This window comes from Actinomadura macrotermitis (assembly GCF_009604375.1).
In the GTDB taxonomy this organism is placed as follows: Bacteria; Actinomycetota; Actinomycetes; order Streptosporangiales; family Streptosporangiaceae; genus Spirillospora; species Spirillospora macrotermitis.
This window is the reverse complement of the sequence record NZ_WEGH01000006.1, coordinates 399,845-456,118: the sequence shown is the minus strand read 5'-3', so window position 1 is coordinate 456,118 and position 56,274 is coordinate 399,845. Positions and strand designations below refer to the sequence as shown.

The 56,274-nt window shown below is 74.6% G+C and carries 49 protein-coding genes (1 of these 49 running past the window's edge); 24 read left to right on the top strand and 25 right to left on the bottom strand.

All coding sequences use genetic code 11. From position 1 onward, the window contains the following. Window positions 1-25: 25 nt before the first annotated feature. Together ACRB68_RS42740 and ACRB68_RS38510 are read right to left on the bottom strand one after the other, a co-directional pair. Window positions 26-1,588: a lysyl oxidase family protein gene (locus tag ACRB68_RS42740; RefSeq protein WP_207709982.1), complete on the bottom strand. Its 1,563-nt coding sequence runs from the start codon at window positions 1,586-1,588 to the stop codon at window positions 26-28. A 274-nt stretch (window positions 1,589-1,862) separates the two neighbouring features. Then, complete coding sequence (locus ACRB68_RS38510; protein ID WP_153541760.1) at window positions 1,863-2,525, bottom strand: helix-turn-helix transcriptional regulator; 663 nt, start codon at window positions 2,523-2,525, stop codon at window positions 1,863-1,865. Window positions 2,526-2,596: 71 nt separating this feature from the next. On the opposite strand from ACRB68_RS38510, the gene ACRB68_RS38505 reads away from it, so the two are divergent. After that, a complete protein-coding gene (locus ACRB68_RS38505; RefSeq protein ID WP_153541619.1) occupies window positions 2,597-3,433 on the top strand; it encodes an aldo/keto reductase in 837 nt (278 codons plus the stop codon). On the opposite strand, the gene ACRB68_RS38500 is transcribed toward ACRB68_RS38505, so the two are convergent. Further along, the gene (locus ACRB68_RS38500; RefSeq protein WP_153541617.1) at window positions 3,417-4,121 is read right to left on the bottom strand and encodes a maleylpyruvate isomerase family mycothiol-dependent enzyme; all 705 of its coding nucleotides are present in this window, start codon (window positions 4,119-4,121) and stop codon (window positions 3,417-3,419) included. The two genes, ACRB68_RS38505 and ACRB68_RS38500, sit on opposite strands and share 17 nt — an antisense overlap. 82 nt (window positions 4,122-4,203) lie before the next feature. Here ACRB68_RS38500 and ACRB68_RS38495 point away from each other — a divergent pair, with 82 nt between their 5' ends. Then, window positions 4,204-4,680 carry a COG4315 family predicted lipoprotein gene (locus ACRB68_RS38495; RefSeq protein WP_194293611.1) on the top strand — a complete coding sequence of 159 codons (477 nt, stop codon included), beginning with the start codon at window positions 4,204-4,206 and terminating at the stop codon, window positions 4,678-4,680. Window position 4,681: 1 nt separating this feature from the next. Here the strand turns inward: ACRB68_RS38495 and ACRB68_RS38490 are convergent, their stop codons facing one another. Then, window positions 4,682-5,677 (bottom strand): diacylglycerol/lipid kinase family protein, encoded by a 996-nt coding sequence (locus ACRB68_RS38490; protein WP_235960899.1) that lies wholly within the window; start codon window positions 5,675-5,677, stop codon window positions 4,682-4,684. 134 nt (window positions 5,678-5,811) lie between these two features. On the opposite strand from ACRB68_RS38490, the gene ACRB68_RS38485 reads away from it, so the two are divergent. After that, window positions 5,812-6,804, top strand: coding sequence for an alpha/beta hydrolase (locus ACRB68_RS38485; protein WP_153541613.1), 993 nt, complete (start codon window positions 5,812-5,814; stop codon window positions 6,802-6,804). Between the two features lie 24 nt (window positions 6,805-6,828). After that, the gene (locus tag ACRB68_RS38480; protein WP_407924338.1) at window positions 6,829-7,743 is read left to right on the top strand and encodes an amidohydrolase family protein; all 915 of its coding nucleotides are present in this window, start codon (window positions 6,829-6,831) and stop codon (window positions 7,741-7,743) included. Here ACRB68_RS38480 and ACRB68_RS38475 read toward each other — a convergent pair. Genes ACRB68_RS38475 through ACRB68_RS38465 form a run of 3 tightly spaced genes read right to left on the bottom strand, consistent with a single transcriptional unit; the run spans window position 7,740 to window position 10,467 of the window. After that, window positions 7,740-8,729 (bottom strand): cation diffusion facilitator family transporter, encoded by a 990-nt coding sequence (locus tag ACRB68_RS38475; protein ID WP_153541611.1) that lies wholly within the window; start codon window positions 8,727-8,729, stop codon window positions 7,740-7,742. The two genes, ACRB68_RS38480 and ACRB68_RS38475, sit on opposite strands and share 4 nt — an antisense overlap. Beyond that, complete coding sequence (locus ACRB68_RS38470; protein WP_153541609.1) at window positions 8,726-9,115, bottom strand: ArsR/SmtB family transcription factor; 390 nt, start codon at window positions 9,113-9,115, stop codon at window positions 8,726-8,728. Before ACRB68_RS38470 ends, ACRB68_RS38475 begins: the two co-directional genes overlap by 4 nt. A 26-nt stretch (window positions 9,116-9,141) precedes the next feature. Then, a complete protein-coding gene (locus ACRB68_RS38465) occupies window positions 9,142-10,467 on the bottom strand; it encodes a DUF6777 domain-containing protein (protein WP_153541608.1) in 1,326 nt (441 codons plus the stop codon). A 123-nt stretch (window positions 10,468-10,590) separates the two neighbouring features. Between ACRB68_RS38465 and ACRB68_RS40765 the strand changes: the two genes are divergently transcribed. Continuing rightward, entirely contained in the window at window positions 10,591-12,363 is a 1,773-nt protein-coding gene (locus tag ACRB68_RS40765) for a serine/threonine-protein kinase (RefSeq protein WP_207709981.1), read from the top strand. Between the two features lie 6 nt (window positions 12,364-12,369). Here the strand turns inward: ACRB68_RS40765 and ACRB68_RS38455 are convergent, their stop codons facing one another. From ACRB68_RS38455 to ACRB68_RS38435, 5 genes are read right to left on the bottom strand one after another with little or no spacing between them, the layout of a single operon-like run. Then, window positions 12,370-13,524 (bottom strand): VWA domain-containing protein, encoded by a 1,155-nt coding sequence (locus ACRB68_RS38455; RefSeq protein WP_153541606.1) that lies wholly within the window; start codon window positions 13,522-13,524, stop codon window positions 12,370-12,372. Beyond that, the gene (locus ACRB68_RS38450; protein WP_153541604.1) at window positions 13,521-15,761 is read right to left on the bottom strand and encodes a DUF5682 family protein; all 2,241 of its coding nucleotides are present in this window, start codon (window positions 15,759-15,761) and stop codon (window positions 13,521-13,523) included. Before ACRB68_RS38450 ends, ACRB68_RS38455 begins: the two co-directional genes overlap by 4 nt. Beyond that, window positions 15,761-16,846 (bottom strand): ATP-binding protein, encoded by a 1,086-nt coding sequence (locus tag ACRB68_RS38445; protein ID WP_328595307.1) that lies wholly within the window; start codon window positions 16,844-16,846, stop codon window positions 15,761-15,763. Before ACRB68_RS38445 ends, ACRB68_RS38450 begins: the two co-directional genes overlap by 1 nt. Then, window positions 16,843-18,405 carry a DUF5691 domain-containing protein gene (locus ACRB68_RS38440; protein ID WP_153541602.1) on the bottom strand — a complete coding sequence of 521 codons (1,563 nt, stop codon included), beginning with the start codon at window positions 18,403-18,405 and terminating at the stop codon, window positions 16,843-16,845. Before ACRB68_RS38440 ends, ACRB68_RS38445 begins: the two co-directional genes overlap by 4 nt. Then, window positions 18,402-19,691: an SWIM zinc finger family protein gene (locus tag ACRB68_RS38435; protein WP_328595306.1), complete on the bottom strand. Its 1,290-nt coding sequence runs from the start codon at window positions 19,689-19,691 to the stop codon at window positions 18,402-18,404. Before ACRB68_RS38435 ends, ACRB68_RS38440 begins: the two co-directional genes overlap by 4 nt. 72 nt (window positions 19,692-19,763) lie before the next feature. Between ACRB68_RS38435 and ACRB68_RS38430 the strand changes: the two genes are divergently transcribed. Beyond that, window positions 19,764-20,390: an FMN-binding negative transcriptional regulator gene (locus tag ACRB68_RS38430; RefSeq protein WP_153541600.1), complete on the top strand. Its 627-nt coding sequence runs from the start codon at window positions 19,764-19,766 to the stop codon at window positions 20,388-20,390. Here the strand turns inward: ACRB68_RS38430 and ACRB68_RS38425 are convergent. Then, the gene (locus ACRB68_RS38425) at window positions 20,387-21,142 is read right to left on the bottom strand and encodes a M50 family metallopeptidase (RefSeq protein ID WP_328595305.1); all 756 of its coding nucleotides are present in this window, start codon (window positions 21,140-21,142) and stop codon (window positions 20,387-20,389) included. The two genes, ACRB68_RS38430 and ACRB68_RS38425, sit on opposite strands and share 4 nt — an antisense overlap. 82 nt (window positions 21,143-21,224) lie before the next feature. Here ACRB68_RS38425 and ACRB68_RS38420 point away from each other — a divergent pair, with 82 nt between their 5' ends. Beyond that, on the top strand, window positions 21,225-21,668 hold the full coding sequence (locus ACRB68_RS38420) for a helix-turn-helix transcriptional regulator (protein WP_153541596.1): 444 nt from the start codon (window positions 21,225-21,227) through the stop codon (window positions 21,666-21,668). Window positions 21,669-21,691: 23 nt separating this feature from the next. After that, window positions 21,692-22,117, top strand: a complete 426-nt coding sequence (locus tag ACRB68_RS38415) for a VOC family protein (protein WP_153541594.1) — start codon at window positions 21,692-21,694, stop codon at window positions 22,115-22,117. Window positions 22,118-22,147: 30 nt separating this feature from the next. Here ACRB68_RS38415 and ACRB68_RS38410 read toward each other — a convergent pair whose 3' ends face one another. Beyond that, window positions 22,148-22,714, bottom strand: coding sequence for a TetR/AcrR family transcriptional regulator (locus ACRB68_RS38410; RefSeq protein ID WP_153541591.1), 567 nt, complete (start codon window positions 22,712-22,714; stop codon window positions 22,148-22,150). Window positions 22,715-22,775: 61 nt separating this feature from the next. Here ACRB68_RS38410 and ACRB68_RS38405 point away from each other — a divergent pair, with 61 nt between their 5' ends. From ACRB68_RS38405 to ACRB68_RS38380, 6 genes are all read left to right on the top strand, one after another. Next, window positions 22,776-23,186 carry a nuclear transport factor 2 family protein gene (locus ACRB68_RS38405; protein ID WP_153541589.1) on the top strand — a complete coding sequence of 137 codons (411 nt, stop codon included), beginning with the start codon at window positions 22,776-22,778 and terminating at the stop codon, window positions 23,184-23,186. 218 nt (window positions 23,187-23,404) lie between these two features. Beyond that, entirely contained in the window at window positions 23,405-24,958 is a 1,554-nt protein-coding gene (locus ACRB68_RS38400) for a CocE/NonD family hydrolase (protein WP_194293610.1), read from the top strand. Window positions 24,959-25,126: 168 nt separating this feature from the next. Beyond that, a complete protein-coding gene (locus tag ACRB68_RS38395) occupies window positions 25,127-27,490 on the top strand; it encodes a fibronectin type III domain-containing protein (RefSeq protein WP_153541585.1) in 2,364 nt (787 codons plus the stop codon). Further along, a complete protein-coding gene (locus ACRB68_RS38390; protein ID WP_153541583.1) occupies window positions 27,481-28,473 on the top strand; it encodes an AAA family ATPase in 993 nt (330 codons plus the stop codon). The genes ACRB68_RS38395 and ACRB68_RS38390 overlap by 10 nt, the downstream gene beginning before the upstream one ends. Before the next feature lie 3 nt (window positions 28,474-28,476). Further along, window positions 28,477-29,610, top strand: coding sequence for a DUF58 domain-containing protein (locus tag ACRB68_RS38385; RefSeq protein ID WP_153541581.1), 1,134 nt, complete (start codon window positions 28,477-28,479; stop codon window positions 29,608-29,610). Then, complete coding sequence (locus ACRB68_RS38380; protein WP_153541579.1) at window positions 29,607-31,793, top strand: transglutaminaseTgpA domain-containing protein; 2,187 nt, start codon at window positions 29,607-29,609, stop codon at window positions 31,791-31,793. Before ACRB68_RS38385 ends, ACRB68_RS38380 begins: the two co-directional genes overlap by 4 nt. Here the strand turns inward: ACRB68_RS38380 and ACRB68_RS38375 are convergent. Continuing rightward, entirely contained in the window at window positions 31,767-32,681 is a 915-nt protein-coding gene (locus ACRB68_RS38375; protein WP_153541577.1) for a DUF5996 family protein, read from the bottom strand. The genes ACRB68_RS38380 and ACRB68_RS38375 overlap by 27 nt on opposite strands. 127 nt (window positions 32,682-32,808) lie before the next feature. Here ACRB68_RS38375 and ACRB68_RS38370 point away from each other — a divergent pair, with 127 nt between their 5' ends. Beyond that, window positions 32,809-34,074, top strand: coding sequence for an acyltransferase family protein (locus ACRB68_RS38370; protein WP_328595303.1), 1,266 nt, complete (start codon window positions 32,809-32,811; stop codon window positions 34,072-34,074). Here ACRB68_RS38370 and ACRB68_RS38365 read toward each other — a convergent pair. Further along, window positions 34,049-35,587, bottom strand: coding sequence for a serine/threonine-protein kinase (locus ACRB68_RS38365; RefSeq protein ID WP_194293609.1), 1,539 nt, complete (start codon window positions 35,585-35,587; stop codon window positions 34,049-34,051). The two genes, ACRB68_RS38370 and ACRB68_RS38365, sit on opposite strands and share 26 nt — an antisense overlap. 200 nt (window positions 35,588-35,787) lie before the next feature. Between ACRB68_RS38365 and ACRB68_RS38360 the strand changes: the two genes are divergently transcribed. From ACRB68_RS38360 to ACRB68_RS38350, 3 genes are all read left to right on the top strand, one after another. After that, window positions 35,788-37,215, top strand: coding sequence for a carotenoid oxygenase family protein (locus ACRB68_RS38360; RefSeq protein ID WP_207709980.1), 1,428 nt, complete (start codon window positions 35,788-35,790; stop codon window positions 37,213-37,215). A gap of 121 nt (window positions 37,216-37,336) precedes the next feature. After that, window positions 37,337-38,929: a hypothetical protein gene (locus tag ACRB68_RS38355; protein WP_153541573.1), complete on the top strand. Its 1,593-nt coding sequence runs from the start codon at window positions 37,337-37,339 to the stop codon at window positions 38,927-38,929. A gap of 199 nt (window positions 38,930-39,128) precedes the next feature. Continuing rightward, on the top strand, window positions 39,129-40,274 hold the full coding sequence (locus ACRB68_RS38350) for a CaiB/BaiF CoA transferase family protein (RefSeq protein ID WP_153541571.1): 1,146 nt from the start codon (window positions 39,129-39,131) through the stop codon (window positions 40,272-40,274). On the opposite strand, the gene ACRB68_RS38345 is transcribed toward ACRB68_RS38350, so the two are convergent. After that, window positions 40,271-41,695: an MFS transporter gene (locus ACRB68_RS38345; protein WP_153541569.1), complete on the bottom strand. Its 1,425-nt coding sequence runs from the start codon at window positions 41,693-41,695 to the stop codon at window positions 40,271-40,273. The genes ACRB68_RS38350 and ACRB68_RS38345 overlap by 4 nt on opposite strands. Before the next feature lie 69 nt (window positions 41,696-41,764). Between ACRB68_RS38345 and ACRB68_RS38340 the strand changes: the two genes are divergently transcribed. Together ACRB68_RS38340 and ACRB68_RS38335 are read left to right on the top strand one after the other, a co-directional pair. Beyond that, window positions 41,765-42,433: a TetR/AcrR family transcriptional regulator gene (locus ACRB68_RS38340; protein WP_153541567.1), complete on the top strand. Its 669-nt coding sequence runs from the start codon at window positions 41,765-41,767 to the stop codon at window positions 42,431-42,433. Window positions 42,434-42,632: 199 nt separating this feature from the next. Further along, the gene (locus ACRB68_RS38335; protein ID WP_153541565.1) at window positions 42,633-43,478 is read left to right on the top strand and encodes an esterase/lipase family protein; all 846 of its coding nucleotides are present in this window, start codon (window positions 42,633-42,635) and stop codon (window positions 43,476-43,478) included. A gap of 42 nt (window positions 43,479-43,520) precedes the next feature. Here the strand turns inward: ACRB68_RS38335 and ACRB68_RS38330 are convergent, their stop codons facing one another. The 4 genes from ACRB68_RS38330 to ACRB68_RS38315 all read right to left on the bottom strand — a co-directional run bounded on the left by ACRB68_RS38330 (window position 43,521) and on the right by ACRB68_RS38315 (window position 46,678). Next, the gene (locus ACRB68_RS38330) at window positions 43,521-44,660 is read right to left on the bottom strand and encodes an acyl-CoA dehydrogenase family protein (RefSeq protein WP_153541564.1); all 1,140 of its coding nucleotides are present in this window, start codon (window positions 44,658-44,660) and stop codon (window positions 43,521-43,523) included. Window positions 44,661-44,730: 70 nt separating this feature from the next. Next, the gene (locus ACRB68_RS38325; RefSeq protein ID WP_153541562.1) at window positions 44,731-44,988 is read right to left on the bottom strand and encodes a hypothetical protein; all 258 of its coding nucleotides are present in this window, start codon (window positions 44,986-44,988) and stop codon (window positions 44,731-44,733) included. Next, on the bottom strand, window positions 44,981-45,514 hold the full coding sequence (locus ACRB68_RS38320) for an RNA polymerase sigma factor (protein WP_328595302.1): 534 nt from the start codon (window positions 45,512-45,514) through the stop codon (window positions 44,981-44,983). Before ACRB68_RS38320 ends, ACRB68_RS38325 begins: the two co-directional genes overlap by 8 nt. 156 nt (window positions 45,515-45,670) lie before the next feature. Then, window positions 45,671-46,678, bottom strand: coding sequence for an alcohol dehydrogenase catalytic domain-containing protein (locus ACRB68_RS38315; protein ID WP_153541560.1), 1,008 nt, complete (start codon window positions 46,676-46,678; stop codon window positions 45,671-45,673). A gap of 94 nt (window positions 46,679-46,772) precedes the next feature. Here ACRB68_RS38315 and ACRB68_RS38310 point away from each other — a divergent pair, with 94 nt between their 5' ends. Both ACRB68_RS38310 and ACRB68_RS38305 read left to right on the top strand, forming a co-directional pair. Then, window positions 46,773-47,453, top strand: a complete 681-nt coding sequence (locus ACRB68_RS38310; RefSeq protein WP_328595301.1) for a TetR/AcrR family transcriptional regulator — start codon at window positions 46,773-46,775, stop codon at window positions 47,451-47,453. A 43-nt stretch (window positions 47,454-47,496) separates the two neighbouring features. Beyond that, complete coding sequence (locus ACRB68_RS38305; RefSeq protein WP_153541558.1) at window positions 47,497-48,261, top strand: hypothetical protein; 765 nt, start codon at window positions 47,497-47,499, stop codon at window positions 48,259-48,261. On the opposite strand, the gene ACRB68_RS38300 is transcribed toward ACRB68_RS38305, so the two are convergent. The 4 genes from ACRB68_RS38300 to ACRB68_RS38285 all read right to left on the bottom strand — a co-directional run bounded on the left by ACRB68_RS38300 (window position 48,258) and on the right by ACRB68_RS38285 (window position 54,559). Next, complete coding sequence (locus tag ACRB68_RS38300; RefSeq protein ID WP_235960898.1) at window positions 48,258-48,869, bottom strand: DUF1707 SHOCT-like domain-containing protein; 612 nt, start codon at window positions 48,867-48,869, stop codon at window positions 48,258-48,260. The two genes, ACRB68_RS38305 and ACRB68_RS38300, sit on opposite strands and share 4 nt — an antisense overlap. A gap of 9 nt (window positions 48,870-48,878) precedes the next feature. Continuing rightward, window positions 48,879-51,164 (bottom strand): FdhF/YdeP family oxidoreductase, encoded by a 2,286-nt coding sequence (locus ACRB68_RS38295; protein WP_153541556.1) that lies wholly within the window; start codon window positions 51,162-51,164, stop codon window positions 48,879-48,881. A 70-nt stretch (window positions 51,165-51,234) separates the two neighbouring features. After that, entirely contained in the window at window positions 51,235-53,523 is a 2,289-nt protein-coding gene (locus tag ACRB68_RS38290) for an ATP-binding protein (protein ID WP_153541554.1), read from the bottom strand. A 124-nt stretch (window positions 53,524-53,647) separates the two neighbouring features. Then, entirely contained in the window at window positions 53,648-54,559 is a 912-nt protein-coding gene (locus ACRB68_RS38285; RefSeq protein ID WP_153541552.1) for a TIGR03621 family F420-dependent LLM class oxidoreductase, read from the bottom strand. Window positions 54,560-54,618: 59 nt separating this feature from the next. Here ACRB68_RS38285 and ACRB68_RS38280 point away from each other — a divergent pair, with 59 nt between their 5' ends. Next, a complete protein-coding gene (locus ACRB68_RS38280; protein WP_194293608.1) occupies window positions 54,619-55,416 on the top strand; it encodes a phytanoyl-CoA dioxygenase family protein in 798 nt (265 codons plus the stop codon). Next, window positions 55,413-56,274 carry the 5' portion of a phosphotriesterase family protein gene (locus ACRB68_RS38275; RefSeq protein ID WP_153541539.1) on the top strand. The gene runs 110 nt beyond the window's last position, so 862 of the gene's 972 nt are visible here — the first part of the coding sequence; its start codon is at window positions 55,413-55,415; the stop codon falls past the right edge of the window. Before ACRB68_RS38280 ends, ACRB68_RS38275 begins: the two co-directional genes overlap by 4 nt.

Here is a 56,274-nt window from a genome sequence, read left to right as displayed (position 1 = left end):
CCGGCGTGCCGCGCACGTCAGCGGGTCACCAGCGCGGACCCGGCTGCTCCTTGACGAGGCCGACCTGCGGCACCGTGACGGTGCGCTTGCCGGTCGTGCCGCCGATGATGATCTTCCGGTACGACTCGTTGTTGTTCACGTTCGACTCGTACAGGCGGCGGACCGGGTTGGCCAGCACCTTGATGTAGTAGGTGCCGTTCTTGATGCCCGCCAGGTCGAACGACTGGCCCGGCAGGTACTGGTCGTAGGTGTCGCCCGAGCCGACGTCCAGGACCTCGCGGATCGACAGCGAGCTCTGGAAGCCGCAGGCGGTGCTGAGGTCGCTGTTGCCCGGCTTCCACTTGGCGTAGGGCACCGTGAAGTCGACGGCGTCGGTGTTGGCCAGGCAGAACGCCTCCTTCTGGCTGCGCACGACCTGCTTCTTGGCCGAGTCCACCAGGCTGTAGTTGGCGAAGTCCAGGAAGTGCCAGTGCACGTGCCCGACGCGCGGGTCCCACTTGAAGTCGCCGGTGCGGGCGTGGCCGACCTCCTTGCCGTTCTGGTCGTAGAAGTACTGGTAGGCGTCCATCAGCTCCTTGCCGGGGCGGCGGAAGCCGTCCACGACCAGGGGCGCGGTGCCGCCGTTCCAGACGTTGGCGGCGAAGGTCAGGTACTCCTTCTTCACCTTGGGCTTCTTGGGGTCCGGCGCGATCTTCTGGACGACGATGTTGAAGGCCGGCAGCGCGCGCAGGTCGGGCTTCGGGCCGTTCGGGACCGCGGACGCGCCGGTCGGCGGCGCGGCGTTCGGCTTGGCCAGCCCCGCCGGGGCGGACTTGGCGAGCGCCTGCCCCTTGCCCTGGGAGCGCAGCCGGTGCGCCAGGTGCCCGGTCGCCGGCGGCAGCTTGGCCTGCGCCCGCTGCTGCGCCGACCGGGTGCCGGGCTGCGCCTGCCGGACGGTGATCTTGACGGTCCTGACCTCGCCGCCGATGCCGAGGGCCTTCTGGTACGGCGCGGTGACCGAGACCTTGGCGGTGTACTTGCCGACCGGCAGCTTGTCGACCTGGCCGCCGTAGTAGTTCGAGTTCGTGTTGACCGCCCAGCCGCCCTCGATGCCCCACACCCCGCCGAGCGTGTAGGGGTTGGTGGGGCAGCCGACCGGATACCGGGACGTCGCCGGCGCCTCGGGGCGGATCCGGCCCGCCTCGTAGGCGTTCGGGCAGAAGTCGGTGGAGCGGTCGATGACCTTCTTGCCCTTGGCGTCGGTGACGGTCGTGTGGATCATCTTGCCGAAGCCGGCGAAGTCGGTGACCAGCCCGGCGGGCAGGGTCCTCTTCTTCACCGCGGCGCCGTCGCGGATGATCTGGGTGGCGACGATCCGGCTGTTGTAGTCCTTGCGGTTCAGCCGGACCTCGAAGGGGGCCTTGTCGGCGGCCAGGTGGACGCCGAGGTCCAGGTAGACCGAGCCCTCGGTGTCGCGCTCCAGCACGATGCTCGGCGAGCCGGTCATCAGGCGGAGCGAGCCGGGCTTGGCCTCGGCCTGGGCGGGCAGCCCGACCATGATGTAGGCGGCCGCGCCGGCCGCGCTGGTCAGGATCAGCGTGTTGCGCACGCCGTTGCGTGTGATGGCGATGACTGCGCCTCCATGTTCCGCGCCGCGTCGTCGCGGCGCGTCCCGGTGGGCGCCCGCGCGTGGCGGGCGGACCCGGGAGCCGTCCGGGGAAGGGGGACGACCACGATGATCATCGTGATCAACACCTACTGACGCTTGGTACTTGTCTGAAGTTCGGCTGTGGTTTCAGGGGAAATTTGCTGAACGTCAGCTGAAAGGGCCATATGGCCAGGTCAGTCCCGGTTCGGCGGCGGAAAAGATTTTTTCGGGCGGGCTAGCCGGTGAGGCCCAGCTCGTGGGCGCGCAGGCCCGCCTGGAAGCGCGAGCCGGCGTCCAGCAGGGTGAGGATCTCGGCGACCCGGCGGCGGTAGGTGCGCAGCGACAGGCCGAGGCGGCGTGCGGCGGTCTCGTCCTTCAGCCCCTCGGCCAGCATCACCAGGATGCGCCGGCTCTCCTCGCCGAGGACGGGCGGCCGCTCGCGGCGGTACTCCGCGAGCGGGGTCGCGGTGTCCCAGGCCGCCCGGTACAGCCCGAGCACGCTGTCGACGACGGCGGGGGAGCGCACGATCGTGTACTCGCGGACGCCCTGGACCGGCGGCCCGGCCAGGATCGCGGCGCGGCGGTCGATGATGATCGTCTCGTGGGGGAGCGGCACCCGGCAGATGCGGATCGCCACGTTGGGCGCGGCCGCGATCCGCAGCAGCTCGCGCTCGGCCTCCTTGCTCGCGAGGGCGGCCGGGGTGAACAGCTTGCGGACCGTCAGGGCGGGGCCGTTGCGGCGCCACTCGGCGATGATCCGCTCGCGGGCGCCGGGCAGCGCCCAGGTGCGCTGGTCGGTGGCGGCGCAGGCGAACTCCTCGCGCGTCCCGGCGAACAGCGGGCCGGCGCGCTCGACCAGCTCGCGTTCACCGCGGAGGGTGACGTTCCGGTCGGTCATCACGGGACCCAGTCTGGCACTTTGCTGCCACGCGCTCGCCCGGCACGGGGCCGGCGGCGACAGTGGAGCCCATGAAGATCGATGAGAGCTGGAAGCTCGGCGGGGACCTGGCGATCCGCCGGATGGGGTTCGGCGCGATGCGGCTGCCGGGACGCGGCCGCGAGAACGGGGAGCGGGTGCTGCGGCGCGCCCTGGAGCTCGGTGTCGACCATGTCGACACGGCCGCGTTCTACTTCCAGGGCGATGTCGCCGCCAACGACATCATCCGGGCGGTCGCCGGGCCGGACGTGGTGATCGCCACCAAGGTCGGGCCGGCCAAGGAGCCGGGCGAGGTGCGGCCGTCCGGGCAGCTCGGCGCCGGCCGGCTGCGCGGCGAGGTGGAGCGCAACCTGCGCGAGCTCGGCCGCGACCGGCTGGACCTGGTGTACCTGCGGCCCGGCGGTGGCATCGAGCCGCCCGCCGGCGAGTCGGTCGCCGAGCGGTTCGAGGTGCTGGCCGGGCTGCGCGAGGAGGGGCTGATCCGGCATCTCGGCCTCAGCCACGTGACCGCCGCGCAGATCGAGGAGGCGCGCGCCATCGCGCCCGTCGTCGCCGTGCAGAACCGGTTCGACGTGACGCAGCCGCAGGACACCGGGCTGCTGGCGCTCTGCGAGCGGGAGGGGATCGCCTACGCGCCCTACTTCCCGCTCGGCGGGTTCGGGATCCCCGAGGACGCGCGGGTGCGCGCCGTCGCGGCCCGGCACGGCGCGACGCCGGCGCAGGTGCTGCTCGCCGGTCTGATGGCGATGTCGCCGGTGGTGCTGGCGATCCCCGGGACGGCGTCGGTGGAGCACGCAGAGGAGAACGTGCGGGCCGGGCGGCTGGAGCTGACCCCGCAGGACCTGGCCGGCCTCACGCCAGGCAGATGAGCGCCTCGCGCAGCTCGCGGGGGAGCGGATGGTCGTCGGGCAGCCGGTTCACGGTGGCGTCGGCGAGCTCGGCCGCCGACAGCTCGGCCACGTCGTCGCCGAGCCGCACCCGGTAGCCGCCGGGCGTCTGCTCGACCTGCACGGGCGCGTCGGCCTCGGCGAGCGCGAAGAGCCCGACCCGCGCCCGCCACGCGGCGCGGCCCGGCTGCTCGCCGGGGTCGACGAGCGCGCCCACGTCGTCGGCGTGCGTGGCGTACTCGGCGCAGTAGTGGAACGCCTGCAGGCCCACCGGGTAGGGGCCGGCCATCGTGGTCAGCGTCGCGTCCGGGCCGAGCGCGCGCATCCGGCGGCGGGTGTCGCCGCTCTCGGCGCGCCACTCGGCGAGCACGTCGTCGACGGGCCGGGTCCGGCGCATCCGCACGCACCAGTCGTTGAAGTCGGCCAGGCCCTTGACGCCCTCCTTCTCCAGCAGCTCGGACAGGCCTTGCAGGTCGTCGTCCAGGCACGCGTGGTTGTACAGCTCCTCGCCCGCCAGATGGCCGAGCACGTCGCGCACCGACCAGCCCGCGCAGCGCGAGGGCCGCTCCCAGTCCGGTGTTTCGAGACCGGCGAAGTGGGCGTCCAGGCGCGCGGCCTCGCTGTCGAGGATGTCGAAGGGGTTCAGCCCGTCCAGCATTGCGGTGTCCATGGCCTATGCCTGCCCCGATCTCCAGGCGTACGAACCGGTACGGGCGGGTAGGCGTGGGATACCGGGGGGTCCGGAGGTCGCGATGAAGAAGCTGTTGGCTGCGGGCGTGGCGGGCCTGGCCGTCCTCGCCGGCTGCGGGAACCCCGATACCGAGAACATGGACACGCCGGGCCGGACCCTCGCCGCCGCGCCCCGGTCGGGCCCGGCGCTGGTCGCCCTCGGCGGGACGGCGAAGGGGCCCGCGCTGGTGGACGGCCTCGGCCGCGCCCTCTACCTGTTCGCCGGGGACGGGGCGAGGCGCTCGTCCTGCGACGGCGACTGTGCCCGGATGTGGCCCCCCTACCTGACCGACGGCCGGCCGGTCGCCGGGGCGGGGGTGCCTGGCGGCCGGGTCGGCAGCGTCGAACGGGCCGGCGGCTTCCAGGCCACCTACGCCGGGCATCCGCTCTACCGGTTCGTCAAGGACCGGTTCCCCGGGGACGCCAACGGGCACGGGCTGCACGACTTCGGCGACCGCTGGTACCTGGTCGGCCTGGACGGGCGGCGCGTCCAGCGCTGAATCAGGTGTCCAGGAAGTCGTCGGGGACGATGACGCGCAGCGCGTTGCCGTGCAGCTTGATCCGCACCGGGGTGCGGCCGCGGATCTCGCCGTCCACGTCCACCGCCATCGGCGGGTCGGTCTCGACGGTGACCTCGCCGGTGGTGAGGAAGGCGTCCTCGCTGAGCGAGCGCCACTGGCCGGTCAGCACGTGCCGGACCGTCGCCCCGGCGAGCCGCAGCCGCCGCTCGTCGCCGAGCCGGTAGACCGCGAGCATCCGGTCGTCGGGGCTGGCGTCGCGGGCGATGCGCTGCCCGCTGTGGTGCGCGCCGTTGGCGATGTTGAGCTGGTGGGTGGCCACCTCCTGGGTCTCGCCGTTCGCGCGGATCACCGCCCGGAACGGCGTGTGCCGGCGCAGCAGCCAGGCGGCGGTGAGGCCGTAGGCGGTGCGGCCGAGGAACCGCTTGAGGTTGTGCGGGACGTGCTCGGCGACCTGCACCGACAGGCCGAGGCTGACCATGTTGGCGAAGATGTGCTCGTCCTCGCCGCCCCCGCCCTGCGGGTCGCCGGTGCTCTCGAACCAGCCGACGTCCACGTCGGCGACCTTGCCCTCGACCAGGTTGCGGACCGCGCCGGGCAGGTCCAGCGGCAGCTCCAGGCTGCGCGCGAAGTTGTTGGTGGTGCCGAGCGGCAGCACGCCGAGCGCGACGTCGCGGTGCGCCAGATGGCTGACGGCCTCGGCGATGGTGCCGTCGCCGCCGCCGACGACGATGAGGTCGGGCTCCAGCGCCAGCACGTCGGCGAACAGTTCGCCGAGCCGGCTCGGGTCGGTCACCGGGCAGACCTTCACGAAGTCCATTCCGGCCTCGCGCAGCAGCCGCCGCGCCTTCGGATAGAGGCGTCGTCCCCGCCGGGACCGTGCGTTGACCACCAGGACGGCGCGGCCGCGGCCCGGCTCCCTGATCGCGGCCTGCAGTTCTGGCTTGCTGCGCATCTCGACCGGTCGTCTCCCCTCCATGGACCGCCACTGTACCGGCGGTGCCGACCGGAACCCCGGCGGCAATATTTTATAAACCGATTACGCTGCGTTGAAACTTCCTGGAAAGTGGGCACATTCCGGTTAGTACGGCGGCGATTGTCCGGGGCGGGAATATGTGGCGACGGGGTCTGCTCGGTGCGGGGATAATCACGGGAGCGGGCTGGCTCCTGGCGACCATCGCGCCCGGAGGGCGGCCCTCCACGGCGCCCGGCGCGGACGACGGCGCGGCCGTCGTCGGGGAGCGCCGCCAAGGCGAGCGCGTCCTCGACCTGGCGGTGCGGTCCCCGGTGCTGCCCGGCCTCGCGCGCGTCCGGCTGCTGCTGCCGCCGGGCTGGTCGCGCGACGCGGGCCGCACCTGGCCGGTGCTGTGGCTGCTGCACGGCGCCGGGGGCGGGTACACCTCCTGGACGGCGCACACCGACGTCGAGGAGCTCACCGCCGGGCACGACGTGATCGTCGTCATGCCGGACGGCGGCCGCTGCGCCGGCTACACCGACTGGTGGAACCAGGGCGCGGGCGGCGAGCCGTGCTGGGAGACCTTCCACCTGACCGAGCTGCGGCAGATCCTGGAGCGCGGCTACGGCGCCGGCACCGCCCGCGCCATCGCCGGGAACGGGATGGGCGGGCTCGGCGCGCTCGCCTACGCCGCCCGGCACCGCGGCGTGTTCCGCGCCGCCGCGTCCTTCAGCGGCCACCCGCACACCCTCCTGCACGACCCGGCCGGGCTGGACGTGGCCGACCTGGTCGAGATCGGCGCCCGGATCGGCCGCCCCGGCGGGGACTGGACCGACGTGTGGGGCGACCCGCGCGAGCAGCGGGTGGTGTGGCGGCAGCACAACCCCTACGACCTGGCCGACCGGCTCGCCGGCGTCCGGCTGTACGTGAGCGCGGGCGACGGCGGGACCGGCCCCTGCGACCCGCGGCCCGGCACCGGCCGCGACGTGGTGGAGGCGCTCGCGCACGCCGGGTCGGCGGAGTTCGCCGGCAAGCTCGCCAAGCTCGGCATCGCGGTGACCACCCACTTCTACCGGGGCACCCACCGCTGGCCGTACTGGCAGCGCGAGCTGCGCGCCGCGCTGCCGCTGCTGCTCGAAGCGATCGGCTGAGGGGAGGGCCGGTACAGTCCGGACGTGACTGAATCGCGTTCTGTCTCCGGTCCGCGGGAGGACGGCGACGTCCCGGCGTTCTGGCGCGCGCTCGGCCTGCCCGGCCTGATCGACGTGCACGTGCACTTCATGCCGCCCCGGCTGATGAGCGCGGTGTGGGAGTACTTCGACGAGCCCGGCCCGCTGATCGGGCACGAGTGGCCCATCCGGTACCGGCTGCCCGAGGACGAGCGGATCGCGCTGCTGCGCGGGTTCGGCGTCCGCGCGTTCACCTCGCTGCTGTACCCGCACCGGCCCGGCATGGCCGAGGCGCTGAACACGTGGGCGGCGGACTTCGCGGCCCGGGTCCCCGAATGCGTGCCGACCGGGACGCTCTACCCCGAGCCGGGCGCCGCCGCGTACGTGCGGCGCGCGCTGGACGCCGGCACCCGCGTCTTCAAGGTGCACCTGCAGGTCGGCGGTTTCGACCCGCGGGCGGCCGAGCTGGACGAGGCGTGGGGCGTGCTCGCCGAGGCCGGGGCGGCGGTGATCGTGCACGCCGGGTCCGGGCCCGTCGCCAACGGCTTCACCGGTCCCGGGCCGTTCGGGGACGTGCTGGCCCGCCACCCCCGCCTCGCCGCCGTGATCGCCCACCTGGGCGCGCCCGAGTTCGCCGGGTTCTTCGACCTCGCGGACCGCTACGAACGCGTCCATCTGGACACCACGATGGCCTTCACGCGGTTCGCCGGCGGCCTCGGGAGCTTCCCGGCCGGGCTGCTGCCGCGGCTGCGCGACCTCGGCCTGGCCGGGCGCGTCCTGCTCGGCACCGACTTCCCCAACATCCCCTACCCGTACGCGCACCAGCTGGAGGCGCTGGCGGACCTGGGGTTCGGTGACGACTGGCTGCGCGCGGTGTGCTGGGACGGGCCCGCCGGGCTGCTGGGCCCGCCCGGGGCCTAGTGCTCGCAGGGGCTGTCGCCGACGTGCTCGTGCGGCTCGTCGGGATCGGCGACGTGGCGGGGGCCGTGCGGCTCCTCGCAGTGGAACAGGTCGTCGACGTGGTCGACCTCCAGCGTGGTGTGCGTGATCCCGTAGGAGTCGCGCAGCACCACCTGCAGGTCGCGGCGGACCGCGTGGCAGTCGCCCTTCGGCTCCACCAGCACGTGCGCCGACAGCGCCGGGTAGCCCGAGCTGACCTCCCACACGTGCAGGTCGTGCACCTCGCGGACGCAGGGCCGCTCGGCGAGGCGCCCGCCGAGCTCGGTCGGGTCGATCCCGGCGGGGGCCGCCTCCATCAGCACCCGGCCCGCGTCGCGCAGCAGCCCGTACCCGGCCTTCAGCATCAGCGCCGCCACCACCAGCGAGGCGATCGCGTCGGCGCGGGCGAAGCCGGTCAGCCACACCACCAGGCCCGCGATCGCGGTGGAGATGAACGCGTACAGGTCGTTGAGGATGTGCTGGAAGGCGCCCTCGACGTTCAGGCTGCTCCGGTTCGCCTTGCTGAGCAGCCACGTCGCGGCCACGTTCACCACGATGCCGGCCAGCGAGGTGACCAGCACCAGCGGGCCGTCGACGGCGGGCGGGTCGAACAGCCGCTGCACGCCCTCGAAGACGAAGTAGGCGGCCAGCAGCAGCAGCGTCAGGCCGTTCAGCTGGGCCGACAGGATCTCGGCGCGGCGCAGGCCGTAGGTGTAGCCGCCCTTCGGCGGGCGGGCCGCGATCCGCATCGCCACCAGCGCCAGCATGATCGCGAACGCGTCGGTCAGCATGTGCGCGGCGTCGGAGAGCAGCGCCAGCGAGTGGGCGGCCAGTCCGACGACCACCTCGCCGGCCATGAACGCCAGGATCAGGACCAGGGCGCCGGTGAGGTGGCGCCGGTCGGCTCCCGGCGACACGCCGTGGCCGTGGCCGTGCCCGTGGCCGGACCCGTGCTTCTGCTCGCTCATGCGCCTTCCCCCTGGTGGCCGATGTGGGCGAGGGCGAGGTCCAGCAGCATCCGCACGTGCGAGTCGGCCAGCCGGTAGTAGGCCATCCGGCCGGAGCGGCGCACCTTGACCACCCGGCTGGCGCGCAGCAGCCGCAGCGCGTGCGACACGGCGGACTCGGAGTTGCCGCATGCGGCCGCGATGTCGCAGACGCACATCTCGCCGCCCTCGAGCAGCGCGGTGATGACCCGCAGCCGTCCGGGGTCGGCCAGCAGGCCGAAGATCTGGGCGAGGTCGCCGATCGTGTCGGCGTCCGGCATGGCGGCGGTCACCATGGCGACCTTCGCGGGATCGACGACCCGGGTCACGCAGGTGTCGGCGACGCTGATATCTGAAGCGCTGCTCATATGAGCAAATGTACACCAGGTGCGGATCAGCTGGCCGGCGGCGGCCCGACCGGCGCGGGGGCCTCGGTGGCCGGCGGCCCGACCGGGGCCGGGGCCTCCTTGGTGGCCGGCGGCTCGACCGGTGCGGGGGCCTCCTTGGTGTCCGGCGGCGGGGCCGGCGGGTTCGACGGGGGTTCCGGGGCGGGGGGCGGGCTCGGGCCGGCGGGTTCGGAGGGCGGTCCGGCCGGCGCACTCCGCTCGCCGGACGGGCCGCCGGGGTTGCCACCCGTGTTGCCGCCAGGGTTGCCGCCGGTGTCGCCACCCGTCGAGCCGCCCGTGTTGCCAGGCCCGCCGGTGTCGCCACCGCTGCCGCCCGTGTTGCCGGGGGCCGTACCGCCGGTGTTGCCGCCGGTGTCACCGCCTGTCGTGCCGCCCGTGTCGCCGGTCCCGCCCGTGCCTCCGGTGCCTCCCGTGCCTCCGGTTCCGCCGGTTCCGTCCGTGCCGCCGGGGCCGCTCGGTGTGCCCGTGGACGGCGTACCGGGGCTGCCCGGCGGGAGCGTGCCGGGGCTGGTGGGAGGAGTCGTGGTCCCGGTGGGCTGACCGGGGCTCGGCGTGCTGGTCGCGAGGGGCGGCGGCGCGGTCGGCGGGCCGTCGACCTGGCCGTGCGTGGCGGCCGGGCGCCGGAAGCCGGTCGTGCCGTCCGGGGTGACCAGGACGAAGGCCAGGACCGTGCCCTGCGCGGCCTCCCGCGGCTTGATGCGCGTCACGTCCTGCTTGCTGAAGCCGCCCCAGGAGCCGCCGGTGTACTTCGCATTCGACGGGGAGATCTTTTTCTGCGGCGCGGTCAGCGGATTACCGCAATTGCACTTCACCACCGGGGCGCCGTATCCGTCGACCAGCACGCCCATTCCGGCCTGCAGCACGGCCGGGGAGCTCGTCGCCTGCCCGTCGTGGAAGCCGTGATTGGTGACCAGCGTGTCGGTGCGCAGCAGCACCGGGGTCAGCTTGGCGATGAAGGCGTCGATGGCGTCGGGGCTGATGCCCTGCACGCCCGCCCACGCCCGCGCCTTGTCGGGATGCGCCCGCAGGAAGGCGGCGATCTGCGCGCCCTGGCAGCTGGCCGCCGACCTGGTGCCGCCGTACAGGCCGGGCGTGTCGCCCGGCTTGGTGCCGCCGGCCGGCGGCCGCGCCGCGACCTGCGTGCTGTCGGTGCCGGCGACCAGCGTGTAGGGGTCGGGCCCGGGCGTCCCCACCGCCAGCCGGGTGATGGTATCGGCGGCGGCCTCGCTGCACGCCGACACCCCCGGGACCAGCAGCAGGGCGGCGAACGGGAGCAGGGCCGCCCGCCGCCGGCCGGCGCGTGAATTGATCAAGCGCATTTTCTCGTCTCCCCTTCGGGGCCGTTACTTCCTATACTCTTTAGATGCCGGGGCGGCGTGTTTTGTGCACGGTCAATTCCTTGTAATTTTGTGCCGCCCCGCCGAGAGGGATGGCGAATGGTGGTTCCGTTTCCCCTCAGTCACGCCGATCCCAGGCGGCTCGGCGACTACGAGCTGATCGGCCGGCTCGGCACGGGCGGGCAGGGCGTGGTCTTCCTCGGCCGGCCCCTGGCGGGCGGGCCCGAGGTGGCCGTCAAGCTGCTGCACGCGCAGATGATCGGTGACGCGCAGGCGCGGGCCCGGTTCGTCCGCGAGCTCGCGCTGCTGCAGCGCGTGGCGGGCTTCTGCACGGCGCAGATGCTGCAGGCCGACATGGACGGCGACCAGCCCTACATCGTCAGCGAGCTGGTGCCCGGGCCGTCGCTGCGCCAGCTGGTGGAGGAGAGCGGACCGCGGGTCGGCGCCGACCTGGACCGGCTCGCGGTCGGCACGATCACCGCGCTCGCCGCGATCCACCGGGCCGGCATCGTGCACCGCGACTTCAAGCCGCAGAACGTGCTGATGGGCCCGGACGGGCCGCGCGTGATCGACTTCGGCATCGCCCGCGCGCTGGACTCGGGGTCCACCGTCACCAGCCAGATCGTCGGCACCCCCTCCTACATGGCGCCCGAGCAGTTCGCCGGCGCCCAGATCGGCCCGGCCGCGGACCTGTTCGCCTGGGCGGTCACGCTGCTGTTCGCGGCGACCGGCCGCGACCCGTTCAGCGCGTCCTCGCTGCCCGCCGTGCTGTACCGCATCCTGAACGAGACCCCCGACCTCGGCCCGCTGCCGGAGCGGATCGCCGAGATCGCGGCGCGCTGCCTGGAGAAGGAGCCGGCGGCCCGCCCGTCCGCCGAGGAGGTCCTGATGTGGACCCTGGGCGGCCGGCCCGCCGGGCCCCGGGCGGGGGAGACCCGGCCCGAATCGGACACCCCGGCGGGCGCCACCCGCCGGTACACCGGCCCGGTCCCCGCCGAGAACGGCCCCGGCCGCACGGCGGGGGCCGGCGCGCCTTACGGGTACGCGGCGGAGACGCGGGACTACGCGCAGGGCGGCGCGGCGCCGAGCGGCCCTGGATACACCCAGGGGCCGGGGTACGCCGACGACGGGCGGCGAACGGCCCAGGGGCACGAGATGGGCGGATACGGCGCTACCGCAGCCGGTCCGGGATGGACGGGAGGACAGGCCACCCGGGACGCGAACGGCCAGGGAGCCTGGGACGCGGGAGGCCAGGGCGCCCGGAGCGCGGAAGGGCAGGGCGCCTGGAGCGCGGGGGGCCAAGGCGCTCGGAGCGAAGCGACAAGCCTTGGTACTGGGGGTGCCCCCCATGGCAACACGCCCGGAGGCGCCCTCCGTGGCGGCACGCCGAGCCTTGGCACCGAGGGCGCCCCTTACGGCGGTACGCCGCGCCTTGGCGTCGGGGATGCGCCCTATCCCGGCAGGCCGCCCACGGGCGGGGTCGCGCCGCCCGCCCGGAAGTGGCGGCGCGGCCCGGCGCTCATCACCGGCCTGGTCTTCGCGGCTCTGCTGGGCGCTCTGGACGTGGCCGCGATGGCGATCCAGATCGCCCACCCGCCCTCCACCGACGCCGGGCTGTTCCTCAAGGCGGCCGGCGCGTCCATGGTGCTCGGGGTGGTCACGCTGATCGGCGTGGTGCTCGGCTGGCTCGGCAGCCGGGCGGCGGTGTGGACGGTGATGGCCTCGCGGGTCGCCCGGGTGGTGGTGTGGGAGGCGTTCACGCTCGCCGGCCTGCACATCGACCGGGGCTCGGTGCTCATCCAGGCGGTGGGCGCGGCGCTGGTGGTGGTGCTGCTCGCCCGCGGCCTGACGGTCGCGGGCCGCCGCCGCTGAGCCGCGTCACAGAGTGCGTTCGGCCCACTCCTTCAGGTCACGGCGCTCGACGGCGGCCGCCATCAGCTCGGGGAACGCGTCGGGCGTGCAGGCGAACGCCGGGACGCCGAGCGCGGCGAGGGCGGCGGCGTTGTCGTGGTCGTAGGCGGGCGCGCCCTCGTCCGACAGCGCCAGCAGCACGATCACCTGGACGCCCGCGTCGGTCAGCTGCGCGACGCGGCGCAGCATCTCGTCCCGCACGCCGCCCTCGTACAGGTCGCTGACCAGCACCATGATGGTGTCGGCGGGGCGGGTGACCAGGCCCTGGCAGTAGGCGAGGGCGCGGTTGATGTCGGTGCCGCCGCCGAGCTGGGTGCCGAACAGCAGCTCGACGGGGTCGTGCAGCTGGTCGGTCAGGTCGACCACGGCGGTGTCGAAGACGACCAGGGAGGTGCGCAGCGACCGCATCGAGGCCAGCACCGCGCCGAACACCCCGGCGTAGACGACCGAGGCCGCCATCGAGCCGCTCTGGTCGATGCAGAGGACCACGTCGCGCTTGACCGCCTGCTGCCGCCGGCCGTAGCCGATCAGCCGCTCGGGGACGATCGTGGCGTGCGCGGGCAGGTAGTTCCCGAGGTTGGCGCGGATGGTGCGGTTCCAGTCGACGTCGGCGAGGCGGCGGGGCCGCAGCGTGCGCGCCGTGCGGTCCAGCGCGCCGCCGATCGCCGACCGGGTGCGCTGCGCCAGGCGCCGCTCCAGGTCCTGCACGACCTTGGCGACGACGGCGCGCGCCGACTCGCGGGCCCGGTCGGGCATCACCCGGTTCAGCGACAGCAGGGTGCCGACCAGGTGCACGTCGGGTTCGACGGCCTCCAGCATCTCCGGCTCCATCAGCAGCCGGGTGAGGTTCAGCCGCTCGATCGCGTCCTTCTGCATGACCTGCACGACGGTGGCGGGGAAATAGGCGCGGATGTCGCCGAGCCAGCGGGCGACGGCGGGCGCGGAGTCGCCGAGGCCGCCGCTGCGGCGGCCGGAGCGGCGGTCGCCGCCGCCACCGCCGTAGAGCCGGTCCAGGGCGCCGTCCATCCTGGCGTCGTCGCCCGACAGCGTGACGCCGGTGCCGTCGGCGGACTCGCCGCCGAGGACCAGGCGCCAGCGCCTGAGACGGTCGGTCTCGGTCATGCGGGGACCTCCCAGCCGAGGATTCGCAGGGCCGTCGCGGCGGCGGGCGCCGCGCGGCCGGGGTCGGTGTCGTCGTCGCCCTCCCCCGCCCGGGCGGGGGAGGGGGCGTCCAGGTGCCGGACGCGCTCGCCGATCGCGCGGCGCTCGGCCGCGGCGTAGCCGCCGAAGGTGCGGCGCAGCAGCGGCAGCACGTCGGTGAACGACCCGGCGGGCAGCCCGGCGATCCAGCCGTCGATGAGGCGCAGCAGCGCGTCGTCGTGCACCAGCACCAGGCCGCCGCCCGACAGGAAGCCCTCCACCCAGGCGGCGGCGCGGCCGGGCGCGGCGCCGACCGACACGGCGCGGGCCATCCGGTCGGCCACGTCCGGCAGCCGGCCCGCGTCGAGCAGCAGCCGGGCGAGGCGGCCCTCCAGCAGGCCGTGCAGGCCGGGGCGGTCCAGCAGCGCGGCGAGGGCGCGGCGCCAGCGCTCGGTGTGCTCGTCGTCGCCGAGCAGGGACAGCGCGCCGTGCACGTCGTCGACGTGCTCGAGGAACCGGCGGGCGGCGTCGTCGTCGAGGTTGGCCGCCGCGGGCGGCAGGCCGACGCAGACCCGCACCGCCAGGCCGTCGACGACGGCGCGCAGCGGCCCGGTCGGGGTGCCGCGCACGTCGCCGTAGCGCAGCGCGCGGACCAGCGCGGGCAGCGCCGCCATCAGGTGCGCCACGTCGGTGTCGACGGCGGCCCGGTCCGCCAGGGCGTCCATGACGGCGGGCAGCGCGCCGCCGAGGTCGGCCAGCAGGCAGCGCTCGGCGACGGCGGTGAGGTCGGGCAGCGCGGCGGCCTCGGCCGCCAGCGACTCGGCGCGGGCGGTCGCCGCGCCGTGCACGGTGGTGCCCCACGCCCCGGCCTCGATCAGCTCGACGTCGAACTCGGGCCGCCACACCAGCGTCCAGGTCTCCTTGAAGGTGCCCTTGGCGCGGCCGCCGTCGCCCGGGACGCCCCAGTCGACGCCGAGCAGCCGCAGCCGGTGCAGCAGCCGGCTGCGGTCCAGGTCGGTGGGCCTGCGCAGGTCGAGTTCCTGCTCCTTGCCCAGCGCGGACGGCTTCAGCCGCAGCCGCCGCTGCTCGGCCTGCAGGTCGCGCTGGAGCGGCACCATCGGCGTGGCGTCCGGCACCGCGCCGAGCCGCTCGCCGACCACCAGGTTCCGGTCGATCAGCCGGACGGGCAGGTCGGCGCCCTCGCACAGCACCGCGCGGGTCGCCTCGGTGACCTCGTCCAGCCCGGCCAGCGGGCGGCCGCGCAGCGCGGCGAGGGTCTCGGCGAGCCGCACCGCCTCGATCACGTGCGCGGACGAGACGTGCAGGTCCTCCTCCCGCAGGGCGCGCGCGGCGGCCGTCAGCCAGCGCTCGATCGGCCGGTCGGGGGCGGTGAACAGGTGGTGGTACCAGCCGGGGGACCGCACGCCCGCGCCGTAGCCGGAGCGGCCCGCGAGCCGGCCGTGCGTCCACGGCACCCACGTCAGGGCGACCTTGGCCTTCGGCAGGCCGCGCAGCAGCCGGTCGTCCTGGGCGGCGGGGACCTTCGCCTGTACGGCCGGGACGTGCCAGGCGCCGCAGACGACCGCGACGCGCCGGTGCCCTTCCTTCAGGGTGCGGCGCAGCGTGCGGCGCATGTGCGCCTCGCGCTGCTCCTCGCGGCGCCGGTAGCCGGCCGGCAGGGACTCCAGGGGCAGCCGCTCGCGCAGCTCGGCCATCGCCTCGGCGATCGCGGGGAAGGGGGAGGGGCCGCCGTCGCGGTGCTCGACGACGTCGTCCCACCAGCGTTCGGCGTCGTCGTAGCCGGCCGCCTCGGCGAGCGTGCCGAGCGGGTCGAGCCGGATGTCCTGCTGGGCCTCGGGTTCTTCCTCCTCGCCCTCGACGGGGACGAACTGGTGCGCGGCGGGCAGATCGCAGAACCGGACCGGGATCCCGGCGGCCAGGCCGTGCCGGATCGCCTGCCATTCGGGGCTGAACTCGGCGAACGGCCAGAACGCCGCGCGCCGGCCCGCGCCGTCGTCGGGGGAGTAGGCCAGCAGCGCCACCGGCGGGACCATGCCGGGGTCGGCGGCCAGCTCCACGATCGGGTCGGCCTCCGGCGGGCCCTCGATCAGCACCGCGTCCGGCCCGAACTCCGCGAGGGCGGCGCGCACGGCGCGGGCCGACCCAGGCCCGTGGTGGCGGATCCCGTAGACCTGCACCTCGGCCGGGGCCTCCGGCATCAGGAGACCTCCCGGCAGGCGCGGTAGAAGTCGCGCCACTCGGGGCGCTCGCGCACCACGGTCTCCAGGTACTCCTGCCAGACGACCCGGTCCGACACCGGGTCCTGCACGACGGCGCCGACGATGCCGCCCGCCACGTCGGCGGCGCGCAGCACCCCGTCGCCGAAGTGCGCGGCCAGGGCCAGCCCGCTGGTGATCACCGAGATGGCCTCGGCGGTGCTGAGCGTGCCGCTCGGCGACTTCAGCTTGGTGCGGCCGTCCTCGGACATGCCGCCGCGCAGCTCGCGGAAGACGGTGACGACGCGGCGGATCTCGGCCAGGCCGGCCGGCGCCTCGGGCAGCTCCAGCGCCTTGCCGAGCTGGCCGACGCGGCGGGCCACGATGTCGACCTCGTCGTCCACCGAGTCCGGCAGCGGCAGCACCACGGTGTTGAAGCGGCGGCGCAGCGCGCTGGACAGCTCGTTGACGCCGCGGTCGCGGTCGTTGGCCGTGGCGATCACCGTGAAGCCCTTGCGGGCCTGCACCTCGGTGTTCAGCTCGGGCACCGGCAGCGTCTTCTCCGACAGGATGGTGATCAGGGTGTCCTGCACGTCGCTCGGCATCCGGGTCAGCTCCTCGATGCGCGCGACGGTGCCGCGCCGCATCGCGCGCATCAGCGGGCTCTCCACCAGCGCCTGCTCCGAGGGGCCCTCGGCGAGCAGCCGGGCGTAGTTCCAGCCGTAGCGCACGGCCTCCTCGGAAGTGCCGGCGGTGCCCTGCACCAGCAGCGTGGAGTCGCCGCCGACGGCCGCCGCCAGGTGCTCCGACACCCACGTCTTGGCGGTGCCGGGCACGCCGAGCAGCAGCAGCGCCCGGTCGGTGGCCAAGGTGGCGACCGCGACCTCCATCAGCCGGCGCGGGCCGATGTACTTCGGCGAGACCACCTGGCCGCCGGGCAGTTCGCCGCCGAGCAGGTAGGTGGTGACGGCCCACGGCGACAGCCGCCACCCGGGCGGGCGGGGCCGGTCGTCGTGCTCGGCGAGCAGGGCCAGCTCGTCGGCGTACTGCTGCTCGGCGTGCGGGCGCAGGACGGAGGCGTCGGTCACAGGGAGAGCTCCTTGATCATGTCGCTGCGGAAGCGCAGGGTCTCGATGAGGTCGGCGAGGACGGGCGCCGCGGCGGACGCGGGGTCCAGCCGGTGCGCCAGCGCCTCCAGGCGGGGCGCGGCCTCGGGGGCCAGGGACTGGTCGGCCAGGCGGCCGAGCTGGAGCAGGGTGTGCTCGTGGCGGTGCGTCGGGCGGTCGGCGGCGGCCGTCAGCACCGCGACGACGGCGTCGGCGAGCTCGCCCCGCCAGGGGCCGGGCACCCGCTCCAGCACGCGCAGCAGCTCCGGCTGCCCCTCCACCCAGCGGATCAGCCCGGCGGCGGCCGTGTCGCGCTCGTCCGCGGGCAGGACGGCGAGCAGGTCGGCGAGGGCCTCGGGCTCGTCCACCATCACCCCGCCCTTCAGCAGCGCGCGCGCCCACGGGACGTCGCGCTGGCCGAGGGCGGCGCGGGCCCAGCCGATGTGCACGTCGCGGGTGCTGCGGCCGTCGGTGTCGGCGGCGTCCGCGACGGGCAGGCAGACGATCTCCATCGGGGGCAGCCCGAACAGGTCGGTCCAGGTGGACAGCGGTGTGCGCGCCAGGATCTCGCGCAGCCACGCCGCGCGGGTGCCGACCGGGCCGCCCGCGCGGGCGCCGGGCGCGAACGAGCCGCTCGGGTGGAACGGGACGCCGTCGCGGGCCAGGTCCTCGTCGTGGGCGTGCGGCGGCTCCACCAGGATCCATGTCTGCCGGCGGTTCCGCGCCGTGCTGGTCACCACGGGCCGGGACTCGGCGCGCAGGCAGGCCCGCGCCCGGATCGCCATCCGGCGGCCGTAGGCCGAGCCGGGCAGGCGGGCCAGCAGGTCGGAGGCGAGCTGCCGGACGTCCTTGCCGCGGTCTTCCAGCGCGGCCTCCAGGAACTCCTCGTCGTCGGGCGACAGGCCCTGGGCGAAGGTGGCCAGGAACGCGGTCCGGTCGGGCGCGGGCTCCTTGGACCAGGTCTCCTTCAGCGCCTCGCGGGCCTTGGCCGGATCGCTGCCGCGCAGCGCGCTCAGGTACGCCACGCGCTGGTTGCGGGTGCCGGTCTGCCACACCTCCTCGCCGCCGCCGGGGTCGTCGCCGGCGCCGACCAGGTAGGCCCAGTCGGTGTTCTGCAGCGCCAGCCACACGCCGCGCCGCCCGGCCGACCGCGCGATCGACGGGCGCAGCATCCGGTCGCTGCGGCCCTTCTCCAGCAGGTCGGGCAGCAGCCGCGCCGGGACGCGGTACCCGTGCGCCGCGGCCGCGTCCAGCCACTCGGGCAGCACCCGGATCTGCTCGCCTGCCAGGATCCGGGCGAGCCGCGCGGCCGCCGGCGCCGGCACGACCGGCAGCTCCTCGGGCGGCGCCGGCGCGATCGGGCCGGCGGCGCAGCGCGGCGGCCGGAGCCCGGCGCGGCGCCGGACCGCCAGCACCGCGGCCTGGTCGAGCAGCCGGCCCGCCGCGTCGCCGTCCTCGGCGGGCGCCTCGGGCAGCCGCGGCGCGGGCCGCCGCTCGGTGCCGAGCAGCGCTGCGCTGACGTGCTCGTTCCAGGCGTTCACAGGATCACCGCTCCCTCGTCGGCGTGCCAGGCGGCCAGCGCCCGCAGCCCCTGCCGCGTCCACTCCCCGGCGAGCGTGACCGGCTGCCCGCCCGACACCGCGAGCAGCCGCCACGGGTCGGCCAGGCGCAGCGGCAGCGACTGCTCGTCGCCGTCGACGGCCCACAGGCCCTGCTCGTCGCGGGCGAGCCGCACCTGCTCCAGGACGGCCGGCAGCCGGTCCAGCCAGGGATCGGCGGCGACGGCGGCAGCGTGCTCGTCCAGAAAACCCTGCACCGACGTGCCGTCCGGAACGCCGGGCACCGCTTGGCCGTACCGCTCGGCGACCAGCGCCCGCAGCGGCTGAGCACCCGGGTAGAAGGCCAGTTCGGCGTCCAGTTCGGTGCCGACGACCAGCGAGGCGTCCAGGGGGCGGCCGGGCGCGCCGAACGACAGCACCAGCGCCGGCCGGCCGCTCCGCGCCCGCAGCCACACCCGGCGCGTGGTCAGCTGGTCCTGCGCGGTGTCGCGCGACCCGATCACGCACCACCGGTCGCGGACCCGCTGGCCCTCCGCGAGGACCTCGTCCTGCCCCTGGGTGAACCCGATCCGGGCCCGCACGGTCTCCCGCAGCGGCCCCGGAAGATCATCGCGCCCGTAGGCGGTGACGAGCAGCCGCAGCAGCGCGTACTCCTCCAGCAGCCGCCCGGGCCACCCGGGCTGCCGGGGGACCGCCGCGAGCGACCTGACCTGCCCGGCGAGCGCGCCGGCCTTGGCGTCGACCAGGCGCCGCGCGGCGTCGTCCCACAGCCGGTAGGGGGCCTTCTCCGCCTGCGCCAGCCCGTGCGCGACCTGGTCGCGCAGCCACTGGTCGAGATCGGCGACCCCCGCCGCGACCTGCCGCTCGCGCGCCTCGGCCGTCTTCGGGTCCTTGACCTTGGCGGCGGTGACGGCCTTCTTCTCCTGCGCCTTCTCGGCGCGCTGCCGCCGCTGCTCCAGCCACTCCCGCACCCACTCGGGCCGCGCGCCCGCCCCGACCGCGCCATCGCTCCACAGCAACAGCAGGCCGAGCACGTGCTTGCAGGGGAACTTGCGGCTCGGGCACGAGCACCGGAACGCCGGCTCGGCGAGCTCCGCGCACGCCCGGTAGGCGCTCTTGCCGCTGCCCTGGCACTCCCCCCAGACGGCCTCGCCGTCGCAGCCCGCATCACCCCACTTGGCCGGTTCGGCCACCTTCCCGCCGGCCTTGGCCGACGCCGCGTCGGGCGCGAGCCCGAGCACGTGTTCCCGATCCCATCGGTCGCTCACACCCCGAAACTATCCACCGGGTCGGACAATCCACTGCCCTGGTCAGAACGGGGCATCGGTAGGGTTCCGGGCATGCTTGTGCATCCTTGGGACGCCCCTCTCGACGACGGTGAGTGGAAGGCCTGGCTGGCCGACGGGCGGGACTTCGGGCAGCTCGTCGCGGGCGGGCGGGACCGGGATCTGCCCGTGGTGGTGCCGACGCACTTCCTGTTCGACGGGGAGCGCAGCGTCCGGTTGCACCTGGCGCGGCCCAACCCGGTCTGGGAGGCCCTGGAGGAGCGGCCCCGCGCGGTGCTGACGGTGATCGACGACTACGTGTACGCGCCCTCGGAGTGGGGGCGCAACGAGGGGCAGGACGTCGGGCGGGCCATTCCCACCTCGTACTACGCCAGCGTCCAGCTCGCCTGCGATGTGCGGATCGTGGACGGGGACGCGGAGAAGGCCGCGATCCTGAACGCCCAGCTCGCGCACTTCGAGCCCGGTTCGGCGCGGCTGCCCGTGGACCTGGCCGACCCCGACCGGCGGGTGCTGCCGGGCATCCGGGGCCTGGAGCTGACCGTCACCGGGGTGCGGGCCAAGTTCAAGTACGCCGGCAACAAGAAGCGGCCCGTGCTCGAGCGCATCGCCGATCGGCTGGCCGACCGGGGCACGGCGGCCGATGAGCGGGCCCTCGCCCACCTGCGCCGCCGGCACCTTTAGAGGCCGGGCAGCGAGGCGGTGTCGGGGGCCAGCAGGAGGCCGCCGAGGGCCAGGGAGCCGAGCGCGACCGCGATGAACAGCGCGACCCAGGTGAGGCCCGGGACGCCCGTCAGGTGGGCGAGCTGGTCGGCGTCGGAGGACAGGTACATCGAGCGGGCCCGCATCTGCTGGGCCCGGGTCCGCTGCAGCTCGATCACCGGGCGGGTCGCGGCGAACAGCAGGAACCAGGCGGCCAGGTAGGCGAACGCGGCCTGCAGCGTGGGCCCGGCCAGCCAGGACACCCCGAACACCACCGCGCCGGTGACCAGCACCGACACCGCGCCGTAGACGTTGCGGATCATCACCAGCATGGCGCCGAGCAGGGCGAGGGAGAACCACAGCATCAAGGTGATGCGGCCCGCCGCGAGCAGCGCGGCGAACAGCAGGCCGAGCAGCGGCGGCGTGAGGTAGCCGGCCATCGCGGTGAACACCATGCCGGGCCCGTGCGGCTTGCCGCGCGAGACGGTGACGCCCGAGGTGTCGGAGTGCAGCTTGATCCCGTCCAGCTTGCGGCCGGTGACGAGCGCGATCAGCGCGTGCCCGCCCTCGTGCGCGATGGTGACCACGTTGCGCGCGATCCGCCAGGTGCGGCCGTGCAGGACGGTGCCGAGCGCGAGCAGCCCGACCAGGATCACCAGCCACCAGGGCGGGGCCGGCTGGGTGCCGGTCAAACGGTCGAACAGGTCGGTGCCACTAGCGATGATCACGTCCACCCCGGATTCTTCGGTCGCGATGTCACAGAGTAGGACGTGCGGGGCGCCTCCGGCGTTCGTCCGGCGCGCAATACTGGCGGACATGGCCTTCGTTCCACCGGCGCGGCACCTGCTGCGCGCCAAGGACCTGGCGGACGGACGGTACTTCGAGCCGCTGACCGTCGCCGACCTCGCCCGCGCCGCCGGCCTGTCGCGCGGGCACTTCAGCCAGGAGTTCCGGCGCGCGTTCGGCGAGTCCCCGCACGCCTACCTGCTCACCCGGCGGCTGGAGCGGGCCGCCGCGCTGCTGCGCGACACCGACTGGACGGTCACCGAGATCTGCCTGCGGGTCGGCCTGCAGAGCACCGGCTCGTTCACCACCAGCTTCGGGCGCGTGTACGGCATGACGCCGACGGTGTACCGGGCCTCGTTCCCGCCCGCCGCGGCGCGGGCCCGGGTTCCGGCGTGCATGCGGCGCATTTACGGGCGCCCGAAGAACCGGACGTTTCGAGAAGACGCCCCCAGGGACAGCGCCGTAGCGTCGTGACCACCGATTCCACGGAGGTTCCGATGATCACTGTTTCCAGTACGCAGCTCTGGGTGCACGACCAGGACGAGGCGCTGGAGTTCTACACCCGCAAGCTCGGCATGGAGGTGCGCGTCGACGTCAGCCCGCCCGAGATGGGGGGCTTCCGCTGGCTGGAGGTCGGCCCGCCCGGCCGCGAGGGCATGGGCATCGTGCTGATGACGGTGCCCGGCCAGCCGATCATGGACGAGGCGACCGCCGCGCAGGTCCGGGAACTGACCGCCAAGGGCTTCGCCGGGACGGTCTTCCTGGCCACCGACGACTGCCGCGCCGCGCACAAGGAGCTGGTCGCGCGGGGCGTGGAGTTCGTCGAGGAGCCCACCGAGGAGCCGTACGGCATCGACGCGTCCTTCCGCGACCCGTCCGGCAACCACATCCGCCTCACCCAGACCAAGGAGATGTCCTTCTGAGGACACGGCGACCTGGTCCCCGCCCGCACCTCAGGACGAGCGCGGCAGTACGGCGCGGCAGGCGGCGAGGACGAGGTCGTCGACCGTGGGCGGGGGCGAGCGCCGTTCCACCAGATGCCGGTGGACCGCGCCGTAGGGGACGTCGACCAGCGCGAAGATCAGGCGGTCGAGGTCGAGTTCCGGACGTTCGGTGGCGAAGGCGTGCAATGCGGCCCCCACGCGGGAGTTGACCGAGGCCAGGTCGTCGCCGAGCTCGTCGGGCCAGCGGGCCAGCAGGTCCTCGCGGCGGTGCAGGAGCAGCACGGCCGCCTCGGCGGGATGTTCCCGGCACCACCGGGGGGTGTGCAGCGCGGCGGCCTCGGCGTCCCCTGCGGCCAGCGCGGCCAGGAAGCCCTCCTGGAACAGCCGCACGCACCGCAGCCACAGCGCCGCGAGCAGCAGGTCCCGCGAGCCGAACCGGTGGTAGACCGAGCCGGTCGGGGCACCCGCGCGGGCGGCGACCGCCCCCATCGTGGCCGAGGCCGGACCGGCCTCGGCCACGATGGCCAGCGCCGCGTCCAGGATCTGGTCGGTGTCGAACTTGGCGGGTCTTCCCACGCTCTGCGTCCCCTGGTATTAGTTGGTTGATTCTAGAATCTACCAACTAATTGGAGCGCGCATGACGACCCCCCTCGGCCAGGTGCAGGCCTTCTACACCGCCGCCCGGTCCGCCGACGCCGTCGGACTCGCGAAGCTGCTGCACCCCGGCTTCGAGGCCCACACCGCGCCGGGCATGCCCTGCGGCGCGGGTGGCGCCTTCCATGGCCCCGACGAGGCCCTCGGCCGGATCTGGGGCGCGGTCTACCAGGAGTTCGAGACGGTCCCCTATCCCGAGACCTGGCAGGAGACGAGCGACGGCACGTTCGTGGTCACCGGCCACTACCGGGGCACCGCGCGGTCCACCGGCCGCGCCTACGAGGCCGAGTTCGTGCACCTGTGGCGAGTGGCCGACGACAAGCTGTCCTGGCTGCACCAGTACACGGACACGACCCGCTGGAACGAGGCCCTGACCCCCATCGAGCGGGTCTGAACGCCCCGCCTCGCAGCCCGATCATGCCGCCCGGCTCCCGGCGGGCGTACCGGTGCTGCGGCGCCGTGGCCGGACGGGCCGTCCGGTGACGCTCGTCACTCGTGACACAAAAGTCGGGTTCTGTCACACTGAACGCCGTTCTAGTCATCAGTAACCGCTTTCTGGTCACGGACGGCCGCAGGGCGGGTTCCGGACCGGCGTTCTTGGGGGAATGGCCCGTGTTCAAGTGCAGGACGGCCGCTGTGATCGCGCTGGCCGGGGCCGCCGGCGGAACGGTGGCGGCGGCCCCGCCGGCGAGCGCCGCCCCGGCCTACGACTACCGCGAGATCGCCATCTCGAGCACCGGCGGCGTGAAGCTCGACGGCAACGTCTTCGTCCCGCGCGGCAAGGGCCCGCACCCGGCGATCGTGTTCATCTCCAGTTGGACCCTGGAGGACCACGAGTACATCGCGCAGGCGGCCAAATTCGCCGAGAAGGGCTACATCGTCCTCAGCTACACCGCGCGCGGATTCTTCAACTCCGGCGGCGGCATCGACGTGGCCGGGCCGGACGACTGGGCCGACGGCTCCAGGGCCATCGACTGGCTGGAGTCGCACACACCGGTGGACCGTTCCAGGATCGGGTTCGCCGGCATCTCCTACGGCTCGGGCATCAGCCAGCTGGTCGCCGCGCACGACAAGCGCGTCGCGGCCGTCGTCGCCATGGACACCTGGGGCGACCTGGTCGAGTCGCTGTACGCGAACGAGACCCGGCACATGAGCGCCTACGCGATGCTGGCCATCACGGGCCGCCTCACCGGGCGCCTCAGCCCGGCCAGCGACCGGATCATCAACGACTTCGGCGCCAACCGCAACGTCCCGCAGCTGATCAAGTGGGGCGCGGTGCGCTCGCCCGGCAATTACCAGGCGCAGCTCAACGCGCGCCGGGTGCCGATCATGATCTCCAACTCCTACGGCGAGACGCTGTTCGCGCCGAACCAGGTGCTGCGCCACTTCGCCGGCCTCACCGGCCCGAAGCGGCTGGACCTGTCGATCGGCGACCACGCCACCGCGCACGCCACCGGCGTCTTCGGTATCCCGAGCCGCACCTGGGACGACGCCCACCGCTGGTTCGACCACTACCTGACCGGCCGGGACAACGGCATCGACCGCGAGCCGCCGATCGCGGCCGAGGTCGCCTGGTCGCGCAAGGTCGAGCGCTACCGGGACGTCGCGTCGATGACCGGGCGCACCGAGCGGCTCGGCCTCGCCGGCGACGGCACGCTCGGCGCGGTGGCCCCGGCGGGCTGGAACCGGGCGCTGCCCGCCGGCAAGGACAGCGCCGCGACCGCCGGCATCGTCATCGTCAGCGGCGGCCTGCAGACCTTCGGCATCCCCAACACCCTCGACACCGGCCGGATCGACCGGCGCGTGGCGGGCGTGTGGAGCACCCCGGTGCTGAAGGCGGGCAAGCGGCTGCGCGGTATTCCCAGGCTCGACCTGACCGTCACCGCCTCCGCCAGGACCGGCACGCTGGTGTCGTACCTGTACGACGTCGACGCCAAGGGCAAGGGCCGTCTGATCACCCACGAGGCCACCACGCTGCTGCGCGCCGTCCCCGGCAGGGCGCAGCGGGTGCCGGTGCGGCTCCAGGCGACCTCGTTCGACGTGCCCGCCGGGCACCGGCTGATGCTCGTCGTCGACACCAAGGACCCGCTGTACGGCGACGCCGATGTCGCCGGTTCGACGATCACCGTTCAGGCGCCGTCGGCCTTGGACCTGCCGCTCGGCTGAACGGTTCCGTCGCCACGATGTGATCCGCCCCACGGAACGGCCGCCGCAAGCGGCCAGTCTGATCGTTCTCTGGTGAAATGCAGTGCTTGCAGCACTATGGTGCGCTTCGCGTTGTTGTCGCCGGTCGGTCGGACGTGACCCCCGGGGCCGGGGCGAAGGGGGACGGGGATGGGTGTGCGAGGTCTGCTGCGGCGGGACCGGCTGTCCGGGCAGATCACCATCGGGCTGGTCGGCGTGCTGCTGGTGTCGGCGCTGGTCTACGGCGTCGGCATGGCGAGCGCCACCTACCGGGTGTCCGACGTCGGCGCGTGGCTGAGCGCCACCGCCCGCGGCATGGTGGTGCACGCCAACGGGCTCGCCGGGCGGGTCGACGGCAAGACGAGCGTGCCGCAGAGCCGCGGGCACCGCATCAAGATCGTGCAGAACGGCCGCGACGTGCTGCTCGTCGACGAGGCCACCGGCGTCGTCAGCCGCATCGACCCCGCGCAACTGCAGGTCGAGCAGACCCGCCGGCTCGGCGTCGGCCTGCAGGTGGTGCTCGGCGCGGGCACCGCCTACGCGGTGGACCGCCGCGGCGGCACGGTCCAGCGCATCGACCCGGTCTCCCTCGCCGGCGTCGGCGCGCCCGTCACGCTCGCCCCGCCGCTGGACCGGGCCGGGCTGGACGCCCGGGGCACGCTGTGGGTGCCGGTCCCGGCGTCCGGGCAGCTGGTCCCGGTGAGCAACGGCGCCAAGGGGCGGCCGGTCCAGGTCGGCGGCGGGGGCGGCGGCCTGCAGCTGTCGATCGTGGCGGGCACCCCGGTCGCGGTCGACCCGGCCGCCGCCGTCGCGACGATCATCAGGCCGGGCGGCGTGCAGAAGGTGGCGCTGCCCCCGGCGATCCGCGACGCGGGCCCCGGCGGGGTGCGGCTGCCCGCGGCCGCCGAGAGCCTGACCGTCCCGCTGCTCGGCGCGCGCGACTCGCTGACCCTGCTGGACACCGGCACCGGCGCGGTCACCTCGGTCGGCCTGCGGATGCCCCGGCACCGCTTCGGCGAGCCGCAGGTCCTCGGCCCGAAGGTCTACATCCCCGACGAGACGGCCGGGTCGCTGATCGTCTACAACTACGCGACCCGGCGGGCCGAGCAGCAGGTGCCGGTGTCGGGACGTCCCGGGCCGCTCGACGTGTTCGTCAAGGACGGCCTGCTGTGGGCCAACGACCCGGGCGGCGAGGCGGCGGTCTCGCTGGACTCGTCCGGGGCCGCCAAGCACATCCGCAAATACGAGGACAAGGTGGCGGGCGGCACCCGCAAGCAGCTCCCGAACCCCGAGACGGGACGCACCGGCGGCACGTCCCCCGACGACCGGAGGAAGGGCGGCGACCGCCGCCGCAGGCGGGACGGGCTGCCGTCCGCCGCGAGCTCGGTGGTCGCCCGGGGCGAGAACAACACGATCACGGTGACGTTCCAGCCGTCGGTGCCCGGGAAGGTGCAGCCGGCGGGCTACGTCCTGCAGACGGCGGACGGCGCGGCCGTCGGCAACGCCGCGCCGGGCGAGGTGAAGCCGGGCCAGGAGTACAAGTTCACGGTCTCGGGGCTGGAGTGCAGCAAGGTGTACTCCTACCGGGTCGTCGTCCGCTACCAGGACCCGAGGACCCGCCGGATGAAGAACGGGCCGCCGTCCGACGCGGCCAACGCCACGGCCTGCGAGCTACCGGGCGCGCCCAAGAACGTCGCCGCGAGCGGTGCCGGCGGCAAGGTCACCGTCACCTTCGAGGAGGGCGACAACCCGCAGGTGGTGCAGCAGTACCTCCTCACCGACGGCAGCGGCAAGGCGGTCGCCGGGGTGGCCCCGCTTCCCCGGGACGGCGCGAAGCAGTTCGTCGTCACGGGCCTCAAGTGCACGACCACGGAGTACACCTTCGGGGTCACCGCGCTCTACCAGGACGGCGGGGCGACGAAGAAGGCGCCGTCGGGGAACTTCGCCAACGCCCGGCCCTGCATAGCGCCCGGCCCACCGGGCAACGTCACGGCCGATCCCGCCAACCACGGCGGGACGATCACCTGGACCAAGAGCACGGGTGACGGCATCTCCTACCACGTGTCGTGGGAGGTCGGGACGGACGACGTCAAGACCCTGTCCTACTCGCTCAACAAGCTCACCAACGGCAGGACCTACCAGATCCGTGTCTCGGCGCAGAACGGCGCGGGCTCCCAGTCCGCCGGTACGGTCCTGAACCTCGACCCGGCCCTGCACGCCGTGAACTACAACGGCCACAACAACAACAGCACCAGCACGTTCCTGCACACCGCGGCGGGGCTGAACACGCCGCGATCCGGGTCGTTCCCGAAGGGATTCACCGGCCAGGTGAAAGTGATCTGCCAGGTGACGAACGACATGGTCACCGACGCCAACGACCCGAACCTGAAGAGCAATGTCTGGGACCAGATCGAGTACAACGGCGGCCGTCACTGGGTCAGCGACCTCTATGTGACGACGCCGGGCTCCAACTCAGGCCAGTTGTCCGAATCCAAGGTCTGGGGATGCCAGTGACCGAGAACCGCCCCCTGCCGGACGCCGACGCCATCGCGGCCCGTTTCGCGCAGCTGTTCGGCGTGCTCGCGCAGAACATCGAGCAGGTCGTCCGCGGCAAGCGCGAGAAGGTCGAGCTGGCGCTGGTCTGCCTGCTCGCCGAGGGACACCTGCTGGTGGAGGACGTGCCCGGCGTCGGCAAGACGACGCTCGCGCGCGCCATCGCCGCGTCGGTGGACGCCAAGTGGACCCGGGTGCAGTTCACCCCGGACCTGCTGCCGAGCGACATCACCGGGGTGTCGATCTTCAACCAGGCGCAGCAGACCTTCGACTTCCACGCCGGGCCGATCTTCGCGAACCTGGTGGTGGCCGACGAGATCAACCGCGGCTCGCCGAAGACCCAGTCGGCGCTGCTGGAGGTCATGGAGGAGCGGCGGGTCACCGTGGAGGGCGTGCCGCACCCGGTGCCGCGCCCCTTCCTGGTGATCGCGACGCAGAACCCGGTCGACATGGACGGCACCTACCCGCTGCCCGAGGCGCAGCTGGACCGGTTCCTGATGCGGATCTCGATGGGCTACCCCGACCATCGCGCCGAGGTGGCGGTGCTGGCCGGCGCGCCGACCGGGGCGGCGCTGGACCGGATGCCGCCGGTGGCCTCCCGCGACGACGTCGCCCGCATGATCGAGTTCGCCGGGCGGCTGCACGTGGCGCCGCCGCTGTACGACTACGTGGTGCGCGTCGTCGCCGCCACCCGCGACCACCGGGACCTGCGGCTCGGCGCGAGCCCGCGGGCGAGCCTGGCGCTGCTGCGGGCGGGCCGGGTGCGCGCGGCGGCCGCGGGCCGGGCCTACCTGGTGCCCGAGGACGTCAAGGCCCTGGCGGTCCCGGTGATCGCGCACCGGCTGATCGTCACGCCGGAGGCCGAGCTGCGCGGCCGCACCGGCGCCGACGTGGTCGCCGAGGTGCTGGCCGCGGTGCCGACGCCGCAGGCGGCCGGGGTCTAGCCGATGCCGACGCCGCTGGGCCGGGGGATCGCGGCCGCGTCCGTGGTGTTGTACGCGCTCGGCTGGTGGCTCGGCTATCCCGAGCCCGCGATGCTGGCGGTCGCCGGGCTGCTCGCGGTCGTCGCCGCGCTGCTGTGGACGCTGCCCGCGCCCCGGCTGGAGATCCGCCGGGAGATCGCGCCGCGCAAGGTGGCGCGGGGCGAGCCCGCCGCCGGGGTGCTGCACGTCGTCAACGCCGGGCGCGGCCTGCGCGGCGGCCTGGTCGCGCACGACGCCGCCGGGCCGGAGACCGTGGCGGTGCGGGTCCCGCGGCTGCGCGCGGGCGGCCGCCGGACCGTCAGCTACCGGCTGCCGACCGGGCGGCGCGGGGAGATCGCGGTCGGGCCGCTGCGGCTGGTGCGCGCCGACCCGCTCGGGCTGGCGCGCCGCGTCCGCGCGTACGGCGCGCCGCAGACGCTGCTGGTGCGGCCCCGCACCGTCGCGCTGTCGGTGCTGCCGTCGGGCCGCGCGCACCACCTGGAGGGGCCGACCAGCGACCGGTCGCCGGCGGGCACCGCGACGTTCCACGCGCTGCGCGAGTACGTGATCGGCGACGAGCTGCGGCACATCCACTGGAAGTCGTCCGCGCGGACCGGGACGCTGATGGTCCGCCGGCTGGTGGACGCGAGCCTGCCGACCACCACGGTGCTGCTGGAGGCGCGCCCGGACGCCTGGCGCGACCCCGACGACTTCGAGCTGGCCGTCGACGCCGCCGCGTCGGTCGCGGTCGCCGCCGCCCGCGCCTCCTTCCCGGTCCGGGTGCTGACCGGGACGGGCGAGGTCGCGGCGACCCGGGGCGGCCCCGAGGACGCCGAGGTGCTGCTGGACCGCCTCACCCGGGTCGGCCGCGAGCCGGGACCGGCGTCGCTGCTCGACGCGCTGCGCCGGGTGCGGCCCGGCGGCTCGCTGGTGGTGATCCTGCAGGACGGCGCCGAGTCCGGCCGCGTCGCCGCCGTGCGCGCCCGGTTCGACCGGGTCGTGGTGGTCCGGGTCCGTCCGGACGGTCCCGCGCCGGCGCCGCCCGGCGTGCCGGTCGCCGAGATCGCCGACCTGGAGGAGCTCGCCGCCGCCTGGCCGCTGCTGGGGCGGGGCCGGTGAACCGGAGGCTGCTCGCGCTGCCGGTGACCGCGTGCCTGGCGGCCGTCGCCGGGCTGGCCTTCCACCGGGTGTTCGGGTTCGGGCCCGTGGTGCCGGTGGCGGTCGTCGCCGCGCTCGTGCCGACCGCGCTCGCGGCGCTGCTGTCGGGCGTCCGTCCGTGGCCGCTGTGGGTCTCGGCCGTGGCGACCGTCCCGGCGTGGCTGGCGACGGCCGCCGCGACGGTGCTGCGGCCGACGCTCGGGGACGGCTCGTTCACCCGCACGCTGCGCGAAGGCGTGCTCGGCTCGTGGAAATCGATCCTGACCACGCTGCTGCCCGCGCCGGCCGAGCCCGCCCTGCTGCTGCTGGTGCACCTGGTGGTGTGGCTCGCGGCGTTCGCAGGCGCTGAACTTGCGCTGCGGACCCGGTTGCGCGCGTTGCCGGGGGTTCCGGCGCTCGCGGCGTTCGCGGTCGCGTTGCTGCTCGGCGTGGACGGCTCCGGCTCCAACCTCGGTCTCGCCGCCGCGACCGTCGTGCTGCTGGCGGTGCTGATGCTGCTGCGCTCGGCCCCTGATGAGGAGGGACGCGGGTGGCGGACGATCCTGGCCGGTCTGCCCGCCGCCGCCGCACTCGGCGCGCTGGCGCTGGCCGTCGGGCCGTTCGTGCCTGTCGGGGCCGAGCCCTACAACCCGCGTGAGCAGGTACAGGCGCCGCCGCCGCAGACCCGCGACAGTGTCAGCCCGCTGGACCGCGTCGGCGGCTGGCTGCTCAGCCCCGACCAGGTGCTGTTCACCGTCCGGGCGGCGCGCCGCGAGGAGTGGCGCCTGGCCGTCCTGGACCGGTTCGACGGCGTGACCTGGACCTCCGGCGCCCGCTTCGTGCCGACCGGCAGCCGGGTGCCGCCGTCCCCGGACGAGGTGGACCGCAGCGCGCTGCCCCAGACGATCACCGTCCGGGGGCTGCCCGGCGTCTGGGCGCCCGCCGCCGACCGGCCCCGCCGCGTCGACGGCCTCGGCGTCGTGGTCGACCCCGGCAGCGGTGTCCTCGCCGCCGTCCGGCCGCTGCAGCCCGGCCAGACCTACCGGGTGGAGTCGCAGACGCCGAAGTGGGACGTGGAGGATCTGGAGTCGGCGAGCATCGCCGACGACGCCGAGGCCCGTGCCGCCCTGCAACTGCCGTGGGGGCCGGGCGCGACGAAGGAGCCCGTGCAGATCGCCGAGTTCCGGCGGTTCGCCAAGCAGGCCACCGCCGACGCGGACTCGCCCGTCCAGCGGGCCGCGATGCTCGCCGCCCGCCTGCGCGCACATGCCCGGTACTCGGTGACGGCGCCGCCCGGCCACGGCTACCGGCAGCTCGACTACTTCCTCGGCGAGGGCAGGAACGGGACGCCCGAGCACTTCGCCACCGCCTACGCGGTGCTCGCCCGCACCATCGGCCTGCCGACCCGCATCAAGGTCGGGTTCAGCGGCGGGCACCGAGTGGGGGACGTCCTGGAGGTGCGGTCGGGCGATGTGATGGTGTGGCCGGAGGTCAAGTTCGACGGGATCGGCTGGATGCCGTTCAACCCGACCCCCGACCGTCCCGGCAAGGCCGAGCAGGACGACTCGGTCGCGGAGGGGGAGTCGCGCAAGCTCGAGCAGGCGCAGCAGAACGCCGCCGAGAAGAAGCGCGCCGGCGACGGGCCGAACGACCAGACCCCGCCGCCCGCCGCGAAGCCGCACCACGAGGAGGGGGACCCGCTGCCCTGGTGGGCGTACGCGCTCGCGGCGGTCGCCGTCCTGATCGCCGGCTACCTGGGCGCGGCGCTGACCGCCCCGGCGCTGCGCCGCCGCCGCAGGCGCGCCGGGACGCCCGCGGCCCGCATCGTGGGCGCCTGGCAGCAGGCGCTGGAGCATCTCGCCGACGTCGGGCTCGGCACCGCCCGCACCCTCACCGCGCACGAGGTCGCCCGGTTCGGGGCACGGCACGTCGGCGACGACTCCCTGGCCCATCTGCGCCCGCTCGCCGACCTGGTCGACCGGACGCGGTTCGCGCAGGCCGAGGCCGACCCGCGCGCCGCCGACCGGGCCTGGGAGCACAGCGACGGGCTCGGCCGCCTCGTCACCGCCAAGGCCGGCCGGCTGCGGCGGCTGCGGCGCCGCCTGCACCCGCGGTCGCTGCGCCCGCGCCCGGAGCCGCTACACGGTGGCCGGGCAGAACGATGAGCGCAGCTCGGCGACGGGCCAGCCGAGCGTGTCCGCCCCGGCCAGGTAGGCGCTCTGCAGGAAGCCCAGCACCGTCGCCCGGGGGTCGGCGGACGCGCGGACGTCGTCCCAGCCCAGCCGGGCCTGGTGCGTCGCCCCGGCGGGCACCCAGCGGGCGGTGTCCGGGCGCAGCGGCCGGGCGGTCAGGTCGCCCGGCTCGGGGTGGGCGTAGGAGTAGAACGCCGGGCCGGGCGTCTCGGGGTCGCCCGGCCACCAGCCGAAGCTGATCACCTCGTGGCTGTAGGCCTCGCCCGCCACCCGCCCCGCGCCCTCGGGCACCGGCGCGGGCCGCCCCGAGAAGCGGGCGGTGGCGAGGTCGAAGCTGTGCCAGAACAGCTGGACCGGGCTCGCCTTGCCGCAGAACCAGCCCTGGAAACCGGTGAGGACCTCGTCGGTCCACGCCAGCGCCTGCTGGAACCGGGCCGCCGCGGCGGGGTCGTAGCAGGCGTGCTCGGTGTCGTCGGCGAACGGCGTGGTCATCGGCACCCCGTACGGCTCGGCCTTGATCGTGATGTGCACGCCGAGCCCGCGCAGCAGCGACATCAGCTCGTAGTAGAGCGCCGCGACCGACAGGCCCGGGCGGAGCGGGATGGCCTCCTCCAGGCCGGGGGTGTTCACGATCAGCAGGTGCCGGACCAGGTCGAAGGAGATGCGGAAGCGCACCCCGCCGTGCGCCATCGGGCCGGTGGCGTAGCCGCGTTCGTCCACCCGCAGCGTCGTGTGCCACCAGTGGTTGCGCGGCGGCGCCGACGCGAGCTGGATCTTCCCCACGATCTGCGTCCACAGATGCAGGGTGTCCCGGGTCCGCTCCCAGGCCGGCAGGGGCAGGGCGGGCAGCACGTCGCTCATGTCCGCCTTCTACCCGCCCGACGTGCGAATTTTGCCCGGTTGCCCAGGTGCGGGCATTTCTTGGCGCGCGCTTGCTTCTGGTGATAAGGGCGCTTGTCCGTCTGATCGCTAATAGGGTCTTTGTCCTGTGGCTCCTCCCTCCTCCCCTCCGCCCCGGCTGGCCTGGCTGGACGCCCTGCGCGGCGTCGCGGCGCTCGTCGTGGCCTTCCACCACGGCTCCTACCACTACCTGCCGGGGCTGCGCCGGGCCCTGCTTCCCCACGTGAACCTCGGCGCCTGGGGCGTGCTGGTGTTCTTCCTGGTCAGCGGGTACATCGTGCCCGCGTCGCTGGAGCGCACCGGCTCGGTGCGGCGGTTCTGGATCAGCCGGGTGCACCGCATCCACCCGCTGCTGGTGTTCGCCCTCGCCGTCGTCCTGCTGGTCGCCGCGCTCGGCGGCAGGCCGCTCGCGGGGAACCCGCGCACCGGGACCGGCGTGGCGGTCGACGTGCTGGCGCACCTGACGATGGTGCAGGACCTGCTGGGCGTGCCGAACGCGGTCAACGTGCTGTGGACGCTGTCGTACGAGATGGTGTTCTACCTGCTGGTCGTGGCGCTGTTCGCGGCCGGGCTGCACCGCCGGTCGGCCGGCGTCGCGATGACGCTCGCCGTCGCCGCCGCCGCGCTGGCGGCGATCCTGCCGGTCGCCGCGCTGTCGCGGGGCCTCGGCGTGCGGCCCGTCGTCGTGGCGGCGGCCGTCCTGCTGGCCGCCGCGATCGGGCTGGGCTGCTCGGCCCGTCCCGCCCTCGTCCGGGCCGGGGCGCTGCTCGGCGGCCTGCTCGGCGCCGTGCTGGTGCTGGGCAACTCCCGGATCGACCCGTGGCAGGGGCTGATCGTGCTGGCCGTGATGTTCCTCGGCACCGCGATCCACCGCGCCGACCACGGGCAGGGCACCTGGCGCGGCGTCCTCGCCGCCGGGGCCGTGGTGGCCGGCGTCGCGGCCGGGCTCGGCGCCTGGCGGCAGGTGAACATGATCGACGCCGAGAGCGACGGCGCCTGGCCCCTCACGCTGGTGCTGGCCATGGCGTTCTTCGCCGCCGTCCGGGCGCTGCGGCACCGCCGGATGCCGCGCGCGCTGACCTGGTTCGGCGTGGTCAGCTACTCGGTCTACCTGCTGCACCCGCTGCTGCTGATCATCGCGGACGCGCTGTTCGGCCGGCCCGGCCGCGACGTCCCGCTGTACATGGCCGCCTTCCTGGCGGCGCTCCTGGCGGTGTGCGCCGTCAGCCACCGGCTGGTGGAGCGGCCGATGCAGCGTCTCGGCGGCCGGGTCGCCCGCCGCTACGCGCCCGCCGGGCGGCCGGAACCGGACCCCGCGCCCGTGCCGCTCACTTCCGCGCCCGGGCGCGGTTGACGCACGCCGGCGCCGACCACGCCACGTCGGCGGCCCGGCCCTGGTTCACCCGCAGCAGCGCGCCGACCCGGAAGCAGTAGCCGTGCCCGGCGCGCAGGCCGGTGACGGTCACCGTCTGCACGCCGTTGCCCGCCGTGACGACCGGGGTGCCGTCGGCGGGCTTCTTCTGCACCAGGATCGCCAGCTGCCGGGCGGCCGGGGGCAGCCGCCAGCGCAGCTCGGCGACCGTGCCGACCGCCCGGGCGGTGACGGCCCGCGGCCGGGCCGCCTCGTACTGGGCCTTGGCGATCGGCTCGGGCGCGGCACCCGGCGGGGCGGCGGACGCCAGGGGCGTCGCGGGGCCCTGGCCGCGGGGCGCGGGCGGCGGCTTGCCGTCGCCGCCCGACAGCGCGAGCGCGCCGATTCCGAGGCCGGCGCCGCCGAGCAGCGCGACGGCCGCCGCGATAACCAGGCCGCGGCGCGGGCCGTCCGGACCGGCTGGCTGCGGCCCGGTATGGCCCGGCGGCGGCCAGTTCGGCCCGGGGCCGGTGGTCGCCTGGGGCGGGGACTCGCGGGTCGGCGCCCAGCCGGGGACCGGCGGCGGCGCGGGATGGGCGGCCGGGGACGCGGCGGGCTGCGGGACGGCGGGCTGCGGCGTGACGGGCTGCGGGACGGGAGCCGCCCCGGCGCCGCTGTAGGCCAGGTCGGTGACGGGCAGGCCGAGCTCGCCCTGGAGGCGCTGCAGGGCGAGCGCGAACTCCACCGCCGTGGCGTAGCGCTGCTCGGGCGCCTTGGCCATCGCGCGGGCGATCACGTCGTACACCGCCGGCGGCACGTCGGCGCGCCCGAACGGCGGCGGCGGCGCGTTCAGCACCCGCACCGCGAGCTGCGCGATGCCCTCGCCGGCCCCGCCCTGGAAGGCCGGCCGCCCGGCGAGGAACTGGTAGAGGGTGGAGCCGAGCGAGTAGACGTCGGCGCGGGCGTCGGGCGTGCGGCCCTCCAGCACCTCCGGCGCGGCGTGGTAGGGCGTGAACGCCTGGGTGTGGCCGCCGTCGAAGGAGTCGACCAGCCGGGCGATGCCGAAGTCAGCGAGCGCCGGCTCGCCGTAGCGCGACAGCAGGATGTTCTGCGGCTTGACGTCGCGGTGCAGCACGTCGATCTCGTGGGTGGCGGCGAGCGCGCCCGCCAGCTTCACCCCGGCGCGCAGCGCCTCGGCGACCGGCAGCGGCCCCTCGCGCTGGAGGCGGTCGGCGAGCGAGCCGTGCTCGAAGAACTCCATCGCGATGTAGGGCCGGCCCGCGCGGGTGGTGCCGGTGTCCAGCACCGTGACCACGTTGGGGTGCCCCGACAGCCGCCCGGTGATCTTGCATTCGCGCTGGAAGCGGCGCAGCACCGCGTCGTCCACGGCGGCGACCGACAGCACCTTCAGCGCGACCGTGCGGTCCAGCCGCTCCTGGCGGGCCCGGTAGACGACGCTGAACCCGCCCTCGCCGATCTGGTCGAGCACGTGGTAGCCGGGGACGTCCTCACTCATCGGTCGGCGTGGTCCTTTGCGGCAGGCGGCGGGCGAACGTCCGACGTCGCGTGGCCGGGAGCGGTTCCCCAGGGGGGACGACAGCCTAGTACGGGGAGATGAAGGACGATCCGCCCCCATTAGTCGTTAGGTATTGAACTACGGGTGCCGGGCGTGGCACCCTGCGGGCAGCCCCGCACCGACCGCGCAAGGAGCCCACCGTGACGGCAGCGGCCCCGCCCACCGGCGGCGACGACCCCTGGCACCAGGTCTACGACGCGCTGGACACCGAGCACGACTACGAGATCACCGAGATCGACGGCGCCCTGCCCGAGGGCCTCACCGGCACCCTGTACCGCAACGGCCCGGGCCGCTGGCAGGTCGGCGAGAGCCTGCTGGACCACATCTTCGACGGCGACGGCATGCTGTCGCTGTTCTCGTTCGCGGACGGCCGCGCCCGCTACCGCAACCGGTACGTGCGGACCCGGCACTACCGCCACGGGCAGCGCACGGGCCGCACCGGCCTGCGCGGCCTCGGCACGCAGCGGCCCGGCGGGATGCCCGGCAACATGCTGCGCCCGCCCGCCAACGTCGCCAACACCGGCGTCGTCCTGCACGCCGGGCAGCTCCTGGCCCTGTGGGAGGGCGGCCGCCCCTACCGCCTGGACCCCGACACGCTGGAGACGCTCGGCGAGCACTCCTTCGGCGGCCGGCTGAAGGTGATGTCGGCGTTCTCGGCGCACCCGTCGCGCTGCCCCGACACCGGCGAGCTGTTCAACTTCGGCATGGACTTCACCCGCGCCCGCAGCCTGCGCTGCTACCGGGTGGACCCGGGCGGCCGGCTGCACCACCTGCCGCGCGTCCCGCTGCCCTACACGCCGTGGAACCACGACTTCGCGCTCACCCGCCGCCACCTGGTGTTCGTCGTCAACCCGGTGATTCCCAAGGCCGCGCAGATCCTGCTCGGCACCGGCTCCATCGCCGACGGCCTGAGCTACGAGCCGCACCGGCCGACCTGCTTCGCCATCGTGCCGCGCTACGGCGGCAAAGCGCGGGTGATCGAGCACGAGGCGCTGCTGGGGTTCCACATCGTCAACGCCTTCGAGGACGGCGGCGACATCGTGGTGGAGTTCGTCCGGTTCGCCGACTGGGCGCAGGTCTCCACCGCCTTCCGCGACTTCCGCACCAGCGACTTCCCGTGGGGGTGCGGGCTGATGCGCTACCGCGTCACCCCGTCGGGGAAGGTCACCGGCGAGGAGCTGTGCAGCGGGCCGATGGAGCTGCCGCACGCCGACGTCCGCCGGGCCGGCCGCCCGCACCGGCACACCTACTTCGCCGGCCGCACGGGGACCGGCATCGGTATCCAGCGCTTCGACCACGCGACGGGGGAGCGCGCCGCGCACGAGCTGCCGCCCGGCCACGGCTTCGGCGAGCCGGTCTTCGTGCCGCGCGCGCCGGGCGCCCCCGAGGGCGACGGCTGGCTGCTCACCCTCGCCTACGACCCCGCCGCGCACCGCTCGCGGCTGCTGGTGCTGGACGCCCGGGACGTGGCCGCCGACCCCGTCGCCACCCTGCACCTGCGGCACCACATTCCCATGGGATTCCATGGTGCGTTCACCGAAAGGGTCGCGCGGCCGCCAGCCACATAAAGCAAAAAACGGAAATGTCGGCCACTGCGCTTAATCCTTCGTTCAATTCGGCGCAGGTCGCCGCCCATCGCTTTAATCTCGGGTCCGCAATCAGACCCGGCAGGTTAGAGGAGTGGGCACGATGCCCGAACAGGTCACGACGGAGCCCGTGGCGGAGGCGCGTTACTGCGACCTCGTCTGGCTGGCGTATCTCGTCCTCCCGGGCAACGGGAAGCGCGTGTACCGGCTGGCGATCGCCCGGCGCATCGCCGACGGCGTCACCGCGCGCCGGTCCGGCGGCCCCGGCCGCCGCCGCACCCGGGTGCTGCGCAAGGCGATGCAGCCGTCCCGGCGGCTGCAGATCGGCCTCGGCCCGTGGCTGCGCGCGCTGCCGGCCCGGCTGCCCGACCAGGAGCTGACCGCCGCGCTGGCGCAGCTGGACCCGCAGGTGCGGGCCGCCTACGTGCTGCTGCGCATCATCGGGGAGTCGCGCTACCAGGTCCGCGACCAGCTCGCCGAGGCCGGCGTGCGGCGGCCGTGGCCGGTGATCGAGGCCGCCGAGGCCCTCCCGGTCATCGACACCGGCCGGCTGGAGCCGTTCGAGCCGGGCCGGATGCGGCCCGTCCGGCGCCGCTCGCCGATCCCGGTCGCCGCCGCCGGCGTGCTGACCGCGGGCCTGGTCGGCGCGCTGATCGTCACCGAGACCGACGGCTCGTTCCTCGGCGGCCGCACCGCGGCGGCCGGCCCGCGCCTGGACATGGCCGCGCCGGGCGCCTGGCGGTCGGGCGGGCGCGGCCTGGACGACTGGCCGGCGCGCGGCGACCTGGTCACCGACCGCGCCTTCACCCGCCGCGCCCTGCAGGCCTGGGCGTCCGCCGCCGGGACGCGGCGCCCCGGCCGGGCCGACCGCGCGCAGCTGCTGTTCGCGGGCCACGTCGACGGCACGCCCGTCGCGGTGCTGCGCAACGGCGACCGGATCGCCCGCTACAGCGGCGCCTCCGGCGCGCTGGAGGCCGCCGACGCGGGCGACGACGCCGCTGCGCCGGTCGCGCTCGGCGGCGACCACTACCTGCTCGCGCCCTGGGACACCGCCGCCGCGCTGCCCGGCGGGCGCGGGCTGCGGGTCTCGGACGGGATGACCGAGCCGGTCCCGCTCCGCAGCCGCTGCGGGCGCGGCCCGCTGATGGACGTCAAGAGCCCCGGCGGCACCCGGACCGTGGGCGCCCTCGGCGGCCCGCGCCCGGCCGTGCTCGGCTACCGCCCGCCCGGCCGCCGCGCCGCCGCCGCGGAGGTCCGCCCCGCCCGGCTGTCCTCCGCCGGGCGGCGGCTGTGGGGCCGGCTCGCCTGCGCCCTGCCGCAGGCCGCCCGGCCCGCCACCGAGGCCGTGGCCGCGGAGTTCTGGACGGGCACGCTGCCGCACGGCGGCCGGGCCGCGCGCTGGATCTGCACCCGCACCACGTTCCCGGGCGGCGGTGCGACGGGGGAGTCGGCGCTGCTCACCGGCCGGGACGCCTACTCCACCGGCGGCTGCGACGAGCGGCGGCCCGTCGCGGGCACCTGGTGGCGGTCCCCGGCCGGGCGCTGGTACTACATCGCCGCCGCCGGGCGCGGGCTCGCCCCCGACGCCGAAGGGGTGCGTTCGCCGGAAGTGACCAAGCGGCTTTTGGTCGCCGAGGCGCCGGATCCGAAGGTCCGCCCGGAAAATCAGGTGCGCCTGACCGCCCATTCCGGCTGAGGAATACGAGGGGGCCGCCGAATGGCCGCCCCCGCCGCATGATCGCCATTCCGATAAAGATCTCTGTGGATCCGGGCCGGGGCGCGCTCGGTCCCGGCGCCCCAGGGGGCGGGCCCGGTCAGCGGCCGCTTACCCAGGTCGGGCACACTAGGGGGGCACCGAACCAGGTTCAGTCAGGTTGGCGAGAGGGGTCGCAGGTATGGGCAAGGGTCCGCTGTCGGGAGTACGGGTGATCGAGCTGGCCGGGATCGGGCCGGGCCCGTTCGCGGCGATGCTGCTGGCCGACCTCGGCGCCGACGTGATCCGGGTGGACCGCGCCTCGGCGGTGCGGGGCGCCGGCGCGACCGGCGGCACCGACTTCACCAACCGCGGCAAGCGGTCGATCGCGATCGACCTGAAGAGCGAGGCGGGCAGGGAGGTCGTGCTCCGCCTGGTGGAGAAGGCCGACGTCCTGCTGGAGGGCTTCCGGCCCGGGGTGACCGAGCGGCTCGGCATCGGCCCGGACGACTGCCTGGCCCGCAACCCCGGGATCGTCTACGGCCGGATGACCGGCTGGGGCCAGCAGGGGCCGCTCGCGCAGAGCGCCGGCCACGACGTCGGCTACATCGCGATCACCGGCGCGCTGCACGCCATCGGCCGCGCGGGCGGCCCGCCGCAGATCCCGATGAACCTGCTCGGCGACTTCGCCGGCGGCAGCATGTACCTGGTCGTCGGCGTGCTGGCGGCGCTGCTGGAGTCCAGGGCCGGCGGGCGCGGCCAGGTGGTCGACGCCGCGATCGTGGACGGCACCGCGCACCTGTCGACGTTCATCCACGCCTTCCTCGCGGGCGGCCTCTGGCAGGACGAGCGCGGCGTCAACATGCTCGACTCCGGCGCCCCCTGGTACGACGTGTACGAGACCGCCGACGGGCGGCACATGGCGGTCGGCGCGATCGAGCCGCAGTTCTACGCCGAGTTCCTGCGCCGGATCGGCCTGGACGGCGAGGAGTTGCCCTCCCAGCACGACCGCGCCCGCTGGCCCGAGCTGCACGAGCGCTTCGCCGCCGCGTTCAAGGCGAGGACGCGCGACGAGTGGACCGAGGTGTTCCTGCCGAGCGACGCCTGCGTCGCGCCGGTCCTGTCGCTGAAGGAGGCGGCCGAGCACCCCTTCAACACCGCGCGGGACGTCTTCGTCGAGCGCGGGGGGCACCGCCAGCCCGCCCCGGCGCCGCGCTTCTCCCGCACCCCCGGTGAGACCGACGGCGTCCCGGTCCTGCCGGGCGGGCAGAGCCGGGACGTGCTGACCGACCTCGGCTTCGACGACGCCGACGAGCTGCTCGCCGGCGGCGCGGTCGTCCAGGGCTAGCCCGCCACCGGGGCCTTCTCCCCGGCCGGTGTTCCGGCCGCCGCCGCCCGGCGCGGCGGCCGGGGCAGCACGGTGACCGCGACGACCACCGCCACCAGGAACAGCGCGCCACCGATGCCGAGGCTGAGCGCGTAGCCGTCGTTCAGCGCCGCCGCCGAACCGCCCGCGCCGGTGCGCCCGGCGGCGACGGTCGCCAGGCCCGCGATCCCGACGGCCCCGCCGAGCTGCCGCGCGCTGCTCAGCACGCCCGACGCCATGCCCGCCTCGTGCGGGGCGACGCCGGTCGTCGCGGCCGCCGCGAGCGGGGCGAGGCAGAGGCCGATGCCGACGCTGCCGACCAGGGACGGGCCGAGCACGTCGGTGAGGAACCCGCCGTCCGGGCTGATCAGCGCGAACCAGCCGAGGCCCGCCGCCGCCAGCAGGCCGCCCGGCAGGAGCGCGGCGCGCGGGCCCCGGGCCGAGACGATCCGGGTGGCGAGGACGCTGCCCGCCACCACGCCCGCCGAGAACGGCAGGAACGCCGCGCCCGTGGCGGCGGCGCCCATGTGCAGCACCTGCTGCATGTACAGGGACACGAAGTAGAAGGCCGCGAACTGCCCGGCGGCCGCCAGGAAGACGAACACGTTCGCCCCCGCGACCCAGCGGCTGCGCAGCAGCCCGAGCCGTACCAGCGGCGCCTTCGCGCGCCGCTCGACGAGGACGAAGGCCGCCAGCAGGACGGCGGCGGCCGCGAGCGTGCCGAGGGTGGCGCCCGACGTCCAGCCGTACCGGTCGGTGCGCACGACGCCGAGGATGAGCAGCCCGGTCCCGGCGGTCGCGAGGACGGCGCCGGCCACGTCCAGCCGGGGCCGGGGGCCGGTGCGCGTGTCGGCGGGGACGCCGGCGGCGGCGAGCGCGAGCGCGGCCGCCGCGATCGGCAGGTTGACCAGCATCACCCAGCGCCAGCCGGCGTACTCCACCAGCAGCCCGCCCGCGAGGACGCCGAGCGCGCCGCCCGCCGCGTTCGCCGCGCTCCAGATCCCGAGCGCTCGCACCCGTGCCCGGCCCTCGAAGGTGACGGCGAGGGTGGCGAGCGCGGCGGGCGAGAACGCCGCCGCGGCCACGCCCTGCACGGCGCGGGCGGCGATGAGCTGGGCGGGGGACTGGGCGAGGCCGCCCGCCAGGGAGGCGAGGGCGAAGACGGCGAGGCCGCCGGTGAACAGGCGGCGGCGCCCGAACAGGTCGGCGGCGCGGCCGCCGAGCAGCAGCAGCCCGCCGAAGGCGAGCGCGTAGACGTGCACGACCCAGACGAGGTCGAGCGGGGCGAAGCCGAGGGCGGGGCGGATCGCGGGCAGGGCCACGTTCACCACGGACATGTCCAGGGCGGCCATGAACTGGGCCGCCGAGGCGGCCGCCAGCGCGGCCGACGATTTTTTGTACATGTAAGAAAAGTAGCGGCGCGGCACTTCGCTGTCGAGCCCCCTCCCGCCGGATGCGCGATGATGTGGGGCATGCCGAACCCGTCTTCGCAGCCCGGGCGCACCGGACGCCCGCCGAAGTTCTCCCGCGCCGAGATCCTGGCGGCGGCCCGGCGGGTGGTGGAGGCCGAGGGCGTGGAGCGGCTGACGATGCGCCGGCTCGCCCGGGAGGTCGGCAGCACCCCGATGGCGCTGTACCACCACGTCCGGGACAAGGAGGAGCTGCTCGTCCTGCTGCTGGACGACTACGCGGCGACCGCGGTCACCCGGCCGCCGCTGCCCGACGACCCGCGGGAGCGGATCGTCGTCGCCGCGACCGCGATGCACGACGCCGTGGCCGGCTGCGCGTGGGTCGTGGAGGCGCTCACCGCCGACGACGTGCTGGCCCGCTCGGCGCTCTGGTACACCGAGCAGATCGTGGACGCCGCCGTCGTGTGCGGCCTCACGCCCGAGCAGGCGGCGCACGCCTACCGGGCGATCTGGTACTACACGGTCGGCGAGGTCATCGTGCGGGCCGCCGCCGCGCGCCGCCGCGCGGACTCCGGCCGGCCGACCTACCGCGAGCGCGTCTTCGCGGAGATCGACCCGGCCGAGCTGCCCCGGCTCGCCTCGATGGCGGACCAATGGGGACCGGTCACCGCGGAAGGCACCTATGTCGAGGGTCTGCGCGCTCTGGTGAACGGACTGCTCGGGGGATTGTGACCTGGCTTACAAGCCGGGGCGGGCAAGTCGATGCCGGGCCGATAAGACGCGTGGTCGGTACGGGCTTACTTTGAGCACACCTCACGGAGCGGCGGACGGGTGACACCGGCCCGCCCCCCCGTCCCACCCCTACGGCGCTGACGCGCGGCCTCGGCGAGGCCGCGACGCGTGTTCGCCGTGCCCTCATGAAGGAGAGACCATGCGTCTCAGGCGACTTCGCTCCTGGGCCGTCATCGCCGCGGCACTGCCCGCCCTGATCGGGCTGACCGGCACCACCGCCCATGCCGAGACGGTCCCGGCCGGGGCCAACGACTGGAACTGCAGGCCCTCGTTCGCGCACCCGCGCCCGGTCGTCCTCGTCCACGGCACCTTCGAGAACATGGCCTTCAACTGGCAGAAGCTCTCGCCCGAGCTGAAGAAGGCCGGCTACTGCGTCTTCGCGCTGAACTACGGCGGCGCCAAGGACGCCCCGATCCAGGGCACCGGCGACATCCCGACGTCGGCGGGGGAGCTGTCGGCGTTCGTCGACAAGGTCCTCGCCGCCACCAAGACCGGCAAGGTCGACATCGTCGGGCACTCGCAGGGCGGCATGATGCCCCGCTACTACATGAAGTTCCTCGGCGGCGCGGCCAAGGTGAACAAGCTCGTCGGGATCGTGCCGTCCAACCACGGCACCACCGCGAGCGGCCTCGCCGCGCTCGGCAGCCTGCTCGGCATCACCCAGGCGGTGGTGCAAGCGGCGCCGGCGGCCGGGCAGCAGATCGTCGGCTCGGACTTCCTGAAGAAGCTGAACGCCGACGGCGACACCGTCCCCGGCCCGACCTACATCGTGCTCGCGACCAAGTACGACGAGGTCGTCACCCCCTACACCTCGGCGTTCCTGAACGGCTCCAACGCGCAGAACGTGCTGCTCCAGGACAAGTGCGCGGGCGACACCAACGCGCACGTCGGCATCGACTTCGACCCGGTCATGGTCAGGTTCGTGCTGAACTCGCTCGACATCTGGGGCCCGTACTGGCCCATCAACTGCGGCAGCCCGCTCTAACCGCCCGGGAGGGGGCGGCCCGCCCGCCCCCTCCGCCCGCCGCTACAGGCCGAGGCGCTTGGCGATGATCTCGTTCATGATCTCGTTGGTGCCGCCGCCGATGCCGAGGATGCGCGCGTCGCGGTAGTGGCGCTCGACCTCGGTCTCGCGCATGTAGCCCATCCCGCCGTGCAGCTGGACGGCCTCGTGCACCACGTGCTCGACCGCGTAGACCGCGGTGTTCTTGGCGTAGGCGGTCTCGGTCAGCACGTCCTCGCCCGCGATGTAGCGCTCGGCGACGGTGCGGGTGTAGGAGCGCGCGACGTCCACCTGCCGCGCCATCTCGGCGATCTTGTGGCGGACCAGCTGCCGCGACGACAGCGGCCGGCCGAACGTCTCGCGCTCGCGGACCCAGTCCAGGGTGAGGTCCAGGCAGCGCTGCGCCGTCGCGTACGCCTGGACGGCCAGCGACAGCCGCTCGGTGACGAAGTTCTGCACGATCTGCAGGAACCCGCTGTTCTCGGCGCCGACCAGGTTGGCCGCCGGGACGCGCACGTCGCTGAACGACAGCTCGGCGGTGTCGGAGCAGAGCCAGCCCATCTTGTCCAGCGCCCGCGACACCGTGAAGCCGGGCGTGCCCTTCTCCACCACCAGCAGCGAGATGCCGCCGAAGCCCGGTTCGCCGGTGCGCACGGCGGTGGTGACGAAGTCGGCGCGCACGCCCGAGGTGATGAACATCTTGGCGCCGTTGACGATGTAGGAGTCGCCGTCGCGCACCGCCGTGGTGCGGATGCCCGCCACGTCCGAGCCGGTGTCGGGCTCGGTGACGCCGAGCGCGCCGATCTTCTCGCCCGCCAGCGTCGGCCGCGCGAACCGCTCGACCAGCTCCTTGTCGCCCGCGGCGACCAGGTGCGGCAGCGCGATGCCGTGGGTGAACAGCGAGGCGACCACGCCGCCCGAGCCGCCCGCCTGGATCAGCTCCTCGGCGACGATCAGCGCGTCGATCGGGTCGCCGCCCGAGCCGCCGGCCTCCTCGGGGAAGCCGGCGCCGAGCAGGCCCGCCGCGGCGGCCTTGGCGTGCAGCTCGCGCGGCAGCTCCCCGGCGCGCTCCCACTCCGGCAGGAAGGGCACGATCTCCCGGGTGGTGAAGTCGCGCACCAGGGCGCGCAGCGCGGTGCGCTCGGGGGTGTTCCAAAGGCTCATCGCGGGCTCCTCGACGGGTCAGAACGAGATTCGGAATCTAACAGCTTCTGACCCGTCGGTCACCCGGCGCTTACCGCGCGGACCGGCTCACCGAGCACACGCCGTCCTCGCACGTCCGCTCCAGCCGCCCCCGGGACAGGGTCTCGGCCAGCCCCATGGCCCAGCACGTCGGGCAGCCGCGCAGCGCGACCAGGCCGAGGGGCGCCAGGACCAGGCTGACGACCCCGACGACCGGCAGGAGCGCGACCGCCCCGATCAGCGCGCCGAAGCCCACCGCGCCCCGGACCAGGTGCCGGGTCAGGGTGGCGCTCGCGTACGACTCAGCCATGGGACCCCTCCAGTGCCTCGTGGACGGCCGCCCGCGCCCGGTGCAGCCGCGACTTCATCGCGGGCAGGCTCAGCCCGAGCGCGGCGGCCGTCGTCCGCCCCGGGTACCCCTGCACGTCCCGCATGATCAGGACCTGCCGCTGGTCGGCGGGCAGCGCCGCGATCGCCGCCGCGACCCGCTCGGTCTCCAGCCGCCGGAGCACGTCCTCCTCCGCCGACGGCACGGGGGTGTGCACCGGCTCCGGGGGGTGCAGCGTCAGCCGCGCCCGCCGGACGCACTCGTTGCGCACGATCCGGAACATCCACGACGCCAGCGCGGCCGACGCCCGCAGCGTCCCGATCTTCCGGTACAGGATGATCAGCGCCTCCTGCGCCGCGTCCTCGGCGTCCTGCGGCGTCGCGCAGAGCGAGCGCGCGAACCGCTGCACGTGCGGGTGCGCGCCCGAGACCAGGGCGGTGATCGCCTCCAGGTCCCCCTGCTGCGCCCCGGCGATGAGCACGTCGCCGGGCCAGTCCCGCTCAGCCACGCGACCTGTCCCTCCGCCGCTTCAGGGTGATCGTGCACATGCAGACCAGAACCAACGCGCCCACCGCTATCGCCGCGATCGTCATGACAACCTCCATGGTCTCGCCCGGCGTGGCCGCCGGAACAGTCATAAGAGGCGTCCCGGTCCCGAAAGGATTCAGAACGCGATGACCGACCGGCCGCGCGCGGTCCCGTCCGCCATCGCGGCGAGCACGGCCGGCGCCTCGTCCAGGCCGATCGCGGTGACCTCGGGCACGATGCCATGGGCCGCCGCGAAGTCCAGGGTGTCGCGCAGGTCGTGCGGCGAGCCCGACGGCGACCCCATGATCCGGGCCCGGATGAGCACCAGGTCCTGCGGCGCGATCGTCAGGTCGCCGGCGCCGTAGCCGAGCATCTGCAGCGTCCCGTCCGGGCGCAGCCCGCCGAACGCGGCCTGCGCGGCGGAGGTGCTCGGCGCGGTGTTCATGATCAGGTCGGCGCCGCCCCAGCCGCGCAGTGCGGCGGCCGGGTCCTGCTCCTCGGTGGCGAAGAACGCCTCGGCGCCGAGCCGGCGCGCCTCCTCCTCGGCGCGCCGCGAGCGCGACACCACCGCGACCCGCGCCCCGATCGCGACGGCGAACCGCAGCGCCATCGTGCCGACGCCGCCGGTGCCGAGCACCGCGACCCGCGAGCCCGCCCCCGCGCCGCCCTGGCGCAGCCCGTTGAACGCGGTGATGCCCGCGCACATCAGCGGCGCCGCTGCGACCGGGTCCAGGCCCTCGGGGAGCGGGGTGACGAACCCGGCGCGGGCGACGAGGTACTCGGCGTACCCGCCGTCGACGGTGATGCCGGTGAACTGCCTGGTCCCGGTGCACAGCATCTGGTCGCCGCGCACGCAGTGGTCGCAGTGCCCGCAGGAGGAGTAAAGGAACTGCGCGCCGACGGGCGTGCCGACGGCGGGCCACTCCACGCCGGCGCCGAGCGCCGCGACGACGCCGCTCACCTCGTGGCCCGGCGTGACGGGGAAGCGGCCGAAGGGGTAGTGCCCGTGCAGCTGGTTGACCTCGGAGAAGCACATCCCGCAGGCGGTGACCTTGACCAGGACCTCGCCGGGGCCCGGCTCGGGCACCTCCCGCTCGACCAGGTCCAGGGGCTTGCCGGGGGCGTTCAGTACGGCGGCGCGCATGGCCCGCTCCTTCGTAATCATCGATACACACTGTCGTATATCGCCGATATAGCGACTGTAGCACCGTTCGCCCAAGAGCTGTAACATTGATTTCGTGACCACCAAGGACGCCGACACCCGGGACCGCATCCTGCGGGCCGCCGCCGATCTGCTCGCCGCCTCCGGGAGCGAGTCCGTGTCGACCCGCGCGGTCTGCGCCGCCGCCGGCGTCGGCGCGCCGGCGCTGTACCACCACTTCGGCGACAAGCAGGGCCTGCTGGACGCCGTCGCCGCGCTCGGATTCGAGCGGTACCTGGCGGACAAGCGCGCGCAGCCGCGCAGCGGCGACCCGGTCGAGGACCTGCGGCGCGGCTGGGACCTGCACGTGGAGTTCGGCCGTACCCACCCGGCCTTCTACGCCCTGATGTACGGCGGCGCGCGCAGGCCGCCGATCGCGGGGGAGGCGCACGAGATCCTGCTCGGCCTGGTCGGCCGCGTCGCGCGGGCGGGCCTGCTGCGCGTCCCGGTCGAGACGGCCGCCGCGATGATGCACGCCGCCGGCGTCGGCGTCACGCTCGCGGTCATCGCGGACCCGGACGGCGCCGGGGAGCTGTCGGAGCGCACCCGCGAGGCGGTCCTCGCCGCCCTCACCACCGGCGCCGCCGCGGACGGCGCGGGCGACGGGATCGCCGCGCGGGCGGTGGCGCTGCGCGCCGAGCTGGCCGCCGGGCCGCCCCCGGCGCTCAGCGCGCCCGAGGCGGCGCTGCTGGCCGAGTGGCTGGACCGGCTCGCCTGATATCGTCGCTATCAAGCAATCGCTTGGTTAGCGGGAGGCTCGCATGCGCCGTGGCATCTACCTGCTCGAAGAGGTGGAGTTCCACCCGATGAACTCCCGGCGGCCGCTGGAGTACCTGCGCTGGCTCACCGCCTACAAGCGGCAGGACGACGGGCGCGCCGCCGGCGCGCACGAGCTGACCGAGGGCATGTCGATCCGCTCCCGCGAGATCGACCTGGTCGGCGCCTTCTACGCCGTCGGCATCACCGGGCACCCGCAGTTCAAGGTGGTCACGCTGTGGGACTGCCACGGCGGCTGGGACGGCGGCTGGCGGCAGATGCTGGAGATCTACGACGACGTCCAGGCCAACCTGTTCCTGTCCGACATCGACGACCTGCGGCACGGCGCGTTCTCCCGCCCGCTCGGCGCCGCGCCCGGCTCCCCGGTCGTGGCGGACCTGCTCGCCGAGGGCTACGCGGCGCCGCTCTACCTGTTCGAGAGCGCCACGGTCCGGCCCGGCGCCGCGCTGGACTACCTGGAGGCCGTGCGCACCGAGCGGGCCCCCGTGCTGGCCGAACACGGCCACCGGCTCGTCGGCTCCTACGAGGTGCAGTTCTGCGACACCGAGGTCGTCACGCTGTGGGGGACCGGCATCGACGCGCACCTGGCCGTGCAGCGGGCCCGCGACGCCGCGCTCGGCCTGGACGACGAGGCCGCGCCCGACCACCGCCTGCTGACCTGGCGCAAGCGGGCCCGCGACTTCCTGGACGGCCCCTGGCGCGAGACCCTGCTCAGCCCCTACCCCGGCAGCAAGATGGCGCCTCGCTAGGAGCCGCCCTTGCGGAGTCTGCGCTGCTTGCGGGCCTTGCGCTTGGTGTCGACGCCGCCCCAGAACGCGAAGCCGGTGACGGTCACCTTCGGCGCGCCGGCGGCGCCCGGGCCGCTGGCGCGGTGCGGGAAGCCGCCCATGATGCCGATGCCCTTGACGTGCACGGTCATGTCGTCGGCGGCGATGATCTCGATGCCGCCCATGATGGCGAAGGCGCGGATGCGCACCTCGCCCCGCTGGAACCGGGCGTCCCGCAGGTCGATCTTGCCGCCGCCCCAGAACGAGAACGCGGTGAACGCCGGCGGCACCGACCACTCGCCCTGGCGGTGGAACTCGCCGAGCACGCCGACGCCGGTGGACCAGGACGGCAGGTCGCCGGCCGGGGCGCCGGGCGGCGGGACGTACGGCACGGCGTGCGCGGACCCGGTCGCCGGCAGGTCGCTGGTGATCGGCTCCAGTTCGGCGTAGGTCTTGGCCGCGTAGACCGCCTCCAGCCGCTCCTCCAGTTCGTCCAGATCGAGCCGGCCGTCGCCCGCGGCGTCCCGCAGGATCGCGGCGACCCGGTCGCGATCGGCGTCGGAGGCGCGCATTTCGGGCAGGTTCGTCATGGCCCGAGCCTAACCTTCCGACGGCGGCTCCAGGCGGATCACCACCGACTTGGACACCGGGGTGTTACTGACCTCGGCGGTGCTGTCGAGCGGCACCAGCACGTTGGTCTCGGGGAAGTACGCCGCCGCGCAGCCGCGTGCCGTCGGGTAGGCCACGACGCGGAAACCGGGCGCGCGGCGCTCGGTGCCGTCGGTCCACTCCGACACCAGGTCCACCATGGCCCCGTCGGCGATGTCCAGGCCGGCGAGGTCGCCGGGGTTGACGAACACGACGCGGCGGCCGGCCTTGATGCCGCGGTAGCGGTCGTCGAGCCCGTAGATCGTGGTGTTGTACTGGTCGTGGCTGCGCACGGTCTGCAGCAGCAGCCGTCCCGGCGGGACCCGCAGCACCTCCAGCGGGTTGACGGTGAGGTTGGCCTTGCCGGTGGCGGTGGGGAAGCGGCGCTCGTCGCGCGGCGCGTGCGGCAGGGTGAACCCGCCGGGCTCGCGGACGCGCGCGTTGTAGCCGGCGAAACCGGGCACGACCCGGGCGACGTGGTCGCGGACGACGTCGTAGTCGTCGGCCATCGCGGCCCAGTCGGTCTTGCTGCCGGGCAGCGTGGCGCGGGCGAGGTCGCAGACGATCGCGACCTCCGAGCGCAGGCTCGGGGCGGCGGGGGCGAGCCGGCCGCGCGAGGCGTGCACCATGCCCATCGAGTCCTCGACGGACACGAACTGCTCCCGCCCGGCGCGCACGTCGCGCTCGGTGCGGCCGAGCGTCGGCAGGATCAGGGCCTGCTCGCCGGTGACGGCGTGCGAACGGTTCAGCTTGGTCGACACCTGCACGGTGAGACGGCAGTTGCGCATCGCGGCCTCGGTGACGGCCGAGTCGGGAGTGGCGCGCACGAAGTTGCCGCCCATCGCGAAGAACACCTTGGCGGCGCCGTCGCGCATCGCGCGGATCGCGTCGACGGTGTCCAGGCCGTGCTCGCGCGGCGGCTCGAACCCGAACTCGGCGGCGAGCGCGTCCAGGAACGCCTGGGAGGGCTTCTCATAGATGCCCATCGTGCGGTCGCCCTGCACGTTGGAGTGGCCGCGCACCGGGCAGACGCCCGCGCCGGGACGGCCGATGTTGCCGCGCAGCAGCAGGAAGTTGACGACCTCGCGGATCGTGGCGACGGCGTTGCGGTGCTGGGTGAGGCCCATCGCCCAGCACACCACGATCTTCTCGGCGGCCAGCACGTCGCCGAGCGTGGCGGCGATCTCGCCCCGGGTGAGGCCGGTCGCCTCCAGCACCAGGTCCCAGTCCAGCGCGCGGACGTGCTCCTCGAACGCGGCGAATCCGGCGGTGTGCTCGTCCAGGAACCCGCGGTCGATCGCGCCGGGCGCGTCGGACTCCAGCAGCAGCCGGTTGAGGGCCTGGAACAGCGCGAGGTCGCCGTTCAGCCGGATCTGCAGGAACCGGTCGGCGAGGCCGGTGCCGTGCCCGATCACCCCGGACGGCTTCTGCGGGTTCTTGAACCGCATCAGCCCCGCCTCGGGCAGCGGGTTGACCGCGACGATCCGGGCGCCGGCCTTCTTGGCCTCCTCCAGCGCCGACAGCATGCGCGGGTGGTTGGTGCCGGGGTTCTGCCCCACCACGAAGATCAGGTCGGCCCGGTGCAGGTCCTCCAGCAGCACCGAGCCCTTGCCGATGCCGATGGTCTCGGTCAGCGCCGACCCCGACGACTCGTGGCACATGTTGCTGCAGTCGGGCAGGTTGTTGGTGCCGAACTCGCGGACGAACAGCTGGTAGGCGAACGCGGCCTCGTTGCTGGTGCGGCCCGAGGTGTAGAAGACGGCCTCGTCGGGGGAGTCCAGCCGGTTCAGCTCGGCCGCGACCAGGCCGAGCGCCTCGTCCCACGACACCGGCTCGTAGTGGCGCGACCCGGGGCGCAGGATCATCGGCTCGGTGAGGCGGCCCTGCTGGCCGAGCCAGTGGTCGCTGCGCTCGCCGAGCTCGTCCACGGTGTGCGCGGCGAAGAACCCGCGGGTGACGCGCCGGGTGGTGGCCTCCTCGGCGACGGCCTTGGCGCCGTTCTCGCAGAACTCCGCGACGTGCCGCTTGCCGCCCTCGGGCCACGCGCAGCCGGGGCAGTCGAAGCCCTGTCTCTGGTTGACGCGCAGCAGCGTCAGCGCGGTGCGGCGCGCGCCCATCTGGTCGTAGGACTGGCGCAGCGCCGCGGTGACGCCGGGCACGCCCGCCGCCCACTCCTTGGGCTCGGACACCTCCATGCCCGAGTCGTCGACATCCTCGCGCGGCGCTTTGCGGCCCATCGTTCCCACCCTCGTTACCTGTGCGGACGTGCTCCTTCCACTCTCGCACGCCCGCACGGCGGTGGCACCGTCACGACGCGGTGCGCGACCGCCGCCGCGACCAGGCGGCGATCTCGGTGCGCGACGCGACGCCGAGCTTGGCCATGATGTGCTCGATGTGGGAGTCGACGGTGCGCTTGGCGATGGTCAGCCGCCCGGCGATGTCGCGGTTGGTGAGCCCCTCGGCGACCAGCTCGGCGACCTGCCGCTCGCGGCGGGTGAGCGGCTGCGGCGCGGTGTCGGTGAGCCGCCGGGGCAGCATGGTGTCGGCGCGGCGGGCGAGCACCACGGCCTGCTCGACGGTGAGCTCGGCGCCGCGGGCGACGGCGGCCTGGTAGGCGGCCGGGGACATGCCCTCGCGGTTGGCGGTGCGCACCATCTCCTGGATCTCCAGGTAGTCGGGGCCGAGCTGGACGGGCGCGCCGAGGCTGCGCCAGTACTCCAGGGTGGCGCCGTCCAGCAGCGCGCCGCGCTCGAACTCGCCCATCGACACCAGGCAGCCCTTGACCAGGTCGAGCAGCACGGTGATGCCGAACAGGTCGCCGTAGGTCTCGCGGATGGCCAGGGCCTCCAGGGAGTCGGCGAGGGCCCGCTCGATCTCGCCCTTCAGCCAGTACGCCCCGGCCCGCACGTACAGGGTGAACGTCTCGCTCCACAGGTCGCCGTGCGCGCGGCAGATCCGCAGGCCCTCCTCGCACACCTCCAGCGCCCGGTCGGGTTCGCGGGCGAACTCGAACACGCAGCCGAGCAGCATGAAGTTGCCGAGCGCGTAGGAGTCGGGGTAGCCGATCTCGGCGAAGACCGCGCCGGCCTTCTCGTGCAGCCGGATCGCGCTCGGCACGTCGCCCTGCAGCAGCGCGATCCGGGCCCGGGTCTGCATGATGTGCCCGGCGAGCGCCTCGTCGCCGTAGCGGTCGGCCGCCTCCTGCGCCTCGTCCAGCAGCGGCGCGGCGTCGTCGGCGTCGCCCTGCAGCGTGGCGAACAGCGCGGCGCCGTGCGCGGCCCAGCCGCGCTCGGGGCACGGCTCGGGCGCGGCGGCGAGGGCCCGGCGGCACCAGACGCGGGGCTCGCCGAGCAGCCCGAGCATCATCCAGTACGGCCACAGGCGCGCGGTCAGCCGCAGCCCGGCGCGCTCCTGGCCGGGCGTGGCGAGCGCGTGGTCGAAGGCGACGCGCAGGTTGGCGCTCTCGGCGCGCAGCCCCTGCAGCACCGGGATCTGCCGGTCGCCGGTCGCGGTGCGCATCGCCTGCGCGGCGAGCGCGAAGTAGTGCTCCTGGTGGCGGCCGCGCAGCGCGGCGCCCTCGCCGAGCTCCTCCAGCCGCTCGGCGCCGTACTCGCGGATCGCGTCCAGCATCCGGTACCGGTCGCCGTTCTCCTCCCACACCACGATCGACTTCTCCACCAGCCGGCCGAGCGTGCCGACGGTGTCGCCGCCGCAGATCCGGTCGGCGGCGGTGAGGTCGAACGTGCCGGGGAACACCGACAGCCGCGCCCACAGCCGCTTCTCCTCGCCCGTGCACAGTTCGTGGCTCCACTCGACGGCGGCGCGCAGCGTCTGGTGCCGGTCGTGGCCGCGGCGGGCGCCGCCGAGCAGCCGGAACCGGTCGTCCAGCCGCTGGTCCAGCTGCTCGATCGACATGGTGCGCAGCCGGACGGCGGCCAGCTCGATGGCGAGCGGCAGCCCGTCCAGCCGGCGGCAGAGGCCGGCGACCAGCTCCCGGTTGGCGGCGGTGACGGCGAACGCGGGCGCCATCGCCTCGGCGCGGTCGGCGAACAGCCGGACCGAGTCGGGGTCACCGAGCGGCGGCACCGCCACGACGTGCTCGCCGATGACGTTCAGCGGCTCGCGGCTGGTGGTGAGCACGCGCAGCTCGGGGGCGGCGCGCAGCAGCGCCTCGGCGAGCTCGGCGCAGCCGTCGACCAGGTGCTCGCAGGTGTCCAGCACCAGCAGCGCGCGCCGCCGGGCCAGATGGTCGGCGATCAGCTCCAGCGGCTCGACGGCGGCCAGGTCGGGCAGCCGCAGCGCGTCGGCGACGGTGCGGGTGAGCAGGTCGGGGCGGCGCAGCGCGGACAGCTCGACGAACCAGGCGCCGCCGGGGTAGGCGCCGCGCATCAGCGTCGCGGCGCGCAGCGCGAGCCGGCTCTTGCCGACCCCGCCGACGCCGGTCAGCGTCACCAGCCGGGAGCGGCGCAGCGCCTCGGCCAGCTCGTCGAGTTCCATGGCGCGGCCGACGAACGCGGTGAGCTCGGCGGGCAGCGATCCGGACTGACCGGTGGACTGGCCAGCGGTGCTCTGACCGGTGGTGGACTGGACGGTCATGTTCCCTCCCGGGGGGCGATCCGGGCGGCGGCCGGCGTTGTCGTCGCGCGCGCCTTCCGGCTCGTAGGGCCACCCCGATGGTACGCCGAGTACACGTAAGATCACCGGCGGTATGCAGATCTTGTCAGCTACCGGCCAGTTCCGTGACGGCAGGGGCGAACGCGTCCAGGTCCTCCTCGTGGTGCAGCACGAAGTAGGAGAGGCCGAGTTCGGCGCGCCAGTGCCGGATCCGGTCCGCGATCTCGGCGGGGCCGCCGGGCAGCACCTGCGGGGTGCCGTCCTGCGCGGCCGGCGCGGCGGCGCTCCAGGGGGCGGTGCTCCGCGCGTCGCCGGCCCGCAGGATCGAGGTGCCGAGTTCGATCTCGGGGAAGCGGTCGCCGGCGGCCTCCCGGAGGATCTCGATTTTGCGGCGGAACGCGTCCGGGCCGCCGTCGGCGGTGTCGGGGCCGGTGCCGTCCGCGCGCACCCGCAGGGTGAGGTTGACGATGTCGGCCTCGCGCGCGGCGAGCCGCAGCATGCGCGGGCCGCCGCCGCCCAGCATCAGCCGGGGCCCGGGGCGCTGCACCGGCAGCGGCTCCTGCTCCAGCCCGTCGATGCGGTAGTGCTCGCCGGTGAACGAGAACGGGCCGCCGCGCCACAGGCCCTTCAGTACGGCGATCGCCTCGGCGAGCCGGTCGACGCGGACGCCGGGCGGGTCGAGGGCGAGCCCGGCGCGGTGGTAGTCGTGCGCCATCCAGCCGGTGCCGAGGCCGAACTCCAGCCGCCCGTCCGACAGCACGTCCAGTGACGCGGCCTCCTTGGCCAGCACCGCCGGGTGCCGGAAGTCGTTGGCGAACACCAGCGTGCCTACTTTCAGGCGGGTGGTCGCGCAGGCCGCGGCCGTCATCGCGGCGAGCGGCGCGAAGCGCGGGCCGACCAGGTGGTCGGGGACGAGCAGCGCGTCGAAGCCGGCGTCCTCCAGGCGGCGCGCCTTGGCGGCCCAGTCGCGGCCGGTGGCGGCGGAGCGGAGCACGGCGGCGAAGCGGAACGGTCGCATGGGCGGAGCGTATAACAAGCGCTTGCTACATGACCGGTCCCGGCGTTACCGTCACGGCCATGGGCATTTCGATCCCGCAGGCCCCCGTGCGCGCCGTCACCGAGGACGAGATCGCCGCCTTCCGCGCCCGGGGCTGGGCCCGGCTGCCCGGCCTGGTCGGCGCGGACTTCGTCGCCGACCTGCGCGAACGCGCCCTGGAACGGCTCGGCGAACAGCGGGAGCGGTTCCGCAACGGCCTGGTCGACCAGGCGTTCGGGCAGGATCGCGACATCGCCCGCCACGACGAGGCCTTCGCCGCGCTCGCCCTCTCGCCGCGCCTCGCCCACAACGTCACCCGGCTGCTGGTCGGGGTCGGCGCCGTCCGCCTCCAGGTGACGAACCTGCTGGTCAAGGAGCCCGCGGACGGCAACCGGCACGGGGAGACGGTCTTCCACCAGGACTTCCCGTGGATGCCGATGGACCGCGCGTCGATGCTCACGGTCTGGCTGGCGCTCGACGACGTCCCCGCCGACATGGGCGCGCTGCGCTTCTACGACCGCTCGCACCGGTACGGGCCGCTCGGCCGCAGCTTCGTCCGCGAGGACGACGACGCGCTCACCCGGCACCCCTGGCTGGAGACCCTCGCGCTGTCGGAGCCGTCCGACCTGGCGGCGGGCGACGCGACCGTGCACCACAGCCTGGTCGTGCACGGCGCCCCGGCCAACCGCCGCGACCGGCCGCGGCTGTCGTTCACCGCCACCTATTTCGACGCCGAGACCCTCTACACCGGCGCCCCCTACGGCCAGACCGACGGCCTCGGCCTGACGGTGAACGAGCCGTTCGACCACCCGTGCTTCCCCCTGGTGCCGACCGCATGACGGCCGTCCAGACGCTGCGCGGGCCGATCGCCGACCCCGGCGCCACCCTCATGCACGAGCACGTCTTCGGCCTGTCCCCGGAGATCCTGTGGAACTGGCCCGACATCCCCGAGGGCTGGGACCTGGAGGAGCGCGCCCGCGAGGCGGCCGGGAAGCTGAACGAGCTGAAGGCCGCCGGGATCGACACGATCGTGGACCTCACCGTGATCGGCCTCGGCCGCTACGTCCCGGCCGTGCAGCGGGTCGCCGAGCAGACCGGGATCAACATCGTCGCGGCGACCGGCCTGTACACCTACGACGCGCTGCCGGCCTACTTCGGCAACCGGGGCCCCGGCAGCCTGTTCGGCGGCCCGGACCGGCTCGCGGAGTTCTTCGTCCGCGACATCACCGAGGGCATCGGCCGCACCGGCGTCAAGGCGGGCATGCTGAAGTGCGCGACCGGCCGCCAGGGGATCACGCCGGGCGTGGAGCGGGTGATCCGGGCGGTCGCGCGGGCGCACCGCGAGACCGGCGTGCCGATCACCACGCACAGCGAGTCCGCCACGCGGAACGGCCTGGACCAGCAGGAACTCCTGGCCGAGGAGGGCGTGGACCTGTCCCGCGTCGTCATCGGCCACGCGGGCGACTCCACCGATCTGGACTACCTGGAGGAGCTCATCGCGGGCGGCTCCTACCTCGGCATGGACCGCTTCGGCATCGAGTTCTGCTCATTCGAAGACCGCGTCGCCACCGTAGTCGCGCTCTGCGAGCGCGGCTACGCCGACCGGATGGTGCTGTCGCACGACTCCTACTGCTTCAACGACCGCTTCGACCCCGCGGTGGTGAAGCGGCGGCACCCGAACTACCACCTGCTGCACA

Bases quoted from the DNA above. Each gene is read 5' to 3' on its own strand.
- ACRB68_RS38475 (WP_153541611.1), bottom strand. From the start codon at position 8,729: ATGAGCGAGCAGAAGCACGGGTCCGGCCACGGGCACGGCCACGGCCAC.
- ACRB68_RS38355 (WP_153541573.1), top strand. From the start codon at position 37,337: ATGCCCGAACAGGTCACGACGGAGCCCGTGGCGGAGGCGCGTTACTGC.
- ACRB68_RS38315 (WP_153541560.1), bottom strand. From the start codon at position 46,678: ATGCGCGCCGCCGTACTGAACGCCCCCGGCAAGCCCCTGGACCTGGTC.
- ACRB68_RS38430 (WP_153541600.1), top strand. From the start codon at position 19,764: ATGCTTGTGCATCCTTGGGACGCCCCTCTCGACGACGGTGAGTGGAAG.
- ACRB68_RS38280 (WP_194293608.1), top strand. From the start codon at position 54,619: ATGGGCATTTCGATCCCGCAGGCCCCCGTGCGCGCCGTCACCGAGGAC.
- ACRB68_RS38495 (WP_194293611.1), top strand. From the start codon at position 4,204: ATGAAGAAGCTGTTGGCTGCGGGCGTGGCGGGCCTGGCCGTCCTCGCC.
- ACRB68_RS38395 (WP_153541585.1), top strand. From the start codon at position 25,127: ATGGGTGTGCGAGGTCTGCTGCGGCGGGACCGGCTGTCCGGGCAGATC.
- ACRB68_RS40765 (WP_207709981.1), top strand. From the start codon at position 10,591: ATGGTGGTTCCGTTTCCCCTCAGTCACGCCGATCCCAGGCGGCTCGGC.
- ACRB68_RS38500 (WP_153541617.1), bottom strand. From the start codon at position 4,121: ATGGACACCGCAATGCTGGACGGGCTGAACCCCTTCGACATCCTCGAC.
- ACRB68_RS38510 (WP_153541760.1), bottom strand. From the start codon at position 2,525: ATGACCGACCGGAACGTCACCCTCCGCGGTGAACGCGAGCTGGTCGAG.
- ACRB68_RS38505 (WP_153541619.1), top strand. From the start codon at position 2,597: ATGAAGATCGATGAGAGCTGGAAGCTCGGCGGGGACCTGGCGATCCGC.
- ACRB68_RS38390 (WP_153541583.1), top strand. From the start codon at position 27,481: ATGCCAGTGACCGAGAACCGCCCCCTGCCGGACGCCGACGCCATCGCG.
- ACRB68_RS38415 (WP_153541594.1), top strand. From the start codon at position 21,692: ATGATCACTGTTTCCAGTACGCAGCTCTGGGTGCACGACCAGGACGAG.
- ACRB68_RS38470 (WP_153541609.1), bottom strand. From the start codon at position 9,115: ATGAGCAGCGCTTCAGATATCAGCGTCGCCGACACCTGCGTGACCCGG.
- ACRB68_RS38285 (WP_153541552.1), bottom strand. From the start codon at position 54,559: ATGCGACCGTTCCGCTTCGCCGCCGTGCTCCGCTCCGCCGCCACCGGC.
- ACRB68_RS38350 (WP_153541571.1), top strand. From the start codon at position 39,129: ATGGGCAAGGGTCCGCTGTCGGGAGTACGGGTGATCGAGCTGGCCGGG.
- ACRB68_RS38305 (WP_153541558.1), top strand. From the start codon at position 47,497: ATGCGCCGTGGCATCTACCTGCTCGAAGAGGTGGAGTTCCACCCGATG.
- ACRB68_RS38335 (WP_153541565.1), top strand. From the start codon at position 42,633: ATGCGTCTCAGGCGACTTCGCTCCTGGGCCGTCATCGCCGCGGCACTG.
- ACRB68_RS38290 (WP_153541554.1), bottom strand. From the start codon at position 53,523: ATGACCGTCCAGTCCACCACCGGTCAGAGCACCGCTGGCCAGTCCACC.
- ACRB68_RS38365 (WP_194293609.1), bottom strand. From the start codon at position 35,587: ATGAGTGAGGACGTCCCCGGCTACCACGTGCTCGACCAGATCGGCGAG.
- ACRB68_RS38405 (WP_153541589.1), top strand. From the start codon at position 22,776: ATGACGACCCCCCTCGGCCAGGTGCAGGCCTTCTACACCGCCGCCCGG.
- ACRB68_RS38340 (WP_153541567.1), top strand. From the start codon at position 41,765: ATGCCGAACCCGTCTTCGCAGCCCGGGCGCACCGGACGCCCGCCGAAG.
- ACRB68_RS38330 (WP_153541564.1), bottom strand. From the start codon at position 44,660: ATGAGCCTTTGGAACACCCCCGAGCGCACCGCGCTGCGCGCCCTGGTG.
- ACRB68_RS38300 (WP_235960898.1), bottom strand. From the start codon at position 48,869: ATGACGAACCTGCCCGAAATGCGCGCCTCCGACGCCGATCGCGACCGG.
- ACRB68_RS38420 (WP_153541596.1), top strand. From the start codon at position 21,225: ATGGCCTTCGTTCCACCGGCGCGGCACCTGCTGCGCGCCAAGGACCTG.
- ACRB68_RS38385 (WP_153541581.1), top strand. From the start codon at position 28,477: ATGCCGACGCCGCTGGGCCGGGGGATCGCGGCCGCGTCCGTGGTGTTG.
- ACRB68_RS38450 (WP_153541604.1), bottom strand. From the start codon at position 15,761: ATGCCGGAGGCCCCGGCCGAGGTGCAGGTCTACGGGATCCGCCACCAC.
- ACRB68_RS38345 (WP_153541569.1), bottom strand. From the start codon at position 41,695: ATGTACAAAAAATCGTCGGCCGCGCTGGCGGCCGCCTCGGCGGCCCAG.
- ACRB68_RS38325 (WP_153541562.1), bottom strand. From the start codon at position 44,988: ATGGCTGAGTCGTACGCGAGCGCCACCCTGACCCGGCACCTGGTCCGG.
- ACRB68_RS38295 (WP_153541556.1), bottom strand. From the start codon at position 51,164: ATGGGCCGCAAAGCGCCGCGCGAGGATGTCGACGACTCGGGCATGGAG.
- ACRB68_RS38490 (WP_235960899.1), bottom strand. From the start codon at position 5,677: ATGGAGGGGAGACGACCGGTCGAGATGCGCAGCAAGCCAGAACTGCAG.
- ACRB68_RS38485 (WP_153541613.1), top strand. From the start codon at position 5,812: ATGTGGCGACGGGGTCTGCTCGGTGCGGGGATAATCACGGGAGCGGGC.
- ACRB68_RS38455 (WP_153541606.1), bottom strand. From the start codon at position 13,524: ATGACCGAGACCGACCGTCTCAGGCGCTGGCGCCTGGTCCTCGGCGGC.
- ACRB68_RS38375 (WP_153541577.1), bottom strand. From the start codon at position 32,681: ATGAGCGACGTGCTGCCCGCCCTGCCCCTGCCGGCCTGGGAGCGGACC.